Source organism: Psychrobacter sp. AOP7-C1-14, from assembly GCF_052376135.1.
Classification (GTDB): Bacteria; Pseudomonadota; Gammaproteobacteria; order Pseudomonadales; family Moraxellaceae; genus Psychrobacter.
Genome location: NZ_JBQSVH010000025.1, coordinates 1 through 43,985, shown reverse-complemented (window position 1 = coordinate 43,985; position 43,985 = coordinate 1). Strand labels below are relative to the sequence as shown.

Annotated in this window: 29 protein-coding genes and 1 pseudogene; 15 read left to right on the top strand and 15 right to left on the bottom strand. The window is 43.9% G+C overall.

Annotation, left to right across the window (positions count from 1 at the left end; genetic code table 11):
* Both ACT3QN_RS12685 and rimI read left to right on the top strand, forming a co-directional pair.
* Nucleotides 1-76, top strand: a pseudogene (locus ACT3QN_RS12685) (elongation factor Tu); the annotation flags it as partial.
* A 192-nt stretch (nt 77-268) separates the two neighbouring features.
* Nucleotides 269-763 (top strand): ribosomal protein S18-alanine N-acetyltransferase, encoded by a 495-nt coding sequence (gene rimI / locus ACT3QN_RS12680; protein ID WP_444529277.1) that lies wholly within the window; start codon nt 269-271, stop codon nt 761-763.
* A gap of 94 nt (nt 764-857) precedes the next feature.
* Here the strand turns inward: rimI and ACT3QN_RS12675 are convergent, their stop codons facing one another.
* Genes ACT3QN_RS12675 through trxB form a run of 3 tightly spaced genes read right to left on the bottom strand, consistent with a single transcriptional unit; the run spans nt 858 to nt 3,152 of the window.
* The gene (locus ACT3QN_RS12675; protein WP_444529276.1) at nt 858-1,292 is read right to left on the bottom strand and encodes a MerR family transcriptional regulator; all 435 of its coding nucleotides are present in this window, start codon (nt 1,290-1,292) and stop codon (nt 858-860) included.
* A gap of 30 nt (nt 1,293-1,322) precedes the next feature.
* Entirely contained in the window at nt 1,323-2,129 is an 807-nt protein-coding gene (gene aat, locus ACT3QN_RS12670) for a leucyl/phenylalanyl-tRNA--protein transferase (protein WP_444529275.1), read from the bottom strand.
* Complete coding sequence (gene trxB, locus ACT3QN_RS12665) at nt 2,130-3,152, bottom strand: thioredoxin-disulfide reductase (protein WP_444527872.1); 1,023 nt, start codon at nt 3,150-3,152, stop codon at nt 2,130-2,132. It lies immediately after the preceding gene.
* Between the two features lie 547 nt (nt 3,153-3,699).
* Between trxB and ACT3QN_RS12660 the strand changes: the two genes are divergently transcribed.
* Together ACT3QN_RS12660 and ACT3QN_RS12655 are read left to right on the top strand one after the other, a co-directional pair.
* Nucleotides 3,700-7,044, top strand: coding sequence for a DNA translocase FtsK (locus ACT3QN_RS12660; protein ID WP_444529274.1), 3,345 nt, complete (start codon nt 3,700-3,702; stop codon nt 7,042-7,044).
* A gap of 321 nt (nt 7,045-7,365) precedes the next feature.
* Nucleotides 7,366-8,874 (top strand): amidase, encoded by a 1,509-nt coding sequence (locus tag ACT3QN_RS12655; RefSeq protein ID WP_444529273.1) that lies wholly within the window; start codon nt 7,366-7,368, stop codon nt 8,872-8,874.
* Between the two features lie 6 nt (nt 8,875-8,880).
* Here the strand turns inward: ACT3QN_RS12655 and ACT3QN_RS12650 are convergent, their stop codons facing one another.
* From ACT3QN_RS12650 to dapC, 8 genes are all read right to left on the bottom strand, one after another.
* Nucleotides 8,881-9,771, bottom strand: a complete 891-nt coding sequence (locus ACT3QN_RS12650; RefSeq protein WP_444529279.1) for a DODA-type extradiol aromatic ring-opening family dioxygenase — start codon at nt 9,769-9,771, stop codon at nt 8,881-8,883.
* 83 nt (nt 9,772-9,854) lie between these two features.
* Nucleotides 9,855-10,343, bottom strand: coding sequence for a 23S rRNA (pseudouridine(1915)-N(3))-methyltransferase RlmH (gene rlmH, locus ACT3QN_RS12645; RefSeq protein ID WP_444529272.1), 489 nt, complete (start codon nt 10,341-10,343; stop codon nt 9,855-9,857).
* A gap of 77 nt (nt 10,344-10,420) precedes the next feature.
* Complete coding sequence (locus ACT3QN_RS12640) at nt 10,421-10,969, bottom strand: DUF421 domain-containing protein (protein ID WP_444521718.1); 549 nt, start codon at nt 10,967-10,969, stop codon at nt 10,421-10,423.
* A 195-nt stretch (nt 10,970-11,164) separates the two neighbouring features.
* Nucleotides 11,165-11,650, bottom strand: coding sequence for an ABZJ_00895 family protein (locus ACT3QN_RS12635; RefSeq protein ID WP_444521719.1), 486 nt, complete (start codon nt 11,648-11,650; stop codon nt 11,165-11,167).
* A gap of 75 nt (nt 11,651-11,725) precedes the next feature.
* On the bottom strand, nt 11,726-13,768 hold the full coding sequence (locus ACT3QN_RS12630; protein ID WP_444529271.1) for a D-alanyl-D-alanine carboxypeptidase/D-alanyl-D-alanine-endopeptidase: 2,043 nt from the start codon (nt 13,766-13,768) through the stop codon (nt 11,726-11,728).
* Nucleotides 13,769-13,919: 151 nt separating this feature from the next.
* A complete protein-coding gene (locus ACT3QN_RS12625) occupies nt 13,920-14,525 on the bottom strand; it encodes a 3'-5' exonuclease (RefSeq protein ID WP_444527867.1) in 606 nt (201 codons plus the stop codon).
* 82 nt (nt 14,526-14,607) lie between these two features.
* A complete protein-coding gene (locus ACT3QN_RS12620) occupies nt 14,608-16,590 on the bottom strand; it encodes a DUF294 nucleotidyltransferase-like domain-containing protein (protein WP_444529270.1) in 1,983 nt (660 codons plus the stop codon).
* A gap of 155 nt (nt 16,591-16,745) precedes the next feature.
* Nucleotides 16,746-17,975: a succinyldiaminopimelate transaminase gene (gene dapC, locus ACT3QN_RS12615; protein ID WP_444529269.1), complete on the bottom strand. Its 1,230-nt coding sequence runs from the start codon at nt 17,973-17,975 to the stop codon at nt 16,746-16,748.
* Nucleotides 17,976-18,235: 260 nt separating this feature from the next.
* Here dapC and ACT3QN_RS12610 point away from each other — a divergent pair, with 260 nt between their 5' ends.
* Nucleotides 18,236-18,907, top strand: coding sequence for a hypothetical protein (locus ACT3QN_RS12610; protein WP_444521724.1), 672 nt, complete (start codon nt 18,236-18,238; stop codon nt 18,905-18,907).
* A gap of 81 nt (nt 18,908-18,988) precedes the next feature.
* Here the strand turns inward: ACT3QN_RS12610 and glnD are convergent, their stop codons facing one another.
* Together glnD and map are read right to left on the bottom strand one after the other, a co-directional pair.
* On the bottom strand, nt 18,989-21,745 hold the full coding sequence (gene glnD, locus ACT3QN_RS12605; protein WP_444529268.1) for a [protein-PII] uridylyltransferase: 2,757 nt from the start codon (nt 21,743-21,745) through the stop codon (nt 18,989-18,991).
* A gap of 213 nt (nt 21,746-21,958) precedes the next feature.
* Nucleotides 21,959-22,750 (bottom strand): type I methionyl aminopeptidase, encoded by a 792-nt coding sequence (gene map, locus ACT3QN_RS12600; RefSeq protein WP_444527877.1) that lies wholly within the window; start codon nt 22,748-22,750, stop codon nt 21,959-21,961.
* Between the two features lie 314 nt (nt 22,751-23,064).
* Here map and ACT3QN_RS12595 point away from each other — a divergent pair, with 314 nt between their 5' ends.
* The 9 genes from ACT3QN_RS12595 (at nt 23,065) to ACT3QN_RS12555 (ending at nt 37,585) form a co-directional block, all read left to right on the top strand.
* Nucleotides 23,065-24,141, top strand: coding sequence for an esterase/lipase family protein (locus ACT3QN_RS12595; protein ID WP_444529267.1), 1,077 nt, complete (start codon nt 23,065-23,067; stop codon nt 24,139-24,141).
* A gap of 46 nt (nt 24,142-24,187) precedes the next feature.
* Nucleotides 24,188-25,273 (top strand): lipase secretion chaperone, encoded by a 1,086-nt coding sequence (locus ACT3QN_RS12590; RefSeq protein ID WP_444529266.1) that lies wholly within the window; start codon nt 24,188-24,190, stop codon nt 25,271-25,273.
* Between the two features lie 380 nt (nt 25,274-25,653).
* Entirely contained in the window at nt 25,654-26,139 is a 486-nt protein-coding gene (locus ACT3QN_RS12585) for an META domain-containing protein (RefSeq protein ID WP_444529265.1), read from the top strand.
* A gap of 351 nt (nt 26,140-26,490) precedes the next feature.
* The gene (locus ACT3QN_RS12580; protein ID WP_444529264.1) at nt 26,491-27,453 is read left to right on the top strand and encodes a Xaa-Pro aminopeptidase; all 963 of its coding nucleotides are present in this window, start codon (nt 26,491-26,493) and stop codon (nt 27,451-27,453) included.
* Nucleotides 27,454-27,595: 142 nt separating this feature from the next.
* Nucleotides 27,596-28,252 (top strand): hypothetical protein, encoded by a 657-nt coding sequence (locus tag ACT3QN_RS12575; protein WP_444529263.1) that lies wholly within the window; start codon nt 27,596-27,598, stop codon nt 28,250-28,252.
* Between the two features lie 280 nt (nt 28,253-28,532).
* Nucleotides 28,533-30,545: a hypothetical protein gene (locus ACT3QN_RS12570; RefSeq protein ID WP_444527858.1), complete on the top strand. Its 2,013-nt coding sequence runs from the start codon at nt 28,533-28,535 to the stop codon at nt 30,543-30,545.
* Between the two features lie 430 nt (nt 30,546-30,975).
* Nucleotides 30,976-37,158, top strand: a complete 6,183-nt coding sequence (locus ACT3QN_RS12565; RefSeq protein WP_444529262.1) for a DNA repair ATPase — start codon at nt 30,976-30,978, stop codon at nt 37,156-37,158.
* Nucleotides 37,159-37,222: 64 nt separating this feature from the next.
* Nucleotides 37,223-37,384: a DUF2256 domain-containing protein gene (locus ACT3QN_RS12560; RefSeq protein WP_444523689.1), complete on the top strand. Its 162-nt coding sequence runs from the start codon at nt 37,223-37,225 to the stop codon at nt 37,382-37,384.
* Between the two features lie 45 nt (nt 37,385-37,429).
* Nucleotides 37,430-37,585, top strand: coding sequence for a DUF2256 domain-containing protein (locus tag ACT3QN_RS12555; protein WP_444523666.1), 156 nt, complete (start codon nt 37,430-37,432; stop codon nt 37,583-37,585).
* Nucleotides 37,586-37,706: 121 nt separating this feature from the next.
* Here the strand turns inward: ACT3QN_RS12555 and ACT3QN_RS12550 are convergent, their stop codons facing one another.
* Nucleotides 37,707-38,636, bottom strand: coding sequence for a bile acid:sodium symporter family protein (locus ACT3QN_RS12550; protein ID WP_444529261.1), 930 nt, complete (start codon nt 38,634-38,636; stop codon nt 37,707-37,709).
* Between the two features lie 207 nt (nt 38,637-38,843).
* Complete coding sequence (gene metH / locus ACT3QN_RS12545) at nt 38,844-42,530, bottom strand: methionine synthase (protein WP_444529278.1); 3,687 nt, start codon at nt 42,528-42,530, stop codon at nt 38,844-38,846.
* An 813-nt stretch (nt 42,531-43,343) separates the two neighbouring features.
* On the opposite strand from metH, the gene ACT3QN_RS12540 reads away from it, so the two are divergent.
* Entirely contained in the window at nt 43,344-43,904 is a 561-nt protein-coding gene (locus tag ACT3QN_RS12540) for a fasciclin domain-containing protein (RefSeq protein ID WP_444527854.1), read from the top strand.
* The last annotated feature ends 81 nt before the right edge of the window (nt 43,905-43,985 follow it).

Genomic DNA, 43,985 nt, shown 5'->3' with positions numbered 1-43,985 from the left:
TAAAGGTCTTCGCTTCGCTATTCGTGAAGGCGGCCGTACTGTAGGCGCTGGTGTTGTTGCTAGCGTATTGAACTAATCATTAAGTCTCAGTAATGAGATTATGAGTTAGTCATAAAAAAGGCCATCCTAATTAGGGTGGCCTTTTCTTTGGAGGAATGGTTATCCATTTATTTGATTGGATAATTACATGACCAGATATGCGGCAAGCTTTAATCGAAGCGTAAGGCAATAGTAAAGCCAGTCTAATAATAAGTGTAAAAGGAACGTCATGTTTACGATAGAAGCGTTATCGACAAATGTAGCAGAGATCAAAACGGTGATTCAAATTGTCGCCAGTATCGAAGCGATAGTGCAACCAAATGATGCTTGGAATCAGAAAACGTTGGCTAAACTGCTTGAGCAAGACAGTATTAGTATGTTGATTGCTTACGATAAAGCAAAAGAAAAGGGTAACTCTCATCGTAAGATAGTTGGTTATTGCTTATATCAAATGACGTTTGAGCAAGCAGAGGTGCTGCGTATTGGAACTGATCCAGAACACCAACGCCAAGGCATTGCGTCAAAAATATTGAATAAATTACATGAGATACTACCGCTTAATCAGGTAGAGAGTCTCCTGTTAGAAGTACGTGCAGACAATACTACGGCAATAGCGTTATACGAGCAACAGGCATTTAGCATCATTCATAGACGCAAAGGCTATTATAAAGTGCCACATAAACCAGCAGTCGATGCATTAATCATGCAGCATACTTATATTTAATAGAGAGAGTAAGATTTGATAAAAAGTAAGCGGTCACAATAGAAATAGCTATAACAGCCAAAATATAGATACAAAACCAAATAAGCCTCAAACTCTATTGTAAAGGTATCTTCTTTTTACAGACTTCCACATCAAGTTGATAGTCACTATCCGCTTTCATTTGCCCTAGAATATCTAAGCGTTCGCTCAGTAGCTCTATCATGATGCTAATATTGGCTTGCTGTTTTTTGACTTGTTCTAATTTTTGCTGTGTTAGTACAAGCTGCGAATCGATATCTAAGTGACCATCATAATAATCATTTAAACTATTTTTGATTTCAATTAATGTGAAGCCAATGGCTTGCGCACTTTTGATCAGCTCTATGCGTTCGATACATTCTGGATGAAACTCAGTATATAGGCGTGAGCCTGCCTGACGCTTGCGAGATTTTAGCAGCCCTAACTGCTCGTAATGGCGAACGGTGTCTTTGGTCGTATTGGCTTTTGTTGCTAGCTTTCCAATCAATAGAAACGATGTATCAAGTGCCATAATAACCTCGTATTTTTACCGCTATAATAATCATATTTCTAACTGCCAAGGCGCTTCTCTATTCAGTCGCGATACGGCTAATGATTTATGAGAGTGCTTTTGCCATGACACAGAATGGCTACCTATTAGGTTGTCTAACTGAGTTAAAAAGTCAGTACGCGGCAAGGTAGTCGCACCTAAGCTCATCAAATGGTCGTTTGGTAGCTGGCAGTCAACGAGTGCAACATGACTTTGTTCACACAGGCGCATCAAGCCCCAAAACGCTAGCTTTGAAGCATTAGAGGCACGGTGGAACATGGATTCACCAAAGTAGATGCCGTTTATCTTCAACCCGTACAATCCACCGATAAGTTGACCCGCTTCATCCCAGACTTCAATGCTATGAGCATAGCCTTGCGCATGCAGTTTAGTATAGGCATCGATCATCTCAGTATGAATCCAAGTATGCTCGCCTTTGGGCTGATTGTCATTGAGGCCATCGCTACGCGGTAAGCTACAGGCATGTATGACATCATCGAAGGCTTGATTAAGCGTCACTTGCCAACGTTCACGATTGGCCTGTTTGCGTAGAGACTTGCTCGGTTGATAGGCAGAGGGAACGATCACACAACGCGGTTCAGGACACCACCAAGCAATCGGCTCATCTTCATTGAACCAAGGGAATAGCCCCTGAGCGTAGGCTGATATCAGCGTTTCAGGCGCTAGATCACCGCCCATAGCGACGATACCAATGCCATCAGGGTCGATAGAAACTGGATCAGGAAAGTCATAACGCCCAAGACTTTTTAAAGTCTCAGGCGTGATGAGTTTACCGTTCTGTTGAGTAAAGTTACCCATTTAGGCTTCTTTATCTTCAGTTAGTGTTGAATCGTAAGTGTGATCGCGAGCGACAGTCTCGCCCAATGCATCCAAGTACTTTTCGGCATCAAGAGCAGCCATACAGCCAGTACCAGCAGAAGTGATGGCTTGACGGTAAACGTGATCGGCTACGTCACCTGCAGCAAATACCCCCTCGATACTGGTTTGGGTGGCATTACCATTCAAGCCACTATTGACGGTCAGATAGCCATCTTTCATATCTAGTTGGTCTTTGAATAAGTCAGTATTTGGCTTGTGACCAATAGCGACAAACATACCCATTGTATCTAGTTGTTTGGTGCTGCCATCAACCATTGATTCGATGACGACGCCATTGACACCCATGTCATCACCGACCACTTCTTTTACTTGATGGTTCCATTCGATTTTGACATTACCATTTTTAGCTTTTTCAAATAGCTTGTCTTGAAGGATTTTTTCAGAACGCAAGCTGTCACGGCGATGTACCAGCGTCACTTCAGAAGCGATATTAGAGAGATACAAAGCTTCTTCGACGGCTGTGTTGCCACCACCAATTACCGCAACTTTTTGATCTTTGTAAAAGAAACCATCACACGTAGCACAGGCTGATACGCCAAGACCTTTAAACTTGGTCTCTGATTCTAGACCCAAGTATTGTGCAGATGCACCCGTTGAGATAATGAGCGCGTCACAAGTATAGCTACCGTTATTGCCTGTCAGTTGAAAAGGGCGCTCGTTTAAGTTTACTTCATTGATATGATCATAGACCAATTCAGTACCGAAACGCTCAGCATGTGCTTTCATACGCTCCATCAACGCAGGACCCGTCAAGTCATGCGCATCGCCCGGCCAGTTGTCGACTTCGGTGGTGGTGGTTAATTGTCCACCGACTTCCATACCAGTAACCATAACTGGCTTAAGGTTAGCGCGTGCTGCATAAACTGCTGCAGAGTAGCCAGCAGGGCCTGAGCCTAAAATAATGAGCTTTTCGTGACGTGGAGCAGTAGTGTCAGTTGCCATGAGTTGTTCCTTGCTAAATATACGAATTAAAAGTGTAAGTTATAAATATAATAAAAGAGGAATATCAAAAATGACTACGAATATGCTTCTTCTAATTGTTGTGTGATAATAACATAAGGGCACAGAGCACAAAGTGCAAGTTTGCTAAAACAAACATAGTTATCATTAGAATCAAAGAATAAACAACTTGGGAATATAACTGCAAAAACGGTGGGTGTTTTATAGAATTTAGGCCACAAAGTTAGCCATGTTTTGCTATTAGTGTTTCGCTAACCAACTGTTTCCTTACGCAAAGTGTCTGCTGATTTACTTTCTTATACGCTTTCTTGATAAGACTGTCGCCACTGCACCTATGTATTTGTTATTATAAGAAGTTATGCAAAGTGTCGTAGGGGCCAAGCGATAACGGTTGTTGCAGGGTTCTACAGTCGGTACCTATCAAACAAATACTTTGCTCGATAAATTTATGTCAACACTTTATGTCAGCATGATTAGGCTTAGTCATGCATTGGCGACTATTTAGTATTAATAACAAGGCAGATCTTACGTGATATCAGCACCGCTTATTGAATATTTAAAAAAGGGAATGTTTACCCTCCTTGGGTTAATACTAGCCGTTTATCTGTTTGTCATTTTGATAACTTATACGGGTAACGATCCTAGTTGGTCGCATATTAGTAGTGATATGACCACGATTAATAATATGGGCGGTGAGGCAGGTGCTTGGTTATCCGATTTGCTTTATAGTTTTTTTGGATTTGGTGCTTGGTGGTTTTTGGCATTTGTGGTTTATGAATCTATCTTGATTTGGTGGGAAAATAAGCCAACGTTTTGGCTTATGCGATTGGTCGCTTATGTATTTTTGTTATTGAGTGCTAGCGCATTGTTTGCACAATTGGTCTCTCTGGTTCAACAAGTTACGAACCCTGACGCAATCGGACTCGAAGGTGTCTCTGGTGGTATCATCGGGCTAGAGTTGCAGGCGCGGTTGGCACAGCTACTATCGCAGTGGGGGAGTGTGATTTTCTTAGCAGTATTTGTTGTGATTACCGCTACGTATGCCTTTAATATTCACTGGATAACGATATATCAAAAGGTTCGTGCACTATCGTGGTTTGGCTCAGGTGTTGAAAATCAGGATACCATTGAAACTACTCAACCAAGTAATACCTCACAAGATGATACCCAAGTTGCAGATGAGCCTGTAGCTCAAAAAGAAGAGCATGAGCAGCTACCACTTGAGTTGCAGTCTGCTGAAAACACTAGCGGTACTCAAGACGTTAGCAGTGGTGGGCGTTTCAGTAATGTGTTGTCGGACTTTCTATCAACATCAGGACTGGCCGACAGCGTAAAGGCTTCTGTCATCGCAGCAAAAGCAGTGGCGACATCTAATAGCTTAAAAGGTGAGCAGGACAATACCGATAAAGGTTCGCTTAATAACTCTACTGATAATACAGTCCAGCCATTAGCTTCAAACTCGACCGCACCTGTCGCGCGCAAAGTTGAGCCAAGCTTTGCGTGGAATGATGCCAATACTGTCGATGACTTGCTCGCAAGTGAACAAATGGCTTACAGTACCAATAGCGTGGACAGTTCTGCTATGCCTGCCCCTAACCACTCCCAGACAGGTACTAGTACCACGGCAGCGTTAGAGAAAGCAGTACCTGCAACTGCAGAAACTACCACGATGAAAGCGGCTGCTCAACCAGTTGTGCGCGATAAAGAGCCACTAACTCAGTCATCAGTCGATGAGCCAGTTCACCACAATTTAGCTAGTCAGCCAGTCATTCAACCTGCTGAGCCTGAAATCCCTACGAAAAATGAGACGGTGGAAGTAGATAAGTTGGCAGAAGCATGGTTGGCAGAGCATGCTGAAATATCAGAACTTACAGAGTCTATTGTAGAAACGCCAGAAGACTCTAATCCTATTCAGGAAGTGATAGCAGCTGAGCCAATAGTCCAAGAGAAGACTCCAAAACCTATCGTAGAAGAGAAGATGAGTTCTGCAGAGGAGCCAGCCAATCTATCGTCTGACACGCCTTTAGAGTTGCCAGATACTGAAAAGGCAGCAATAAATTCTGAGCCTACAGTTGCTCCAGTAGTAGAGGGAAAGGATTTTACAGTGTCAGATATTTCAGATATGACACCAACCAATACGCCTCCTGCCAATCCAAAAGCAGCACCAACAGTAGAAGTGACTAGTTCAACTTCAAACGTGCCTGAGCCTAAAACGCCTGCGCAACCGTCTGTTAGCTTCGCTGTCCCAGAGGGTGATAGTAGTAACCATATCACTGATATGATGCCAGAGAGCGACAACGACGATACCAACGTACCAGTCATGCCGCATATTAGTGATGATGCCGCTTTCAGTCAAAAATCCCGCTCGATGCAAACGGCAGCCTATCGCAGCAGTCTAACGCCTATTCCAGAAGTTTCTATATTAGATAAGCCCGATCCTGACCGCAAGCCTAGCTATACCGTGGTTGAGCTTGAGAAGCTGTCTGAGTTATTAGAAATTAAGCTACAAGAATTTAACGTCAAAGCCTCTGTGGTTAATGCTATTCCAGGACCTGTTGTCACTCGTTTTGAAGTGGAGTTAGCTGCTGGGGTGAAAGCCAGTAAAGTGACCGGTATTTCGCGCGATTTGGCGCGTTCATTATCGATGGCCTCTTTGCGTGTGGTCGAAGTGATTCCAGGCAAACCATATATTGGTATTGAAGTACCGAATAAGAAACGTGAAATGGTACGTTTGATTGAACTGCTCAATACTGAAACATTTAAAGATCCGAAAGCGCAGATTAGCATGGCGATGGGTAAAGATATCGGTGGTAATCCAATCATTACTGACCTTGCTCGTGCACCGCATATGCTTGTTGCTGGTACGACAGGCTCTGGTAAATCAGTATTGGTCAACTCAATGCTCTTATCGATGCTGCTCAAATACACACCAAATGACCTGCGTCTTATTTTGATTGATCCAAAGCAACTAGAGCTTGCTAACTATAATGACATTCCGCATCTGTTGACGCCGGTGGTCACTGATATGACGGAAGCGGCTAGTAGCTTGTCATGGTGTGTGGCCGAGATGGAGCGCCGCTATCAATTAATGAGTTTACTCAAGGTACGTAAGCTTAATGAATTTAATAAAAAAGTCATCGCAGCTGAAGAGTCTGGTAATCCAATGCTTGATCCTTTATGGCGTCCAAATGACAGTGTGAGTATTAGCCAAGCACCTAAGCTTAAAACATTACCAATGATTGTTATCGTCGCCGATGAGTTTGCCGATATGATTATGCAGGTGGGTAAACAAGCCGAAGAGCTTATCACACGCTTGGCACAGAAATCGCGGGCGGCAGGTATTCATTTGATGCTCGCGACTCAACGTCCGTCGGTAGATGTCATTACGGGTCTTATTAAAGCCAACATTCCGGTACGTGCGGCACTACGAGTCAACTCAAAAGTCGATTCACGCACGATTTTGGATAGTGGCGGCGCAGAAGATATGCTAGGTAATGGTGATATGTTATTTTTGGGACCAGGACAGATTGAGCCAGATCGTGTGCATGGTGCTTACGTCAGTGACGAAGAGGTCAACCGTGTCTGTGACGCTTGGCGTGAGCGCGGTGCCCCTGATTATATCGACAACATGGCAGGTAACTTTGAATTGTCTAGCCCAGGTGGTGGTAGCTCAGGTAATGCCTCTGGTGAAGATGATGATCTATATAATGATGCTGTCGCCTTTATTATGGAAACACGTAAGGTTTCAGCCTCCAGTATTCAGCGTAAATTTAGCATTGGCTATAACCGTGCTGCGCGTATTGTCGATTCTATGGAAGAAGCTGGATTGGTCAGCTCAATGGGCAAAAGTGGTAAGCGTGAGCTGCTAATGTAAGCATGCTAAATATGAGGTCAATATTGAAAAAGCGAGTCATGAAAGTGGCTCGTTTTTTTGTGGAAGAGGTTTAATTGTATTTTCATAAAAAGGTTTAATAGTGAGCTCATATTGTGAAATAAAGCCTCATATTTAAAGAGTAGATTTGCATACTATTCATTAATTACTGAAATCGACCAGATGACTAATGAGTCCGTTTATCAGATATCAGTCATGGTTTTTTATACTAAACTGATAGGAGTATATAAAAATGCAGTCTGTAATTTCAAAAAATGAGTTTTGGACAGTTTTAACAAAGTTACTCTCTAAGGAAGGTCAGTTATGTTTAAAGAATATACTCAGTATGACGGGTTAGCCTTAGCGGCATTGGTCAACTCAGGTGATGTCAGTGCAAAGGAATTGCTTGATGCTGCTGTTCATCAAGCAAATCAAATTAACCCTAAGCTAAATGCTATCGTGCATCGATTCGATGAGCGCGCCTATAATGCTGCGCAGGCAGGTTTGCCTTCAGGTGTGTTTACTGGCGTGCCGTATTTGCTAAAAGATTTATCATTTAGCTTCGCCGACGAGCCCATTACGATGGGCAGTCGTAGCGTTAATATCATCTCAGAAAAAGACAGCGAAATCGTTAAAAGGATGAAAGCGACAGGCGTTAATACCTTTGGCAAAACAAACACTCCTGAGTTTGGTTTGATTATCACCACTGAACCAAAGGCGCATGGTGCTACTCACAACCCTTTTAAAAAAGGCTATAGCTCGGGTGGATCATCAGGTGGTAGCGCTGCGGCAGTTGCAAGCGGTATTGTCCCGATGGCAGGCGGCGGTGATGGCGGTGGCTCGATACGTTTTCCGTCTGCTTGGTGCGGTACGTTTGGGTTAAAGCCAAGCCGCGGGCGTAACCCAATGGGCCCTAATCTTGGTGAAGGCTGGGAGGGGGCAGTGGCTGACCATGTCATTACGCGTTCGGTACGCGATAGTGCGGCGATGCTAGATGCCACTAGCGGTGCGGAGATTGGCGCCCCTTACGTTATAGCTCCGCCAGACGGCACGTTTCTGCAAGCAGCAATGCGTGCGCCGCGACAGCTAAAAATCGCTTTGCATCAGCAGCCTTTGATAGCCAATACGCCAGTGGATAAAGAAGTGCTGGCGGTACTTGAGCAGACGGCTAAGCAACTAGAATCTATGGGTCATGAGGTAGTACCGGCCGAGCCAAACATTAATGTCGATCAGTTTTGGCATGACTTTATCGTTGTGGTTTGCGCGCATACAGCCTTTACAATTGATAATCTCGAGCGTGATTTTGGTGCTGACCATATCAAAAACCTAGAGCCGCAAACTTACAACATGGCATTGCTTGGACGCTCATTGTCAGCGGTGGATCTAGCACATGCCAAACATGGCTGGCATCATAGCCAGTATCAGACGGGTCTATTACTAGAAGACTACGATATGATCTTATGCCCAACGGTACCTACGCCTGCGGTAAAGCATGGTGTGCTACCGCCTAGCCGTATGGATGAGATGATGATGCGTAGCGCTGAGGTGCTTAACAAAGGATTTAACATGGGTAGATATGCCTTTAGCTCAGGTATGATCGAAAAGCTCAGTGCCCCCGTATTAGGTAAGATGGGTTTTACGTTATTGGGTAATGTTACAGGGTTACCCGCGATGTCAGTACCCGTCGGTATGACCAAAAAAGGCCTACCGATTGGTATGCAGTTAATCGGTCACATGAATGATGAAGCGACATTATTTAGCGTGGCGGGCGAGATGGAGCGCGCTGGCTTATTTACCAAACACGCTTTTGAAAGTAGGATGAAGCGATATTAGTCGCACTCAATCAAAGCGGTAGATGTCCATACCTAAGCTATGGTGGGCCATACTTTGATGAACGACAGAGACACGTTGACCAGTACCTAATGCAAAAAACAGCGGTAGCAAATGTTCATCACTCGGATGAATATCCTTGTAGTCAGGGTACTGCTGCCAATCGAGCGCCGCGGGAATATCTATCTTGAGCTGTTGCAGCAACCACTGCTTAAATGTTTTTGCTGCTTGATCGATGCTGTCAGCTTCCCAGCGTAATACTTGCAGGTTATGCGTAATATTACCTGAACCAATGACGAGAATTTGCTCATCACGCAGGTGCGCCAACTGCGCGCCCAACTGATAACAAGCAACGCTGTCGTAATGCTGCGGCAATGATATCTGTACGATAGGCACATCTGCCTCTGGATACAAATGTCTGAGCGGTGCCCAAACGCCATGGTCACAGGCACGTACTGGATTGACACTGCAAGTGATCCCACGTGCTGTCAGCTGCTGATCAAGGGTCTCAGCCAGCGCTGGCTGCCCTGCAGCAGGATACTGAATATCATAAAGCTCAGTTGAGAATCCTGAAAAGTCATGCCACGTTTTTGGCTGTGGATTGCTACTAATCTCTAGCTTTGCTGACTGCCAGTGCGCTGACATAATGACAATGGCACGTGGTTTAGGTAAGTTTTGGCCGATACGCGCCAGTGCACTGGTTGTAGCAGATTGCTCAATCGCAAGCGTAGGTGCGCCATGAGAGATAAAGAGCGCTGGTAACTTAGAGGTACTTGCTGCCACATCAGACGTATTTTCCCATGCAGCCGCCGCTGTGATAGGCGTCTGCACATTATGATTGTCATCACGTTGATGAGATGGCTTAGAGACTTTGGGTGTCGCACGTTTTGGATATTTCATGCTGTGTTTATTAGGGCGCACGCCAATTTTTCAATCTATTCTGTGATTGATGTCTTAAACTAAAAAACAGCTTATTCTTTTGTTTAGTTACCACGGTGATAAGGGTGGTTGTTATTGATACTCATCGCACGATATAATTGTTCCATGAGTACAACGCGAACTAGTGGGTGTGGCAATGTTAGCGCTGATAGGGATAACTTTGCATCAGCCTTTGCCAGTACTTCTGGTGATACGCCATCTGCACCACCGATAACCAAGGCGATATCATCTCCTTGTTGCATACTATCAGAGAGCTTATCTGCTAGTCCTTCTGTTGAAATCATCTTGCCTTTGACATCTAACACCCATAATTGCTCGCGGCTGGATACGTTGTGAGCGGCTAATATTGCTTGACCTTCTTGCTCGCGGTACTGTGCTAAGTTAGCGTCTGAGGGGTTCTTGGCTCGCTTTGCAGCCGCAATTTCAACAATTTCTGTGCTCAGCATTGGTTGAATGCGCTTATAGTACTCGTCAAAACCCGTCTGCACCCATTTGGGCATCTTATTGCCAACGGTCAAAATTCTTACTTTCATAGTGCTTACCATCTCGATAATTAAATTCAAGCTTATTAGGGTGTGTCCTAAATAATTTGTTCTTTACTGTCTATAGTTTACATCAGCGGGTTAATTGTCTCTGATACCTTGCTGCTTATACCTTGACCATCGTCGCTCTTATCTGCTTGGCTTGGCTTTGGAATGACAGTAAGCTTCGCATCAGACTCAAAGACAATAGCTTCGACATCATCGAAACTATTAATCCCTTCAGTACGCATGGCACACTCAATTTCCTGACGAGTCAAGCGCTCATCACGCATAACATCTGGCAAAAACTGCCCTTGATAAAAAACAATACGTGGCTCTGACAAAATAAAATCACTAAATTGCGGTGAGATAGATGCGTATTTCGTCACCAAAAACTGTAAAAGATACAATACCAAAATAGATGAGAATCCTTCGATAAGAGGAATTTCCTTAAGTAAAATCGTGCTGGCACCCAACGAGCCGATCATGACGGTAACGACCCAGTCGAAATTGTTGAGCTGAGAGGTAGAGCGTTTACCAGAAGCTTTGGTCACCAGTACAATCAAAATATAAACAATAATTGTCGTCAAAATAATACGGCTAAGTTTGTCTATATTATCGAAAAAAAACATATCCATGAGGTTGGCTCCTATTACTAAAATCAAATAGTGCGTCGCTAATAGCATACTTATTTGGGTAAGATCTCACACAGTCGTTACTTGTAAGCTTCTTATACCATTTTGAAGGTAAATACATGCCTTAACGTTAGCCTAACGGATTTTGCACATGAGTAGGGGGAAACTTTGTAGCACCTTGTAGATGATGATTTGTACTTACGTTAGTCTGCGTATAGGGTCTAATAATCGATTGACAGCCCATAGGCTTATACGCGCGCTGACTAAAGTGAGCGCCAGCATTAGCATCAGTGATGAAAGCAAAGGCAGTGGACGCTGCATTGCCATTTCAAACAGTACCTCGCGGCTTATCGCATCAAACAGCCAAAGCCAAATGGCTGAAAAATAAATGACAGTTAATATCCAGACAATAATAACCCCACCAAACATCAATTTATTAATTTCATCTCGCGCTAGTGCTCGCTTTTGATGCTTGATGAATTTGCTGACAGCGATGTAGGCACCTATGATAATAGAAACCACCATGACCAACTGTGGGTTAAGCGCTAGTTTGGTTTGTATTATCATAAATATGGCACTGGCGAGCGTGTACCCAATCGCAAAAAAACCGACATATCGGGCCAGTTTAGGCTGAGCTTGTAGAGGCGTCTGAGGTTTGTTAAGACTGGTTGTCTGGCGTGACATAAGCTAACCTTTATAAAGATAAAAAATAGAATATTAGGGTCTGTTAAACATCGATTTAAAGTATTAATTAAAAAATTAGCGCTTTGCCGTCCAGTCGAGCATGGCATCTAATACAGGCCGCGCTGCATAAGGATTTAATGCTTGGTCGGTATTAATGATACCGACGACAACGTAATCTTGTCCTGACAACCCTTTGACATAACCTGCCATTGACGTGACATTGTTGAGCGTGCCAGTTTTTATCCATGCACGTCCAGTAGCGGCCGACTCAGGTAAGCGATCGCTATGGGCAGCAATAGTGCCACTAACTCCAGCGACCCCTAACGAGTCGACATAGGCCTCAAAATTTGGTCGACTATAAGCATAAGTTAGTAGCTCGCTTAGATTGGCGGCAGTGATAGTACACTCACGGCAAAGTCCTGAACCATTGGTCAAATAAGGAGGCGGTGTACTGAGGTTGGTTTGCCACCATTGATTGATGGTTTGTAAGGCTGCAGGATAATCTGTTGTAGCAGGCTTACCAAACTGATATAGGCTGCCAGCCTTTTTGCTACTAGATTGAACAGCTACCGCCTTGTTATCAGATGTATCATTAATGCTTGCTTCATGGTTGCTTGGATTAGTTGCAGTTGTGCTAGACGGTATTGCTTGATTCAGTCTTTCTTTATCATAAGCGCCTATAGATAGCGCCACTTGCTCAGCCATGACATTGTTTGAAAAGTGGTTAATGTCATGAATCTGCTTTGTCAAATTTAACGACGGGTAGCTGACCATAGGTAGAGGGGACATCGCGATAGCCGTAAGCCCGTGCGCTCGTTTTGTCGTTTTGGTCATATCGTAAGGGGTTTCTTGCGAGATTACCTGCCCACTTAAAGTATTACCTAACGCTTGCCATTTGGCAGCGACGACGTGTGAGGCAAACTCTTTGGCATTAGGATGTGCCACGTAAAAGACATGCTCACCGCAGCTCTCTGGCAGACTGGTATTTAATACGAGCTGTGTGGTCTGCCACTGCGGCGCTAGACTATAGCTTGCTTGCCCACAGCTGGCTACACGAGTATTTATTGTAGCAGGCAGTTGGTAGTCTGCTAACTGCGGCTTATAAGTCACACTTGCTTGGCCATTATCTTGAGGATAGGTTTTGATACCAATGGTACTAAAATTAACCAAAAAACCATCAGGACTGGCGTTATAAGGGCGTAGTGGTGAGTTATCAAAGGCGGCAGGATCTTTAGTGACATTGTTAAAAACTGTACTATCGAGGATGATGTCACCATCGATGTGATGAATACCTGATGCTTGCACTTGATACAGCAACTGCTTTAATCGCTCATGGGTCATTTTTGGATCACCACTTCCTTGAACAATCAAGTCGCCATGCAGACGGTCACCGATGACAACACCTGTATGATATACCCGCGTATGCCACACAAAATCGGCTCCCAAAGTATCTAAGGCAATGAAGCTAGGCACGAGCTTCATGGTGCTGGCAGGCGTACGGGGGATGTCGGACTGGTGATCTAGCACAGGCGAAAAGGAAATATTTATAGAGGATTTATTGTTGCTAGTGGTGTCTTGGCTTTTGCCGTTCTGAGTAAGCGTATGCTGAGGCTCGTCAGGGATAACCGTTGGAATGCTCTCTACACTCTGATAAGTATAAGGGTCGTCGGTATAAGTATGTATTTCACGCTCGTGCTTCTCAATGGTACGCTGCTCTATGGTGACTAGTGCGCTCTGATGGCTCGGATCGCTGACACTTGTATCTGTAGATGTATTGGTAGTCTGATGATCAGATATTGTATTAGATACAGATTGTCTGTCAGACTCATCATTATCAATGACTTGAATAGGAGTAGGCAGACGGCTGGCAGCCTTATCACCCACAGGTGTAATAACGATGCTGATATCCGCTTCTGTTAAGTTGGCACGCGCCAAGGCTTTTTGAATCGCTGCGGGTAACACGGCTTGTGCATGTATTGGTGCGACCATCACCGTTGCCAATAACGCTAATCTAGGTAGACGTTTACTAAGGTTATTTAGCGGTCGCAAATGACGACGAAGCGTAGTAATTTTGGTGGCAGCAGTAGAGTAATGACGGTGTTTAGAAGGGTATCGCATGAGCATCTTTCATCAGGTGGCAAAAACAGTCTATGGTAACATGAGTTGCTGTTTTCGCACACGAGGTCAGCCGCACAATTTTAGCAATAACGACGTCCTTATTTAGATAACTAACTCTAACTATCGATTGAACTGCGAGCATGCTTTACTGCTAACGCACATGTAAAAAAGCCATCGCCGTCATGACAGCATCATTATAAGCATCGTGCGCGCCCAGTTCAGGAATGTTGTAATGGGCTAGGATACGACTCAGATGTTGAGCTTGGCTAGATAAACCTTGTGTATGTCCACTGATACGTCGACTGTACAAGTGCCGCAAATCTATGACTTCGTTTGGTAGAGATGTTCCCATATAGCGTTTGACCAAAGGATTTAAAAAAGCCATGTCTAGCTTTGTGCAGAATCCAACAATTGGTCGATTACCTATGAATGGTAGCAGTAGTGCCAACATATCATCGTAACTCATCCCATGCTCAACGTCAGCGGTACGCAGGCCATGAATGACAATGGTGTCGCGGTCTGGCATCACAGGAGGTCTGCAAACTAAATACATGCCATTACCCGTGTCGATGGTATTGCCATTGATATGTATCGCTGCTACAGACAACAGGTGATGCTTTTTGGAGTTTAGCCCTGTCATTTCGCAGTCAATAGCCACCCACTGCTCAGCCGAAGGTGTCGTAAACATTGAGGCCAACTCTGGACGCTGCAATTGCGTCTTTTGCCAAGCGTACGATAACTGCTGTAACCAGCTCATATTAATCGCTCATTCATCTATGTTGTATTTGTATTTGAGACCTTTCTTTATTCATGAAGCCTCTGTATTAAGACTGCTACATTCATACGATTTCTAACTGATAGTGTTGACGCAATTGGTTTTTAAAGCTTTTGGCCACAGCCAGACACTCTTTGAGCAGATCACGCTCAAGCGCAGTCAAAGTCGTTGGATTTACTTGCCGTGCATGCTTATCGTCGGTTGAGAGCGCCACAGATAAGCGCTGCGCCATAAAAAACTCTAGCGCTTCTAGCAGAGTATCGGCGCGCTCTTGAGTCATAGCGTTAACTTGTACTAAGGCTTTTAAACGCGCTTTGGTACTAGGTGCTTCGAGCACATTGTTTTCTAATGCTAAGGTGCGGATACCATGAACCAATGGAAAGATACCGGCTTTTTTTAGGTCAATATCAGATGATGCTGATTTACCACTCAGTAAAGGCACAAATTTTTGCCACCATTGATTAACATCACCAAACTGTAGCGCTGCCCGTGCAAACTGCCTAACAAACATAGGATCTGCTTTTTGATGAGCAGGTTTTAACTGCTGACGTACTTGCGTGAGCAGTGACTCATCGCCGCAGACATATTCACCATCGAGTATCGCAGACAAGTAAATGCCGTGCATCGGGTCGGAGTTTCTAAACCATAAGTCAATTTGTGCAATGAATGGCTTGAGCGGTTGTCGCCACATAGGGTTGGTCATCATAATATTGCCATCACATAGTGGGTAGCCAAGCGTTGCTAGGTGATGGTTAAAAGTATCAGCGAACTGTGCTAGGTCAGGATGTGTATAGCCATCACGAATGATAAGCGCGTTGTCTTGATCGGTACGCATGATTTGCTCACCGCGACCTTCTGAACCCATAACGATAAGGCACGTGTTGGCTATCAATTCATCAGGTACGATTAGCTGCCATAGCTTGGTAAATACCTGTGCATTTAGCGTCTGTACCATACGACTGATATTGCCAATTTTGACACCGTTATGATGCTGTGCACGAATATAGCGGCCAATCAGCTCAACAGCGGTATCTAGGCTTGATAGGTCCTGTGCCTGTTCGATTTGAATACTAATGAGCTGTGAATGATGGCCAATGTGAGCGAGCATATCGCTTTGCCCCAGCACACCGACGACATCGCCATTTTTATCAATGACTGGCAGTCTATGAATACGATAGCGAGTCATGGTCAGCAGCGCATCACCAATCTCATCGCTGGCTTTGATGGTACGTAGATTAAAATTCGCATAGCGCTGGCAAGGAGTGGTAGCCGGATCTTGTCTATCATTTACGGCGCGGCAAATATCCGTATCGGTCAAAATTCCTAAGAGTAATTTTGTCTCAAGTCGCGCTGTTTGTGAGCTATCTAAACCATCTGGTTGTAAGCCGTCTAAATCATGTAAGCCATGTAGCGGTCGGACCAGCACATGTTTTAATCCAGCTTCGGTCATGATTCGAGCGGCTTCGTACAAGCTGTCATTGGCATTGACAATGTGAACTGGCAATAGATGAACATCTACTACTGGTTGCAGCATGATTTGCTGTACTTCTTGTTGATTGGTGTAGTTGGCAGGGTTTAGTGTTTTATTATGACGCCGCTGGCGCAATGCTTTTAATCGTTCAGGCAGCTTGTCTGATAGCATTTGGCGTACCAAATGATTTTGTGCGCTGATTTTATCCATAGTGTCACCAGCGACTTGGAGTAGTAAGGTCTCTTCATTAGCTCGGAATTGATAGGGCTGTATGGGCGTACTTTCAGACGATAGCTCATTACCTTTGGTAAATGACTCAGGCAGACGGCGACTGTCAAACCAATCGTTATTATTCAGACCGTCAGCGTGGTTGCTACCTACATAAGAAGCGACAAACTCACCATCTAGTGATTGCTCAATTTGCCCTTTGATGACCACATACAGACATTGCAGTTCTCCTGCAGGCAAGCTCTCATTTTTGGCAAGGTAGCGTATTTGGGTATTTTTTCTAATGCTTTGACGCTCGGCCAAGCTCAACACATCAAAGGGCGGCTGGCTAAAATCAAGATGGGGCATGGCATCATCCTTGATGGCATATTTTCGGTAGAAATTTTACTATAGCATTAATAAAACAAAAAGCCTTCAATAACCCTATTTATATTATGGCTATTGAAGGCTTTTTGATATGGAGATATTTATCTCAGCTACATTAGAATCTTTCTACATTGACTCTAAGCGCTTAATAGTTTTCGAATACGACTGATCGCTTCTCGGCTCTCATCGACACTCGCGACCAGAGCGATACGGACATAACCTTGTCCAGGGTTGTGATCATCAACTTCTCGTGACAAATAGCGTCCTGCCAATGCATGGATATTGGCTTGCTCATACAATGCTTTGACAAAGATTTCATCATCACTACCGAATTGCTCAGGCACTTTGACCCAAAAGTAAAACCCGGCGTCAGGCATACGTAACTCTAGCAACTCCCCAAGCTCAGACATCCATAGAGCAAATTTCTCTTGGTATAGCGCGCGATTATGAGCGACATGTTTTTCGTCCTGCCATGCAGCGATAGAGGCAAGCTGATGTGGTATAGGCATCGCACAACCTTGGTAAGTACGATATTGCAAATAAGCCTGCAATATTTTGGCATCACCGGCCACAAATCCAGAGCGTAAACCCGGTAAATTTGAACGTTTGGATAAAGAATGAAACACGATGCAATTTTTGAAATCACGACGACCAAGGGCCGCACAAGCTTGGAGCAATCCAATCGGTGCTGTATCAAAATACAGCTCGCTATAACACTCGTCACTGGCGATGATAAAACCATATTGATCTGACAGACGGATGAGATATTCCCAATCATCCATTGTCATTACAGAGCCTGTTGGATTGTTTGGACTACAGACGAACAATAACTGCGTACGCATCCAGACGTCTTTTGGTACCGCGCGATAGTCACCTTTGTAGTCATTATCTGAGGTACAAGGGACAAAGTAAGGCGTTGCTTGTGCCAGTATCGCCGCACCTTCGTATATTTGATAAAACGGGTTGGGCATGACAACGGTAGGCGATGTATTAGATGATACAGAGTTGCTCTCTTTATCAGCTATATCATGATCAACAACTGCTTGTACGAAGCTAAAAATCGCTTCACGTGTGCCCATTACGGGCAATACTTGATCATTGGCATCGACATGATTCAGAAAAAACCGCTTCTCTAACCAATGAGCAATGGTTTGACGCAGTTCAAACATACCGTTTGTGGTTGGATAACGACTTATTTTGTCCAAGTTTTCGCGTAGGACGTCCAGTACAAATGCTGGTGGCTCATGTTTTGGCTCGCCAATACCGAGCTTTATTTCGCTGTAACCGTTGGCAGGATTGCTATCGGCAAGTAATGCGGCCATTTTTGCGAACGGATAAGGGTGCAAATACGATAAGTTGTGATTCATAAGTGTGATAACTATAATAGACAATTAATAATAAAGTTATAAAGAAAGTTTACATTAGAGCAGTGTAGCACTTCTCTAATTTTTTGTCCTTTTCTTCTTATACCGTGAATAGGTCTTTACCAAACGGAAACTATTCAACGTACGGCTCATAAGTATGTAGCCGTCGAGAAGCCTTGTGAAACTTTCGTCATTTATAACCTATAACAACATAAAAAATGATTACTCAAAAAAGGGTTAGATCGTTTTAAGGATAATTTGATATGTCTAGTGCGCTAAATAATGATGACTCCATCGCTATAGATATCAATAATGAAAACCTTGATGACAGCTTACAGCGTTCCCAACTCTATAAACTCCTCAAAGAGCGCGAGCAATGCTGGTGGCAAGCGCGGCAGCAACTGATCGACCGTCAAGAAAAGAAAGTATTTTGGTTTGGCGAAAACAGCCTTATCATGTGGTTACTATGGCAGCTAGTCGGTTATGTGGTCGTGGCCATGGCACTGATGCTACTCAATAACATGCTAAATGTATCGCTGACGCTATGGCAGTATGTGTCATTATTTGTGTTGCAGACCTTAATCTTTATTGTTGCTTTTGCTGCTAAAGGCCAGTTGGCAAACAAACTGCAACGCAAAATAGATAATGATGAGTTGATGAGCGAAGAAGCACTAAATGAAATGGTTATTTTGGCAGAAGACAGTCTTTATCCTGATGTACATGCCAGATCGCCTATTTCTTTAGAAGCGTTAGATGACTATCTCAACGGGCAGTTTCATTTAGCCAGCTTGCAATGTTTGTTGCAAAAAGAAATCGACGCTGGGCGCCTAATAATGCAGCAGCAGCCGCTAGAAGTAGGGGTTTTACCGCCAGATCTTGCTGATGATGAACTGAACGAACATGCTAGCGAGATAACATATAGAAGCACGTTATAAAACGTACTTCTATAATATCTATCAAACTACTTTTGCTAGTTAATGTTCAAAACGATGGCTAACCAAAACTCTCTAATCGCATCAAAAATAGATTACGCTATTATGCTCTTTTTGAACGGTGAGACTGGCTAACAGCGCCGCTTTTAGTGCATCAAGCCTGTCTGCAGATAGTGGTTCATCGTTTTGATCACTGATATAGAACATATCTTCTGCACGTTCACCCAACGTTGTAATGCGAGCAGCATGAACTTCGATCTGCTCCTGTAAAAATACCTGTCCAACTCGCGCCAATAGTCCTGGCTGATCAAGTGTCTCTAGGCTCATGATATGTTGATCTGACGCCTCATTGAATTCAAAATTAATTACTGTTTTTACTTCAAAGTGTTTCAGCTGACGCGGCATACGTTTGTTTGTCAGCTTTAATACAGTGGGGTCTTTAAATGAGTCAATTAGGCGCTGTTTTAGTTCTTGCTGACTGTCTTCATCGACCAGCAGTGTGCCACTAGGATCAAGTAACACATAAGAATCTAGCGCAAAGTCACGGGTCGCTGTGATAATGCGTGCATCTAATACATCAAGATTCATCTGATCAAATACTGCCATAGTAACGGCAAATAGGTTCATCTGATCTTGAGTGTAGACAAAGACCTGTACTGCATCAAGCGCCAACTCACGATGCTCACGTAAGACAACCAATGGCGGACTATCCGCATTAGAAGCAAGACCAATCGGTGGATGATTCAAAATAGCTTCGGTATGCCATAAGATATCCTCTGCGATTTCTCGCAAAAAGTACTCATCCCCCAAATCATCCCACAAACGTAGGACTTCATCACGGTTCATATGTTGGTTATTGACATTGTCTAACATCGTCAAAGCTTGTTTGCGTGTGGCACTGATCATATCTTGACGATTGGTAGGCGCATCGATATCAGCACGCAAAATACGACGAGTCTGTGAATATAGCTGTTTCATAAGGGTTGCCCGCCAGCTGTTCCATAGCTGCGGATTGGTCGCATTCATATCAGCAACAGTCAATACGTACAAGTGATTCAAATGCGTGACGTTACCAATAAGATCAGAGAATATAGTCACCACTTCAGGGTCTGAAATATCTTTTTTCTGGGCAGTAATTGACATGAGAAGGTGGTAGCGCGTGAGCCAACCAACCAAATTCGCATCGGCCAAGCTCATACCATGTGATAAGCAGAACTCAATCGATTCTGTTTGACCAAGCTCACTATGGTCACCGCCGCGTCCCTTAGCAATATCATGGAACATCGCTGCCAGTACCAAAATTTCCTTGCGTTCGATACGTTGAAAGATAGAGCTGACCAATGGAAACTCTTCATGGAAAGCCGGATCTGTAAATCGGTGCAGGATTCTGATCAAAAATAAAGTATGCGCATCTACCGTATAACGATGGAATAAATCATATTGCATTAAGCCAGTGACTTGCGCAAAAGCAGGAATATAATTGCCCAATACCCCATAGCGATTCATAGTACGTAGACGATGGAATAGGTAGTTTTGCTCTTTTAGATTTGATAAAAACAACGCTTTATGAGTAGGGTTATCTCTATATATCTGATCAATTCCTCGTGCGGCAATCTTGAGTGCGCGCAAGGTATGGGTACGAACTTTATCGATGCCATGCTGACCCATCAATAGGAACATCTCTAAGATTGACTCGGGATGTTGTGCAAAAACTCGATGATGTGCGATGGCAATCTGATTGCCAATACGGTTAAATCGCGCATTTATAGGCTGCTTTTTTGGACGTTCGTCGTCCGGTAGCTGCGGTTCTATAATCGTTTCATAATAATGGTTGGTTAGCATCTCTGACAGCGTTGATATCTGCATAGCACAGCGATAGTAATCTCGCATAAACCGTTCGACCGCAGCATTAGGCTGGTCGTCGGGTTGGGTCTCATAACCCATTAGTTGAGCAATTTCACGCTGATAATCGAACAACAGCTTGTTTTCATTACGGCCCGTCAGTACATGTAAATAATGACGAATTTGCCATAAATATCCTTCTGCAAAGCTCAGCTCATCGAACTCTTTTTCAGTCAGAAAGTTCTGTTGAACTAAATCATATAGCTTGCCTACGCGAAAATAGCGCTTAGTGACCCAACCGATGATATGAATATCACGTAGCCCGCCAGGAGCTGTTTTGATATTGGGTTCAAGATTGAACTCGGTTGCATTGTGCTGCAAATAACGCGCTTTGGATTCTTCCATTTTTGCGTCAAAAAAAGTGCGAGGAGACCACTGTTTATTGACGATTTGCACAGGCATGTCTTGCAATGCTTCGTTGCCAATTAACAGACGAGCCTCTAGTTGCGCACTGGCAATCGTATGGTCAAGCGCCGCCTCTAGCGCATCATCAACACTACGTACAGAGAGCGCAGGCTCTAGTCCTATGTCCCATAGTAGCGCGACTAATTTATCAATTTTGCTACTGGCCTCAGCACCTATTTCATCGGGAGACAGCAGTAAAATATCGATGTCTGAAAAAAGTGATAGCTCACCGCGCCCGTAGCCACCAGTCGCAAAAAATGCTAAATCAGTCTTATCCAGCTCAAACCATTTATACAATGCAATCAATAGACTATCGATAGCGCAAGCACGCGCCGTAACCAACTGGCGAATGTTGGTGCCACGTTCTAGCGAACGGCTGATATCGTCGTTGATTTGTGTCAACCATTCAGGTATACCGAGAAGATTCTTGTCTGTCGTATTTTTGGCTGATAGTGGAGATGAGTCTGTCGCGACCTCGTTCGGTAGTAACGGTAAAGGCGTCAGATTAACAGAGGCGATATCACAATTAAACATGAGTGTTATCCAGTTAAGAGTTTAGAAATAGAACGTTTGAGCTGAGAATTATTGGGTAACTAACGTACTGATGACTAATAAATGTGCCAACAAGTATATCAATATAAGCTATTAGGTCATCTGAGTATAAAGACAAAACGTACATAAGCACAATACTCAATATGCTCTAATTAAAGGCCAAAAAAAAGACCGCCTAAGCGATCTTTGATTGTACTACTGTGTCAGAAAACTCAAATCTTCTTCGGGGCGAGTGGTAAATACCTCACAACCATTGTCTGTTACGACCATGGTATGCTCCCATTGAGCAGACAGTTTGCGGTCTTTAGTAATTGCTGTCCATTCATCTGGCAAAATCTTAGTCTGCCATGTGCCTTGATTAATCATAGGCTCAATGGTAAACGTCATGCCAGTTTTTAGCTCAAAACCAGTGCCTTTTTTGCCATAGTGCATGACTTGTGGCTCGTGATGAAATTCGTCACTGATACCATGACCACAGAACTCGCGAACGATACTAAAGCGTTCAGGCTCGACAACGGCTTGAATAGCCGCGCCAATATCACCCAAACGAGCACCATTTTTGACCACGCTCATACCTGCATAAAGGGCATCTTGTGCCACTTTGCAAATACGCTGTGCCATAATAGAGCCGTTGCCAACGATCCACATTTTTGAGGTATCGCCGTAGTAACCGTCTTTGATAACCGTTACGTCGATGTTGATAATATCACCATCTTTTAGCAGCTTGCTTTCAGTTGGAATGCCGTGACAGACAACGTGGTTGATTGAGGTACAGATAGATTTTGGAAAACCATTATAGTTAAGTGGCGCAGGAATAGCCTGCTGTACATTAACGATATAGTCATGCGCGATTTGATTGAGCGCTTCGGTACTGACACCCACTTTGACATGCTCGTCGAGCATCACAAGGACATCACTAGCAAGTTTACCGGCCACGCGCATTTTTTCTATGGCTTCTGGGGACTGAATAAGAGTTTTTTTAGTCATCATAATATATCTTATAATTATGGGTTCGTTGTGGCTAGATTATACCATAAACGTACTGGCGACACTTTGATGTTAAGTGATAGTGACCCTAACATCATCTTTGATAATAATTGCTTTACAGTATGGTTAGCCTTTGTATGACTTGCTAGTCAAATCAATATATTCATATTTTGACAAATTAGTTGAATATTGAAGAATATATCAGTACTGTAAGTTTGACTGCTAACGGAATTAGCGGCAATTCTTACTGTTTCTATGTTTGCTGGTTTTAGGCAGTAGGGATAATTAAAATCAATGATAACAAGGATGTTGTTATGACGCTTGCTTTGTACATTCGTGCAGCTATCGCACCAAAAACGTTTTTACCAATACTGGGTTCAGTCAGTACGGGTATCCTTCTAATGACTATGCAAACCACCTCTGCACAAGCTGCAGGCCAATACTATAATTGTGCCAATGCTAACGGCTGCAAGTTGGTGGATAGTAAATACTTCACATCTAGTTACACTAAAACGCAGTATCCAGTCGTCTTAGCACACGGTCTTGGCGGCTTTACGACACTGTTCGGGGTCATTGATTACTTCAACGGAATTCCTGGAGACTTGATGAAAGGTGGTTCAGAGGTATATACCACCAAAACATCAGCGGTCAATAACAGCGAAGTCCGAGGTGAGCAACTGCTTCAACAGGTCAAGACCATTGCTGCGATTTCAGGTGAGTCTAAAGTCAATTTATTTGGTCACAGTCAGGGCGGTATAGATATCCGTTATGTCGCTGGCGTCGCGCCAAAGTACGTGGCTTCGGTAACCGCAGTATCAAGTCCAGAGCAGGGATCAAAAACCGCTGATTTTGTTAAAAGTGTCCTTGAGCCAAATAATACTTCGGGAGAACCATCCAATGTCACCACCCAGTTAGTATCAGGTGTGTTTAATCTGATCGGTGGCTTTACAGATATTGGGTCGGGTATCAGTTTTAATCAAATTCAACAACAAGATGGCTGGCAAGCGCTCGTAGCTCTATCGACCGATGGTGCAGCTAAGTTTAATGCCAAATTTCCTGCAGCAATGCCAAAAAACTACTGTGGTCAGCCGACCAATACTGCGGTTAATGGCATCAAGTATTATTCATTTAGTGGCGTTGGGCAAATAACAAGCGCACTTGACCCTAGCGATTATCTATTGGTCGCAACGGGCGTACCGTTTGTAGGTGAGTCTAACGATGGACTGGTATCTGCCTGCTCAAGTCGTCTTGGTTATGTGATTCGTGATAACTATAGAATGAACCATTTGGATTCCGCTGATCAAGTCTTGGGTCTGACGGCATGGGGAGAGTCTGAGCCAAAATCTATCTATCGTACTCAGGTAAACCGCCTGAAAAACGCTAACCTATAAGCTGAACCGCAAAATAAGAATACTCATTGATTGAGAAATATCGTTTATGTCACATAACCGCCGTCAAATCTATGTAACAGTTGCTATCATCGCTGTGGTTGTCATAGCCACAGCGGCGGTTATTTTGTGGTTCAAACCTGATAGTAATGATATAAATTCAGCTTCGACCAAGCCCTCTGTCTCCGATAATGAGAATAGTGAGTTAGTGACAACTGAGTTGGCTGCGGGACAAGTCGTAAAAGCTATAACGACACCTAGCCAGTCTCAATTTGTCACAGGATTGGAAAATTTACCACGCTCATTACAGGGCACTCAAATTGATGGTGAAATTATTATCGATGAAAATAAACAGTTAGTCGTTACTGAAGGTCTGCGGCGTTTGTTTGATTATTTTTTATCAGCATTAGGTGAGGAAGAAGAAGCTACTATATTTGCACGTGTGGAAAGTTATATTCGCCATCACACACCAGAGCCTGCCGCTAGCCAAGCGGTCACTATTTTTAATCAATATGTTGCCTATCTTAAAGCACTTCCTGAGATAGAAAAGCGCTACGGTAATCTGCAACTACAAGCGACCAAAAGTGGTAAGCTGGATTTGAACGCAGTTGCTCAGCAAAAACAAGATATCGCTAATCTACGTCAGCAGTACTTTGATAAGCCAACGATTACAGCGTTCTTTGGCGCAGAAGATGATTACGATAATTATAGTATAGAAATGGTCAGAATTGACCAAGATAAGCAGATGTCTGACGTGCAAAAACAAGCTGCCCGTCAGGAATATATCAGTCGATTGCCAGAGAGTGCTACTAAAGCCAATATCATGCAACAAGCCAATATTAGCGAATTGATAACTCGCACCGAACAGATGAAAGCTCGCGGTGCAACGCCTGAGGAGCTATATAATATGCGCCGAGAGCTAGTAGGCGCACCAGCAGCAAAAAGGCTGGCACAAGTAGACCAAGAAGACGCTAATTTTGATCAACGCTTCACCCAGTATGAAACTCAAAAAAATCGCTTATTAAGCCAAAGTGTCGATGCAGCCCAAACGCAAATTCAAATCAATCAGCTGGAACAGCAATTATTTAACGATACTGAGCGTAAGCGTCTAGATGGTTATGCAGCATTGCAATGACAGCAAGCTGTGAATAATCCATAATTCTCGTAAGTAGTGATCAATAGCTATCATTAATAGTCATCGTTGATATGGATGGATAGCGTTAGCGGTATGTAGTCAGCAGATCATTTTGGTACTGGTAAGAGCAAGTAGTCAGATATCTGCAAAGTTGTACAAAGTGTATTCCGAATAACTACTCAGTTTATGATGACACCTCACTATGATTCATGCACAATAGTGCAATTGTTTAGAGTATCAAATAAAACAATAAATGAATCATAATAAGTCTGAACTTTTACTATGTTTATTAGAGATTACCGATTGTCTATTAGAGCTAATGGCTCATACAGATAGTATGTTTAGTAAAAGTAACGGATGTAATAAAGCGAGGAGTTGATATGAAGAGCATGACTAAAGTAATGATGGCCGCGACATTGGCAGTTGGTACGCTTGCTGCGGGTTGTCAGACGACGAATTTGCCTGCGCCAGTCAGCCAACCAATCACTGCAGATGTCTTGCAGGCACATAACTGGCAGCTCGTTGATGCCAAACGTAGCAATGGTGATAAAGTAACGCAGCTGTTTTTTGACCCAGAAAAGCCTTTAACGTTGAATTTTATGAATGATAACGGTAGAGATTACGTGGCATTCATAAATACCTGCAATAGCATGGGTGCTGGATATAGTGTCGCAAATGGTGAGGTAGAGATTAAAAACGGTATCAGTACTATGATGGCCTGTCCTGAGCCGCAAGCCAGTTTTGATACAGCCGCACTGGCCACTGTACAAGGTGAATATAGCCTCAGCAAGAATGCCAACAATGTACCTATTTTGACTGTCAAAAATGATGATCAAGTTGCTTATTTTAAAGCTGTTGCTAAGTAGCGTAATGACCGAGTAAAAATTTTGGATTAGTTCGTGAAATCAATCGGCTGAAGTTGTTCAATTGAAATTTCGCTTCTTAAAAGACAGAATGTCTCACTAATAAGTGGGGCATTTTTTTTATCCAAAATTTAGTCCAGTTTAGGATACACTAGTGTAGTGTTTCTGTAATATCTTTGATTTTTAAATCGTTGGGTGGTGGTTTCGAGTTTGTATCGATACCGACCGCCTTTTTAGATATTTATCACACTTTTATCATCAAACTCTGTTGGGTATGACGCTATGCTAAAAACTGCCACAAATAAAACAACCATATGTGAAGAGAACCTATCTAGAGCGATCATAGATAGTTTGATGATAAAAGCACCTATTGCCATTGGTGTATTTGCTGCGCTAACCGGTTGCCAGACATTACCCAACAAACCAGTCAGTACATCTGTCAGCACAGTCGAAACCAATCCGCTGACGGCACGTATGCCTGTGATTGATCGCCAAGGACACATTGCCTATATAGAAGAGCAGGGTGTAGGGGCGGCAAAAGTATCAACACTTTATAGTATTCGTCCTGATGGTAGCGATCGTCAGCTCATTGATCAGCTTAATGGCTATATCTATGCGCCAGCATGGTCGGCAGACGGACAACTACTTGCCTATAGCAAACAAGCCCCGCGTGAGCATCCTAAAATCTATATCTATGATGGTAGTAGCGATACGCCCAATCTAGTGGTAAATGCTGAAGGTAGCAATATGTCAGCGTCATTCTCACCCGATGGTCAAGATTTGCTTTATAGCTCTACTGTCGGTGGTAATGCTGACATCTATAAAATGCGTCTGAGTGATGGGAATATCCAGCAGTTAACGACCCTACCTAGTACAGAGGTACAGCCAAGTTATGCTGCGGATGGCCAGAGCTTTGTCTATACCAGTGATAAAGTCCGTGCTGGACGACCGAGAATTTATCGTTATGACTTTGCTACGGGCAATGCGACACCTATATTAACAAATGGCTATGTGGCCAGTCCGCAGCTTAGCTTGGATGGTGAGCGTATGGCTTATCTAAATGGTCGCAAGGCGGCTATCATGACTTTGACGACTGGACAGGTGGTCAACTTGGCGGAAACAGGACTTGATGAGCCTGCACGTTTATCTCCCTCTGGAAATTATGCTGTCTATCCAACTCGTCGTTTAAATGTAGGCGGGCAAGTCGCAGGCCAAAGTAGTAGCAGTTTGGTTATTCACTCACTGTCAGGCAATACCAGCTATGCTATTAGCGGTCAGAATGGTGGAGTTGTACGGTCACCGATATGGGGCCGTTAGAGAAATATGTCTTATGCCGTGATTTGTATATATACTTGTTTGTAAAACAACATAAGTTTATAAAAATTAAGCGATGAGCACGAGCTTTTGTAGTAGGTTACTACAAATCGCAGATTAGGTTGATAAAGGGAGAACCCGCGTAATGCAAGAGGCTTTTTTAGTGTTTATCACCAAAATAAGTTTATATCCGACGATTGTTTTCACCGGTCTTGTGATGTTCGTTACCTTATATTGGGTGGTATCTTTGCTCGGCATGGCAGATATGGATAGTGTGGATTTTGGGGAGTCAGGTAGCGATGCTGCGGTTTCTGATTTATCGTCGACCGGTTTTTTTACAGGCCTCATGCTGAAGTTTGGTCTTTACGGTGTACCGTTAATCATTATATTAAGTCTTATTAGTTTAATCGGTTGGTTATTGAGCTATTTGTATACCAGTTTCTTACATCAAAACTTCGACTCTGGTGTTCTGTATTATGTCTTTGGCACAGGAGCACTGATATTTGTATTGGTTGTTTCTATGTGGCTGACAGGTATTATTATTTCACCCATCCGCAAAAACATTGCCAGAATCCCTAAACGTAACTCTGCTAATAATATCGGTAAAATCGCGATTGTACGCACACTTAGTGTGACGGACAAACACGGTGAGGCAGAATTGAATGATGGCGGTGCAGGGTTGATACTTAAGGTTCGTTCAGATAATAGTACCAGCTTATTCAAAAAGGGCGATAGAGTGATGTTGGTAGAGTACCTAGAAGAAGCAAACACCTATCGAGTCGCTCCTATTAAAGACAAATAATTATAAATTATTTAATCGACACGACTTTTTATCATCGCTTTTAGCATAGAGTAGACTCGAAAATTGGATAAGCGATGATGAACAATAAACAGCAAGTTAGCTAAAAAGTTTCTGTTTTTTACATCATAAGAACGGTTTTAAATTTGGTCATTATCGGTTCAATTAGTCCAGATATGAGAAAGGCAAGTGAAGCTACTACATGGAGTAGATTGAGCAAGCTTTACTGAGCATTTGATGGATATAGAACTGATTATAGAATGTTTTAATTAAAGGAATAAACATGGACATACTCATTATCGTCGGCGTGGTTGTGGTGCTGGCGTTTGTTTTCGTGATGGCAGCACTATTAATGCTCAAAGCCTTTTACTTCAAGGTTGAGCAGGGCAAAGCGCTAATTATCAATGGTGTGAGCAAAATAGCCGTACGTTTTGATGGTGGCTTTGTTTGGCCAGTTATCAATAAAAAAGAGCTGATGAGAATCTCGCTCATCACGTTAGAGGTAGATAGACGTGGTAAAGAAGGCTTGATTTGCGCAGACAACATGCGTGCTGATATCACTGTGGCATTTTATTTACGCGTCAATGAAACCGAAGAAGATGTACTAAAAGTTGCCAAATCAGTCGGAGTTGAGAGAGCTTCAGACAAAGTCGCTGTTAATGAGCTGTTTAATGCCAAGTTTTCTGAAGCACTAAAAACCGTTGGTAAGCAAATAGACTTCGTCAAACTGTTCGAAAATCGCAGTGAGTTTCGTGACAGTATCGTTCAAGAAATTGGTAACGATCTAAACGGCTATGTCCTAGAAGATGTCGCGATTGATTATCTAGAGCAAACGCCAAAAATGTCATTAGATTCAAGTAATATCTTGGATTCTGAAGGTATCAAAAAGATTACCCAGTTAACTGCCACGCAAAATGTTATTACCAATGAGCTTGAGCGTGACGAAGAGCTAGCGGTCAAGAAAAAGAACGTTGAAACCAGAGAGGCGATGCTAGAGCTTGAGCGTCAACAAGCTGATGCGGAAGCCAAGCAGAAGCGCGAAATCTCGTCAGTGATAGCTCGAGAAACGGCCGAAACTCGCAAAATTGAAGAAGAAGAGCGCAAAAAGTCTGAAACCGCGATTATCACGGTTGAGCAAGACTTGGCGATTCAGCGTGAAAATCAGCAGCGTGAGATCGAAGTGGCTGGCCAAAATCGTTTGCGCGCCGTCGTTATCGAAGAAGAGAAAGTCACGCGTGCTCGTGATTTAGAAGTCGTCTCTCGTGAACGTGAAGTTGATCTGCAACGTATCGAAGCAGAACGTGCCATTGAGCTTGAGAAAAAAGAAATCGCCAATGTGATTCGTGAGCGTATCGCGGTAGACAAAACTGTGGCACAAGAAGAAGAGCGCATCAAAGAGGTTCGTGAAGTTAGTGAAGCGGATCGAGATAAGCAAACTCGCGTCTTAGCAGCCGAAGCCGATGCCGAAGAGCTCAAAGTACGTCAGGTCAAAAAAGCAGAAGCAGAAGAGTTGTCTGCTAAGCACAAAGCTGTTGAAATTACGACGCTTGCTGCCGCTAATCTTGAAGCATCAGCCAAAGATTCAGAAGCCAAAATTAAAATGGCCGAAGGTATCAAAGCAGAAAAGTCGGCACATGGTTTCGCCGAAGCCGCTATTCAAGAAGCCAAGGCTTCATCGCTTGAAAAAGAAGGCATCGCTAAAGCCAACATCATCAAAGCGACAGGACAAGCCGAAGCGCAATCAGAACGTGAAAAAGGCATGGCAGATGCCGAAGTTATCGCGGCTCGCGGCGAATCTACCGCCAGAGCTGAGCGTGAAAAAGGCATGGTCGATGCTGAAATCATCGCGGCTCGCGGTGAGTCTAGTGCCAAAGCAGAACGCGAAGTTGGATTGGCAAAAGCCGAAGTTACTCGCGCGCACTTCCAAGCCGAAGCAGATGGTCTGGTCGAAAAATTCAATGCTATGGGTAGTATGAATAAAGAAGCGCGTGAGCACGAAGAGTTCCGCATGGGGCTTGAAACTGCCTTGCAAGAAGCGCTTGCTTCTATTGACGCTGGTAAAGAGATTGCCAAAGAAAATGCTGAAGTATTGGCAGTGGCGCTACAGAAAGCCAAAATTGATATTGTTGGCGGCGAAGCGCATTTCTTTGACAACTTTGCCAAGTCACTGTCTATCGGTAAAGCCATTGATGGCTTAGCGGGTAAGTCAGATACGTTAAGCGGTATCATCAATGGCGTGATGGCCAGTCAAGCCATGAAAACCAATCAGCAAAATGATGATAAAACGACTTATTAATATGGTTGGAATAACTCATATTGGTACGCAGATTTTTATCTAACAGTATGAGCGAGAAATAGTCATTACAATAATAAATCTGTCGTTTAGGCGGCAGATTTTTTTGGCTAACTCACGGTGATTCAGAACGATGAATAACGATGAGTTGGCTAATCTAAAAAAATACTATCACGCTCTTAACGCTTAAAAACGCTTTAAATCAAAGCTTCTTAAGCAAAATAAAAAGCTACGTTTTTTTAGATTAGCTATGTGCTTTTTTACTTTCAATGATCCTTTATTGCCCAAAATTCTCTTATAGTGGATTCAGTTTAAAAGAGAATCAAGGCAACCGAGTGCAGATGTATATATGATACTTCAAACGAGGTTAACGCTGTAGCTCTTTTATAAAGGATTGACTATATTATGTAAAAACAAAAACGGACGAGTAACGATGGCGGATGCGCAAACTTCAAAGAACTCAGATAGCAACGATAATAGCAATGATAATAATAATGCTAATCAAGCAAACCAAACCGATCAGGCAGTTGCTTCAGGCAATGCTTATGAGCTCATCAAAAAACGTCTAACGGAGCAAGGCAGCCGCTTAGAGCAACAGACCGCGACGCTAAATAATGCGCGTCTCGAAGAGTTTGGCAGCACCCAGATGCAAGTCATCGCCCGTACTCGTATTCGTACCGAGCACAACTGTGTGGCGCAGGATATGGTGCAGGTTGGTGATTATCTGTTATTTGGCTACAACGTTTTTATGGGACTCAAGCGTGCGAGCAATATCAAGGACGTATTGTCGCTATATCGTCTGAGCGAGCCAGCTGGTAACGAAGAAGAATATCAGCTCGAAGAAGTCGATTTAAAGGGTACTTTTTTAGATCAAGACGCCTTTGTCCAAGACTTCAATGAGCTATATCGATATTACAAGCAAACGCGCCTGATTCAAATAACAGTGAAAGACAGCAAGCTACTGTTGGCGTTTCAGATTGGTGAGCGCATCACTGATATTCGAGTGTTCCGTTTCGCGCTAGATTTTAGTCAAGATACGCCAGAGTCGGCGCAAGTCGCTTATGTGGATAATCGAGGCGAGCGTGATATCGAGCTGCCGCCTGCTTATGATTTCGACTGGATTGAAACCACCCGTGATCAAATGATCAATGGCAAATATCCACATATGAATATCTTGGATACGATATTTGTGGAAACGGTCGGTGGCGATCTGACCATCAAGATTGAGGACAATACGCAGTCAGGCCAGGGGATTTATAGCGAACCGGTCAATGATCGCACCCAATCGCTGACTGATGCTGAGATTGCTTATGCCAAAGTCGGCAGTCTAATACTGCTCAAAATATTGCCTTACCGCGAAGAGGACTACCGTTATTTTGTTTATAATACTTTGACCGAAGCGGTTATGCGGTTGGATGCGATTGGACAGTCGTGTGTCCAGCTACCAGAAGACCATGGCATTATGTTTCCGGGTGGTTATTACCTACAGACTGGTGAGTATAAGCTGTTTGAAGCAAATAATGTTGGCGCTACCGACCTGCGGTTTAAGCATAAGATTGTATCGCCAAATGGAGAAGACGTTCTATTCTTATTCTATGACAGAGACTTGGGCGTCACGGGTCTGTTTCCTTATAACTTGATTAAAAAGCAATTGGCAAACCCTATTTACTGTAACGGTATGGCGCTGGCAGAGGATGGGCGTTTGGTGCTGTTTAGCGACCAAAGCGAGCCATCTCGCATTCATCCGATGCAGATATGGCACACGCCTTATGCCTCACACGAGTATGTGAGTGAGTTGCCTGAGAGCACCAGTTTTTATGGCAAAATTGGTAATAAAGAATTGGTACGCGGCATCTCGGATCTATATAGCATCACACGCCTCATTGATAATCAAAGCGTGTCACAAAAGCTCTATGAAGAGCTGACCAATAATACCAGCCGCCTCTTTGACAGTTATTACTGGTTGTCTGAGCCTGAGCTGAGCGAAGTCGCCAGCAGTATTAAAGAAGTGACGGCCACGGCTGAGTTGGTCATTGACGAGTTCGCTAAAGTACAAAGCATCCAAAAGCAAACCCAAACCGCATTAAGCGATGCCGATACGCAGCAAAGTGAGATTTTGCGGCAGATACGCATCACTAGCTTTGAGTCTGCCAGTGATTATGTCGATCAGTTGTCCGCATTAAGACGCCAAAAAGGCCGCTTGGTTAGTTTGGAGGATTTGCGTTATTTAGATGCTGATAAGTTACAAGCATTGCAGACGCAGTTAGAAGAAGCCGAGAGCGAACTGGCTGAAAAGACCGTGCTGTTTTTGAGTGGTGAAGAGGCGCTATCAAGCTACGAAGGCATATTGGTCGATGTCAGTGAGCGCTTAAATACCGCTGAAACCAATGCGGAGCTAAAGCCAGTACTAGAGAAAATCGATGAGACCGCGCAAGGTTTGGATCTACTAACTGAGCTGCTAGGCACACTGGATGTAGCCGATGCCACGGTGCGTACGCAAATTATCGACGACATATCGACCATTTATGCCAGCCTAAACCAGAGCAAAGCCAAGCTTAATCATAAGCGTAAAAACTTAGGCTCGGCTGAGGCTGTGGCGCAATTTGGTGCGCAGTTTAAGCTGTTTGGGCAGTCGATTGCCAATGCGTTATCTATTGCCAATACCCCTGAGAAATCAGATGAGCAAATGGCAAAGTTGCTAGTACAGTTAGAAGAATTAGAAAGCCAGTTCGCTGATCCAGAGACCAACAGCGGCGATCAGTTTTTAGCCGATATCATCAGTAAGCGTGAAGAGATTTACGAGACCTTTGAAAATCACAAGCAGCAATTGCTCGATGCTCGTAACCGTAAAGCGCAAAACTTAGGTGATGGCGCGCTGCGAATGCTCGAAAGTATCAAGAAGCGGACACAAAGCACTGGCGTCACAGGATTTATCGAGGAAGAAGCGCTCAATACGTATTTTGCGGCTGATAGTTTGGTACAAAAAGTCCGCAACATCGCAAAAGAGTTACAAGTGATGGACTTTAGCGTCAAAGCAGATGACATCGACGCTCGCCTAAAAGCCATTCAAATCGAGAGTTATAAGAGTCTAAAAGATAAGTCGGATTTGTTTGAAGATGGTGGTCAGATCATCAAACTAGGCAAGCACCGCTTTTCGGTCAATACTCAGCCATTGGATTTGACTTTATTGAGCCGTCAGCAGTCAGATGGCACACGTGTATTAAACCTGCATCTAACGGGCACAGACTATTATGAAGTGCTTAACAATGCTGAGCTGAACACCTTGCGCCCGTATTGGGACATGAATATCGCTTCTGAGTCTGACAAAGTATACCGCGCTGAGTATTTGGCCTACAGCATCATTGAGAGTGCCAAAAATAGTCAGGACGGCTTAACCGAAGAGCGTCTATATCAAGCATACGATGCGACCATTATTACCCTCGATGTTAATGGTGATATTGATAATGACAGTCCGTTGTCCAAATTGGTCAAAGCATACGCCACCCCTCGCTATCAGCTAGGTTATGACAAAGGCATTCATGATCATGATGCGACGTTATTACTGATGCAGATATTGCCGACGCTACGTGAAGCAGGGCTGCTGATCTATACCCCGCAAGTACGAGCATTGGCGCAGTTGTTTTATTGGCAGCTAAATATCGTACAAGCGCTTGGCTTAGACAGCTTACGTCAGTTCGGTTATGACGCTTGGCTGAGTGAATCTGTGCTAACGCGCGCGAGTAACTGGACAGATCGAGCCGCGACTGCCGAGCAGCTACGCCGCGCATTGGGTAGTGATAAGGCTAAATCGCTATTGGTCGAAGACATGGCTCAAGTGATGCGTGATTTTGTGAGCACCTATAACGATGACAGTAGTGATGAAGTTGTTAAAGAGTCAACTGTAGACACAGATGAAAATATAAGTGACGATCACAGTGCTAGTATCTTTAAACTAGGCTATGTGCAACTGGCCTGTGAGTATCTGGTTAGTGTCATTGGGCAGTCAATGCAAGCCGTTACCCCTAATGCCAGTACGCATAAAATACACTGGCAAACCAGTCAACAAGCGCAGCAGTTGTGTGAGCAGCTAAGCCAAACGCTAAGCGCTTCATCAGCTAGTATGCAAGCGACTGCCAGTTTTGATCAATTACAATCTTCAATCGGCAAGCTTGGCTTTCAGCCAAAATCAGCCTATGAGCTATTGACCACATGGTTTCATGCGTTACTTGATAAGACTTACGGTAATACTGACTCGGCCAATGCAACAGCGGATGGTACCGATGAAGACGGCGAGCTCAGTGAAGCGCAGTTGGCCGAAATCGCAGAAAAAGAAGCGCTACGCAAGCAGCAGCTAGAGAGTGGCCGTCACTATGTGCCAGAGGCGATTGCTGTGTTACTCACTCAATTGAACGATGCCCAACGTGAAGCTTTGGTGCAGCGCCTTATTGACTCAGGTATCAGCTTTGATAAAGGGGCTTTTAATAAAGGGCAAGGTAGTAAAAAAATAGATAATCAAGGTGCGAATGCCGCACCATCTGCTTTGTCATTTTCTTCAATCACCTCGTCGACGATGTCATCGGTCACGTCACTGACCAGTATCAATAATCCGCTCAATCAAGTGCAAAGCTTTGAGCGTAGTACGGGCAAGGTGTCGCTTGAAATACAAGTCAATAACTTGCTGGGTGAGCATGGACGTATTCATCAGCAGACCTTAACCTTTGCCGTTGATGACTTTCTCAATCGTCTACACCATCATGATACTCAAGTCATTCCTGCTTATAGACGTTATCTGGCCATGCGCTCAGAAATACTGCATGACTCAAAAGAGACGTTGCGACTCGACGAGTTTATGCCGCGCCCGTTGTCCTCATTTGTACGTAACCGCCTGATTAATGAGAGCTATCTGCCACTTATCGGTGATAACCTTGCTAAGCAGATGGGCACGGTCGGTGAAGATAAGCGTACCGATTTGATGGGTATTCTCATGATGATATCGCCACCAGGGTATGGTAAAACCACCTTGATGGAGTACGTGGCGAACCGTCTGGGCTTAATCTTTATGAAGATTAACTGTCCATCGCTCGGTCACGATGTCACCTCGTTAGATCCCGAAAAAGCGCCCAATGCGACTGCCCGAGAAGAGCTGAATAAAATTAACTTAGCCTTTGAGATGGGCAATAACGTCATGCTCTATCTCGATGATATTCAGCATACACATGCGGAGTTTTTGCAAAAATTCATCTCATTAGGTGATGGCACACGCCGTATCGATGGCGTTTGGCAAGGTAAAACCAAAACCTATGACATGCGTGGCAAAAAATTCTGCGTGGTTATGGCAGGTAATCCATATACCGAAAGCGGCGAGGCATTTAAAGTGCCTGATATGCTAGCCAACCGTGCTGATATCTACAACTTAGGCGATATCATGAGCGGTATGGAAGAGGTGTTTGCCCTCAGTTATATCGAAAACTCGCTGACTTCTAATACGGTACTTGCACCAATGGCCAACCGTGATTTAAGCGATGTACATCGTTTGATTAAAATGGCAAAAGCGGACAATGCTAACCTTGCCCAAGCACAAAGTAGCGAGTTGACCTATCCGTATAGTACTTCAGAGATTAATGAAATTGTCGCAATCTTGCGTCATATGTTTGCTGTGCAATCGGTTATTTTAGACGTCAATCAGGCCTATATTGCCTCTGCTTCACAAGATGATAAATACCGTGTTGAGCCGATATTTAAGCTGCAAGGCAGTTATCGTAATATGAATAAGATGACCGAAAAGCTGTCGGCGGTCATGAATGAAAGTGAGCTGAATCAGCTAATAGATGATCACTATCTGGGCGAGTCGCAGCTATTGACCCAAGGCGCGGAGAGCAACTTACTCAAACTTGGTGAGATGCGCGGCACCTTGAGCGAAGAAGAAAAAGCACGCTGGGAGCAGATCAAAGCGGACTTCTTACGTAACAAAGCCATGGGCGGTGAAGATGGTGATACAGGTGCGCGTATCGTCGCGCAGTTGGTCGACTTGGCCAGTGGTTTCAATGCCATCAGTAGCCAGTTTGAAACCTATTTATCCAAAAATGACCCAGAGAAAATCGCACGCTTACGCGAAGCAGGACAACAAGCGCAGTTAGACACCCAGATGGAGGTGCAGATAGAAGCACAAAAAGTCCTCGCCGATAGCCTCATGAACAATGCCAAAGTGGTCAGCGACAGCATCGACAATGGCTTTGAGAAGAGTATGAGCCAGCTGATACAAATCTATAAGCATGATCATAAAGCCGAAGGCGAGCATCTCAAGCAAAATCAATATGTACAAAAACAGCTCATGGTGCAGCTGGTCAATGCGGTGGAGCAACTGTCGCAAAAAATGGCAGATAGCTTGGTTGGCAATAATGATGATCAGGTAAATGATAGTCAGCTAGTAGAGAGCGATATACCTGATGTGCAGCAGCAGACTGCACTGATGGCAAATGCTCTCAAAGAAGCACTGGCGCCATTGACAATGCGTATGGATGAGAAGCTGGCGATTGATACCAGTACTGATCAATCTGGCAAGCTGATCGTCAACAGTCTCAATCGCCTAAACAAAATATTTGATGACTATGATTAGTAACTGTGCTTAGTAGGCTATGTTGACAAGTAACTGATATCTTAAACAAACCAATGAGAAAGCTATGGCGCACAAAAAGAAGAACGTCCGCAAAAAAGAATGTCCAGTTTGTGAGCGCGAGTTTAGCTGGACAAAGAAGCTGGATAAAAACTGGGACAATATGGTTTATTGCTCAGACCAATGCCGACGGGTAAAAAAGTATGAAGGCGTAGAACATCAAAAGTAAGATTTCACTATAACGCAAATAGTCAAAAGTAGATGGGAGCAAATAATGGCACATAAAAAAGTAAACCTACCTCAAAAAATCTGCCCCGTCTGCCAGCGCCCGTTTACGTGGCGTAAGAAGTGGGAAAAGGATTGGGAGCAGGTGATTTATTGTTCTGAACGGTGTCGTCGGGGCAAAGACAAAGAAAGTACAACGCAATGAAAGTATAAGGCAGTGATTTTAGTTAAAATTCAATAGGAAACTGTCTCTAATAAAAAGGTATGTGATTTTTTATAATCACATACCTATAGACAGCCATAATTTTGAATACATTTACTACAGACTAATTTGCATCTCTCTTGGCAAAAATATTCGCAACCAGTGCGCCACTAAAATTATGCCATACGCTAAATATTGCACTAGGTAAGGCAGCGACAGGGTTAAAATAAGTTGCCGCAAGGGCAGCGCCTAGACCAGAGTTTTGCATACCCACTTCCACCATAATCGCGCGACGTTGTTTCTCCGTAAATCCGGACAAGCGCGCGAGCACATATCCCAAGCTATAACCCAGCATATTATGTAAGGCAACCACGATAAAGACGATAGCACCGCTATCCAATATAGTCGCTTTAGATACGGCAACCACCGCCGCGATGATAATAGAGATACCCAATACCGACACCATCGGCAATACCTCGGTGACGAAATCGGTCTTTTTACCTAAAAATTTATGAAAGATAACACCTAGTAATATAGGCAAGATCACAATTTTGGTAATGGTCATCATCATACTGGCTAGGTCAATGTCGATCAGCTGACCGGCAAACACATTTAATAGAATAGGCGTCAAAAAAGGCGCAAGCAGAGTAGAGATAGAAGTGATCGCCACACTCAATGCAACATCCCCTTTGGCTAAGAACGTAATTACGTTACTAGAGGTGCCACCAGGACAACACCCGACCAAAATGACACCGACCGCGATTAAAGGGTCAAGGTTAAAGATGACGGTTAATAGGTAAGCGATCAAGGGCATGAGCGTAAACTGTGCCAACAGTCCTACTAGTACAGGTTTGGGACGTTTGACAATCTCTAGGAAATCTTCAGTTTTGAGTGTCATGCCCATACCGAACATGATGATGCCAAGTATCGGCACAATCAAAAAAGCCAATGAGGCAAAGAACGTAGGAAATATAAAGCCCAACACAGCACTGACCAATGCCCAGATTGCAAAAGTTTTGCCAATCCAACTAGAAAGTAATGCAATCTGATTCATAGCCTGACCCACAATAATAAAATTAATAGAATAGACAATAATCTAGCATGGTTCTTGTCAGCAAATGATAAAAGTATTTTTCCATGAACGTAGCGATAAGTTTTCTGATGATAGATAAATGATGTGCCATAAAAAATGGCTTACTCATATTAAATGAGTAAGCCAAAAAATCACTATCAGGTTTCTATAAGTTAATTAGCCAACCGACTACAAATTCGGATTTAACCACTTCTCAGCAGTCTTCATATCCCAGCCTTTACGCTCAGCATAACTCTCTAACTGGTCACGACTGATCTTACCGACATTGAAGTACTCACTCTCAGGATGAGAGTAATAGAATCCGCTGACCGATGACGCAGGCCACATCGCATAGCTTTCGGTTAGCGTTGTACCGATAGCATCGACCGTACCGAGCCAATCAAACAATTTGCCTTTTTCGGTATGCTCAGGACAAGCAGGGTAACCAGGGGCAGGGCGGATACCGACGTATTTTTCCTTAATCATCTCATCATTGGTGAGTGACTCGGTTGGTTGATAGCCCCAATACTCTTTACGTATCAGCTCATGCAGATGCTCAGCGAATGCTTCTGCTAGGCGGTCAGACAGTGCCTGTACCATAATGGCATTATAGTCATCGCCTGCCACTTTATATTGCTCAGCCAGTGCTTCTGTACCGACGATAGAGACAGTAAAACCGCCTAAGTGATCGGTATGTGTCTCTGATGGCGAAATAAAGTCAGCCAAGCTAAAGTTCGGCTTGCCACTGGCTTTATCGCTTTGTTGACGTAAATGCTCGAACTGATAGGTTGGGCTGCCACCATCATTAGGCGCATTATCATAGACCGTCACGGTATCTGCATCAGTACGGCGAGCGGGCATGAGTTTAAACACCCCTTTAGCGACGATTGATTTTTCATCAATCATCTTTTGCATCAGCTCATTGGCATTATTAAACAGGTCACGAGCCGCTTCGCCGACCACCTCATCTTGTAATATTTTTGGATATTTACCTACCAGTCCCCAAGAGATAAAGAATGGCGTCCAGTCAATATACGGAAGCAAGTTAGTGATGGGGTAGTCATCCAATATCACTTGGCCTAGTTTGTTTGGCACTGGTGGCACATAGTTGTCCCAGTCACCTTTAAAGCCCATTTTAATCGACTCAGCATAGGTGATTTTTGCCGCTTTTGGTTTACGCTTGGCCAGACGCTCACGTACCTTGGTATACTCTTCGCGGGTCTCATCGATCAGCGCTTGACGATGCTCTTTCGAGAGCAGCTTGGTCACTACACCGACTGAGCGCGAGGCATCAGTGACATAGATGACGCCATCGTTTTGATATTGCGGCTCCACCTTAACCGCGGTATGTGCTTTAGACGTGGTCGCACCGCCAATCATAAGCGGTAGGGTCATGCCGCGCTCTTGCATTTGCTTGGCCACATAGACCATCTCATCGAGACTTGGGGTAATTAGACCAGACAGACCGATGATATCGACTTTTTCTTTGATCGCGGTATCGAGGATAGTCTCACAGGGTACCATCACGCCGAGGTCAATGATGTCGTAGCCATTACAGCCGAGTACCACACCCACGATGTTTTTACCGATATCATGCACGTCGCCTTTGACGGTCGCCATGAGGATTTTACCTTTGACTTCGCCTTCGACCTTTTCGGCTTCGATATACGGGTTGAGCCAAGCGACTGACTGCTTCATGACGCGGGCAGACTTGACCACTTGCGGTAGGAACATTTTACCTGCACCAAATAAATCACCGACGATATTCATACCGTCCATCAATGGGCCTTCGATGACTTCTAGCGGCTTGGGGTATTTCTCCCACGCTTCTTTAGTGTCCGCTTCGATAAAGGTAGTAATGCCTTTGACTAGAGCATGAGCGATACGCTCTTCTACTGTACCTTCACGCCAGCTCATATCAACTGTACTGTCTTTTTTCTTACCGCCATCTTGGTAGTTTTCAGCGATGGTCATCAGGCGCTCGGTCGCATCTTGACCAGTCTCGCCTTGATTGTGGTTGAGCATGACGTCTTCGATAGCGTCACGTGCTTCCTTTGGGATATCATCATATAACTCAAGCATGGCAGGGTTGACGATACCCATGGTCAGGCCGTTTTTGATTGCGTGAAATAAGAATACCGAGTTGATCGCTTCACGGATTGGGTTACCACGGAAACTAAATGATACGTTAGACACACCACCCGACACCATGGCATTAGGCAGATTTTCAGTGATCCATTTGGTCGCATTAATAAAGTCGGCACCGTAGTTATTGTGCTCGGTGATGCCGGTTGCGACGGCAAAGATATTAGGGTCAAAAATAATGTCTTCAGATGGGAAGCCAACTTCATTGACCAGTACATCATAGCTGCGCTGGCAGATTTCAGTTTTGCGCTCGTAAGTATCGGCCTGACCATCTTCATCAAAGGCCATCACGATAATGGCGGCACCGTAACGCATACATAGCTTGGCTTTTTCGACGAACTCAGCGTGACCTTCTTTGAGTGAGATAGAGTTGACGACAGATTTACCCTGCGTGCGCTTTAACCCTTCTTCGATGATGTCCCATTTAGAGGAGTCAATCATCAGCGGTACACGGCTGATGTCTGGCTCACCTGATACGAGATTGACAAAGTGAATCATCGCCTGCTTGGAGTCAAGCATGCCCTCATCCATATTAATGTCGACGATTTGTGCGCCGCCTTCTACTTGGTCACGGGCGACATCAAGTGCTTCGGTATAGGCTTCGGTTTTGATCAAGCGTAAGAACTTTTTAGAACCTGTCACGTTGGTACGTTCACCGACATTGACAAACAAGCTATCAGTATCGATGGTAAATGGCTCAAGTCCAGACAAGCGGCAGGCAGGCGCGATTTCAGGAATCACGCGCGGTGCATAGTTTTTTACCATGTTAGCGATTTGGCGGATGTGTTCTGGCCTAGTACCACAGCAGCCGCCGACGATGTTTAAGATACCTGCTTTTGCAAAGCCTTCTAGCAATGCTGCGGTTTCTTCAGCCGTTTCATCATACTCACCGAACTCATTGGGCAGACCAGCATTTGGATGGGCTGAGACATAAGTGTCAGCGATATTAGATAACGTTTGGATATGCGGACGCAGCGCATCGGCACCAAGTGCACAGTTGAAGCCAACTGATAAAGGTTTGGCATGACGAACCGAGTTATAAAACGCTTCAGCCGTTTGCCCTGATAGCGTGCGACCTGATGCATCAGTAATCGTACCCGAAATCATAATGGGTAATTCAAAACCAATATCGTCAAACACGCCAGTGATTGCAAAGATTGCTGCTTTGGCATTGAGCGTATCAAAGATGGTCTCGATTAGAATAAGGTCAACACCACCTTCAATCAATGCCAATGTCGCTTCACGGTAGTTAAGTACTAGCTCATCAAAGGTAATGTTACGAAACGCAGGATCATTGACATCCGGTGATATCGAGCAGGTACGTGAAGTGGGGCCAACCACACCCGCGACAAAACGCGGCTTGTCTGGTGTTTTTGCAGTAAAGGCATCGGCCGCCTCGCGTGCCAGTCTGGCCGCTTCTTTGTTTAGCTCAGGCACCAGATATTGCATATCGTAATCGGCCATCGACAGGCGCGTACCATTAAAGCTATTGGTTTCGATGATATCTGCACCAGCACCAAGATGATCATCATGAATCTCTTTAATCATCTGTGGTTGTGAGAGCACCAGCAGGTCGTTATTACCGCGTACGTCTTGGCTAATATTTGCAAAACGCTCACCACGATAATCAGCTTCTTCTAGTTTATAGGTCTGAATCTGTGTACCCATCGCTCCATCTAGCATCAAAATGCGCGACGCCATTTGTTCGGTGATACGCGTCCGTGCCGTTATTTGTTGCTCTTTATAAGGAAATACGGCAGGTGGCGTCAGGATAAAGTCATCGGCAGATTGTGATGGGCTAGAAGTTGCATCGGTTTGTGAGTCGGTTGCTTGGGTCATAGGAACGCTGCTTATATCGTCAATGTTATAAAAGGAAGGAATAACAAGTAGGGTGTGATTTTTATAAAAAAGTAGCACTATTTTAGCATGAAAATCACACATCACATGGTGTCGTGCTTATTCCGCTTTGGCAATATCTCTAGGGCATGTCCTCATTTTTATAAATGGTCATAGAAATGAGATAGATGGCAGTCAAACAAGCAAGATAGCGCAAATAATATCGAATTATTAGTCAGTTATTCGACATCGTTTGGCACTGTTTGGTAAGAGTTAGCTATTTTCAACCTATCTAAATGACTACCGATTAGATTGTGGACATACCTTAATATGCTGTCTATATTTCGAATATGATATGAGAGTTTGTTGCACAAAAAAACAGGCATAAATGAATCATTATTCACTCAAAGATTACATAAAGCTTTGCTTGTATAAACTAACGACAAACATGACACTTAAAAGTCAGACAGAACTTACACCGCCACTACAAAAACAGCGTAAAGGTATCTTGATAAACTTTTTTGAGATGCTAATTTGATTTCAGAAGAATTAGCATTTCGTAAGTAATACTTACTAATGAGTGTTAATCGCTTTTACTAAAGCCGTTTTTCATCGACGTAATGGTTGTCTACGAAATGCAAATTAACCATTAAGATGACATTACCATCATTTGAGAATACTCAATCATCAATACTTAAGGATATGACTATGAAACTTACTAAAATTGCTACTATGGGTACATTGGCACTTTCAATTGCAGGACTGAGTGCTTGTAATAATATGACACCAAGTAGCAGTGAAGATGCGTCAACTCAAACCCCTACAAGTAGCCAAGCTGTATCGGATATGAACGTGGTACAGATTGCACAAAGCAATGCTGACTTCTCATTACTGGTTGAAGCAGTAGAAGCAGCAGGTTTCGCTGCACCACTGTCTAATCCTAATGCTAATTTCACTATCTTTGCACCAACTAATGAAGCATTTGCACAAGTATTGCAAGAAACAGGTATGACAAAAGATCAATTGTTTGCCAACAAGCCATTGCTAACCAAAATATTGGGCTACCATGTGATTAACGGCGCTGCACCAGTATATGCTGAAGATGTACAGCCAGGTGCGATCGCTATGCTTAGCAAAGACACACTGATGGTAACGGATCAAGGCCAATTGAAAGATGAAAACGGTCGTACAACCAATATTGTAAAAACTGATATTGCTGCCAACAACGGTGTCGTGCACGTGATAGATAAAGTTTTATTGCCTAAATAAGTATTGACGTAGTCATACTAACTGTACTTATTGCAAGGTTAAGCAGCCATTGTCTGTAATGATTTTATTATCAGACAGTGG

Bases quoted from the DNA above. Each gene is read 5' to 3' on its own strand.
- rimI (WP_444529277.1), top strand. From the start codon at position 269: ATGTTTACGATAGAAGCGTTATCGACAAATGTAGCAGAGATCAAAACG.
- ACT3QN_RS12675 (WP_444529276.1), bottom strand. From the start codon at position 1,292: ATGGCACTTGATACATCGTTTCTATTGATTGGAAAGCTAGCAACAAAA.
- aat (WP_444529275.1), bottom strand. From the start codon at position 2,129: ATGGGTAACTTTACTCAACAGAACGGTAAACTCATCACGCCTGAGACT.
- trxB (WP_444527872.1), bottom strand. From the start codon at position 3,152: ATGGCAACTGACACTACTGCTCCACGTCACGAAAAGCTCATTATTTTA.
- ACT3QN_RS12655 (WP_444529273.1), top strand. From the start codon at position 7,366: ATGTTTAAAGAATATACTCAGTATGACGGGTTAGCCTTAGCGGCATTG.
- ACT3QN_RS12650 (WP_444529279.1), bottom strand. From the start codon at position 9,771: ATGAAATATCCAAAACGTGCGACACCCAAAGTCTCTAAGCCATCTCAT.
- rlmH (WP_444529272.1), bottom strand. From the start codon at position 10,343: ATGAAAGTAAGAATTTTGACCGTTGGCAATAAGATGCCCAAATGGGTG.
- ACT3QN_RS12640 (WP_444521718.1), bottom strand. From the start codon at position 10,969: ATGGATATGTTTTTTTTCGATAATATAGACAAACTTAGCCGTATTATT.
- ACT3QN_RS12635 (WP_444521719.1), bottom strand. From the start codon at position 11,650: ATGTCACGCCAGACAACCAGTCTTAACAAACCTCAGACGCCTCTACAA.
- ACT3QN_RS12630 (WP_444529271.1), bottom strand. From the start codon at position 13,768: ATGCGATACCCTTCTAAACACCGTCATTACTCTACTGCTGCCACCAAA.
- ACT3QN_RS12625 (WP_444527867.1), bottom strand. From the start codon at position 14,525: ATGAGCTGGTTACAGCAGTTATCGTACGCTTGGCAAAAGACGCAATTG.
- ACT3QN_RS12620 (WP_444529270.1), bottom strand. From the start codon at position 16,590: ATGCCCCATCTTGATTTTAGCCAGCCGCCCTTTGATGTGTTGAGCTTG.
- dapC (WP_444529269.1), bottom strand. From the start codon at position 17,975: ATGAATCACAACTTATCGTATTTGCACCCTTATCCGTTCGCAAAAATG.
- ACT3QN_RS12610 (WP_444521724.1), top strand. From the start codon at position 18,236: ATGTCTAGTGCGCTAAATAATGATGACTCCATCGCTATAGATATCAAT.
- glnD (WP_444529268.1), bottom strand. From the start codon at position 21,745: ATGTTTAATTGTGATATCGCCTCTGTTAATCTGACGCCTTTACCGTTA.
- map (WP_444527877.1), bottom strand. From the start codon at position 22,750: ATGACTAAAAAAACTCTTATTCAGTCCCCAGAAGCCATAGAAAAAATG.
- ACT3QN_RS12595 (WP_444529267.1), top strand. From the start codon at position 23,065: ATGACGCTTGCTTTGTACATTCGTGCAGCTATCGCACCAAAAACGTTT.
- ACT3QN_RS12590 (WP_444529266.1), top strand. From the start codon at position 24,188: ATGTCACATAACCGCCGTCAAATCTATGTAACAGTTGCTATCATCGCT.
- ACT3QN_RS12585 (WP_444529265.1), top strand. From the start codon at position 25,654: ATGAAGAGCATGACTAAAGTAATGATGGCCGCGACATTGGCAGTTGGT.
- ACT3QN_RS12580 (WP_444529264.1), top strand. From the start codon at position 26,491: ATGATAAAAGCACCTATTGCCATTGGTGTATTTGCTGCGCTAACCGGT.
- ACT3QN_RS12575 (WP_444529263.1), top strand. From the start codon at position 27,596: ATGCAAGAGGCTTTTTTAGTGTTTATCACCAAAATAAGTTTATATCCG.
- ACT3QN_RS12570 (WP_444527858.1), top strand. From the start codon at position 28,533: ATGGACATACTCATTATCGTCGGCGTGGTTGTGGTGCTGGCGTTTGTT.
- ACT3QN_RS12565 (WP_444529262.1), top strand. From the start codon at position 30,976: ATGGCGGATGCGCAAACTTCAAAGAACTCAGATAGCAACGATAATAGC.
- ACT3QN_RS12560 (WP_444523689.1), top strand. From the start codon at position 37,223: ATGGCGCACAAAAAGAAGAACGTCCGCAAAAAAGAATGTCCAGTTTGT.
- ACT3QN_RS12555 (WP_444523666.1), top strand. From the start codon at position 37,430: ATGGCACATAAAAAAGTAAACCTACCTCAAAAAATCTGCCCCGTCTGC.
- ACT3QN_RS12550 (WP_444529261.1), bottom strand. From the start codon at position 38,636: ATGAATCAGATTGCATTACTTTCTAGTTGGATTGGCAAAACTTTTGCA.
- ACT3QN_RS12540 (WP_444527854.1), top strand. From the start codon at position 43,344: ATGAAACTTACTAAAATTGCTACTATGGGTACATTGGCACTTTCAATT.